The sequence below is a fragment of the uncultured Duncaniella sp. genome (assembly GCF_910577345.1).
In the GTDB taxonomy this organism is placed as follows: Bacteria; Bacteroidota; Bacteroidia; order Bacteroidales; family Muribaculaceae; genus Duncaniella.
On sequence record NZ_CAJTMT010000017.1, the window covers coordinates 1 to 57,671 of the forward strand.

Genomic DNA, 57,671 nt, shown 5'->3' on the forward strand with positions numbered 1-57,671 from the left:
AAACCCATGAATAAACGACAAACCCATGAATAAACGACAAACCCATGAATAAACGACAAACCCATGAATAAACGACAAACCCATGAATAAACGACAAACCCATGAATAAACGGCAAACCATGAGTGAACAAATTGGCAAAACTTTCCGTTAAATTCGTATAAAAGGTTTAAATTAACTTAAGTTAACTCCTCTAAAAATCAAGTTTGCAAAATTTAAACAAAAGCTGAGTTAACTTTGGGAACACACAAAAAGTCAAAACTATAGTAGACCCCTCAAACAAAGCTATAGTATCTAAAAATCACACAAGCTACCGGCCATCCCGTAGCTGCAAAATTCATCGCAATCATGAGCAAGCAATTGAAAGTATACTGCGCCAATCTCGGCGAATATCTCCCCATCAATGGAGGTGAGACCTTAAGTGAAATCTACGAGGGTATCAAGGACCGTATCTCATTCGTTCCGGTCTGTGCCCGCGTCAACAATAAGGCTGAGGATCTGTCGTTTCAGGTTTTCATGCCGAAACAGGTGGAATTCCTCCCCGTCGATTCCCCATCGGGCCACAGATGCTACATCCGTTCGCTCTGCATGATGCTCTACCGCACAGTGGCTTCCCTCTATCCCGGCGCGCAACTCGTCATCAGCCACTCCGTGTCACGCGGTTACTACTGCCGTCTTGACGGTGTGCATGTCGATGCTGCTGTCTGCGAACGTCTAAAGGCCGGGATGCGCTCTCTCGTCGAGCGAGACCTCCCCTTTGAGCGCAAGGAGCGATTGACCACCGACGTGATTGACATAATGGAGGCGCAGGGACTTCACGAGAAGGTGAAGCTGCTCCGCACCCTCCATGAGCTTTATACCGTCTACTATCGTCTTGACGGAATTGCCGATACCTACAACGGCAATCTCGTCCCGCGCACCGGTATGCTCGGGGTCTTTGACCTCGTCCCCTACGAGGAGGGTCTGCTCCTGCTCGGACCTGACCCGGCCGACCCCTCGAAGCCCACAATTCCCCTATCGCAGCCCAAGCTCTACAAGGCTTTCACCGACTATCTCCGCTTCAATTCGATTATCGGTATCCGTGATGCCGGTGATGTCAACGAAGTTGCCGCAGGAAAGGGTACGGCCATGATGATCAACGTCGCCGAGGCTCTGCATACGAAGTATATCGGTGAGATTGCCGACAAGATTACCGAGCGCTACAACAACGGCGGCGCGAGGGTGGTGCTGATTGCCGGACCGTCGTCGTCGGGCAAGACGACTTTCACCAAACGGCTTGCAGTGCAGCTTCTCACCAATCTGCTGAAGCCGGTGATGATCTCGCTTGACAATTACTTCGTTGACCGCCACCACACGCCGCGTGACGAGAGCGGTGACTATGACTATGAGTCGCTCTTCGCGCTTGACCTCGAACTTTTCAACGAACACCTCAACCGCCTCATCAAGGGAGAGGAGATAGAAATCCCTTACTATAATTTCGAACGCGGTGAGCGCGAATACCGTCAGGAAAGCATCAAACTCGACGACCGTTCAATCCTTCTCATCGAAGGTATCCACGGCCTGAATCCCGAACTGACGCGCGATGTGGATCCTTCGATGAAATATCGCATCTACGTCTCGGCGCTTACCACTCTCGCCCTCGATGACCACAATTGGGTGTCGACTACCGACAACCGTCTGCTCCGCCGTATCATCCGTGACTACAAGTATCGCGGTACCAATGCACTGGAGACAATACGCCGTTGGCCGAGTGTGCGCCGTGGCGAGGAGAAATGGATTTTCCCCTATCAGGAGAATGCCGACTCGATGTTCAATTCGTCCCTGCTGTTTGAGCTCGGTGTGATGCGCGACGAGGCTGACCGTGTGCTCCGCAGTGTCCCCAACGATGTGGTTGAATATGCCGAGGCCCACCGTCTCCGCAAATTCCTCAGCTACTTCTCCTCCATCCCCTCGACCCTCATCCCCCCGACCTCCCTCCTCCGCGAATTCCTCGGCGGCTCCTCATTCCACTATTGATAATTCCCCTATTTGGGAATAGATACAAAAGGACAAAAGGGCATAAGGAACAGAAGTCTTTGGTCTGATAATATATCAATCAGATTAAAAAACTTTTGTTCCTTATGCCCTTTTGTCCTTCTGTATCTATATCCCCGGTTTACAGTTTCATGCGGAGTATCAGTGACTTGCAGCCGGGGAGGCCGGTGGTGATGAGGGTGTTGCAGCGGGCGGGGGCGTCGGGGGTGCTTGCCGGGAAGGGCATTTCGTAAAGTTCCGTTACGCGGGCTTCCGGGATGAGGTTGGCCATGATTTCCTCCGGGGAGGGTGGGGTTGTCATTTCTGAATATTCCTTGTAGGTCCAGCGGGTGAAAGCCGTGTTGACCCCAACTCCCCGGCGGTCGAGCAGAAAACCGTCGTCAAGCTTCACCGGTTCGCTGTCGCGCAGATCCGACGGTGCTGGATAGGACACGAGTGCCGTCCGCGAGGCGTTGAGCATCACCGGGACGCGCTCGGCATAGTCGCCGTTGGTCTTGTAGATTTTGGCCATGGGCACGACTGCCGACGGGCGCGTGTCGCGTACGCCCGTGTTCCCATTTCCGGGCAGAAAGATGACCGATGTGCTGTCGGTTTGCTCGGTTTCAAGGCTTTTGTTCCACCCGACGGCTCCTGAATGACCGTCGGAAACCTCTTTATGAGTGGAACAACCGGCCATAACCGCACTCGCGGTTATGGCCGGAAGAATAAGATGTCTTACCATATAGAAATAAGGTAGGAGATTGTTACTTCTTGATAATCTTGACGGTCTCCATGCCGTTGGCGGTCACGACGCGGGCAATGTAGAGGCCGGGAGCGAGACTGCTGACATCCGCGCGGGCGCTTGCTCCGTCGATTTCAACGGGAACGGAGATGGCGGAGCCTGCCAATGACACGAAGTCGACGCTGCTGATTTCCGACGATGCGGTGATGACGGTGTAATCGACAGCCGGGTTGGGCGAGGCAGTGATTCCCTTGCTGCTGTCGGCAACAATGTCGTTGATGCCGCTTCGGTCACCGATGGTGATGCGGATTCCCTTGCTCATCTGCTTTCCTTGTGAGTTGAAGAGCGCGACATTGTATGTCTCACCTGCTTTGGCGTTGGGTAGCTGACCATTAATTGTGATGGTCTTGGTTTCTCCGGGAGTGATTGAAGTCACTTTGGAGTTGAACTGTCCTACATTCATTCCGTTACCATCGAACACAGCGGCGATGATGTAGTCGAAGAAATATCCGGAATTGCATTTGATGTCAGCATTTATGATGAGGTTGTCGGGGTTGACGTTTGTGCGGTCAACCACATTCCAGCTCGCGAGAGTGGTGTTAGGCGCGCCGGGGTTGGCCATGTAGCTGACCGGGATGGGCGAGGTGAGCAGTGTCACTCCAATCGGTGCGCCGGGATCGTCAATCGCCATTGAGAAGTAGTAGTTGCCTGCGGGTATGCTTGCCTTGAGCGTTTTAATCCATTTGGATTGATATGTAAATTCAACCGGTTCGCTTTCGGCCGGGAATTCCAGTTGCATGGGAGCGCCTATGGCAATGATTGAGTCGGCTACAGTACCGTTCATGAGCACACCATAGACGGTGTTTGTCGCACTGAACTCTCCGGTCCATAATGCAGAGCCGCTGGCGATGAAGGGAACACCGTCATACATCGGCGTGTCGAGAGTCAGGTCACGGACGCTGAACCGGCCCATTTCCGGCGAAGTGGCTTCAAGTTTGCCGTTAGCGTATTTGACAATCACATAGCCCGGTTCAGTGGCGATTGACGGGATGACAAATGCCTCCTCGCCAACGGGCTTGAAGATGGGATACATGCGGTAGGTGCCGTCCGCAAGACCGCTGAATCTCAGACCGCCGGAGCCATAGAACATTTGGTAAGTGGCATCATTTCCGGTGACATCGTCAATTTCACCGGTCGCATCGTTGATTATGCGTATGCCGAATGAACCTGTGACATCATTCGACGAATAGTTGTAGAATCCGCCGTCGATGGCTCTGAAAGTAATTATGCCGTTCTCAGCTTCAGCCCATACTTTGCCTTCGCAGAGAATGTTGATTTTCAGCTTGGACCCCTCGACAGGTTTTTGCAGTCCGAGGATGACGAGCTGGCCGACATTGTAGCCTGCGGTGCTGCCACCGATACCCTGCGAGTCGGGGTCGAGTGCGGTCAGACGGAAGTAACCGTCGCTGATGCCGCTCCAGCCCCAGTTGAAATGGAAATATCCATCCCGGCTGTAGCCGTCGCAGACGAAGCAGTGGCCCACCTCGGAGTTGGAACCGGCGTAGATTACGGGACCGCAGTTCGTGAGGTTGTCATAGATGGTGTTTTCCCAGTCGGAGAGGGAATAGTATTCACGGAGGGCAACGTAGGTGCCTTTGTCATAGCCGAAGTCGTTGACGAGCGCCGGGAGGGTATAGATGGTAGCTGCGCCTGAGGCACCGACCCCATAGTCCATCATGACGGAATATCCGCAGGCGCGCATGAGCATGGCCACGGCATTTCCCTGGTCTTTCGAGTAGCTGCCACGATAGGAGTCGAGCATATTGGCCCAGTCAAGTTTCACTCCGGCTTGTTTCCATGAAAGTGTGCTGCCGCCGCTTGTCCATTGATATGTGAAATCAGCATCGAAGGTCTCAGGCCATTTGTGATAGCTCATGGCCTGTGCCATTGCTGTGGCCACGCAACCGGTGACTGTGAGCTGTCCGTTGATTTTGGGGCAATAGGTGTTGTAGGGAGTGCTTTGGTCCCATGTCGCTTTTACCAAAGGTGCGATTGGGGCGCGCTCTGCGCGGCTTGAGGCTGCATACTGCATGTCGCCCTCATTTGCGGCGGCTTCGATTTCAGCCTCATATTGGCTGAGCCACCAGCGCATGTTGTCGGGGATGTTTTCAGGGTCAAAGGTGCCGGTGGTGCTGTAGCCGAGGATGGGAGCGGCCACATCGTCGGCAGAGACAACGAGATAGCCCTGCTCTCCTTGGTCAAACACATAGAGGGCGGGGGAATCCTGCGCGCCGACTGTCATCAACGGTGTCTTATGGACTGGTGCGCGGTGCGCTCCGGCGACTGCGCCTGTGTTGTTCAACGCTCTTGCAAGTGCCTCGGACGGAGAGAGCGACCTCGCCGCAACCGGCCCTGCCATCAAGCCAACTAATGAAAGTAAGAGTAAAGATTTTCGCATATTGTGATTGGAGTTTTGAGTTGTGGGTTTTCAGTTTTGAGTTGTGAGTTTTTAGTTTTTAGTTGAGAGTTTTGGGTTGAGAGTTTTGAGTTTTCAGCCTTCAGCCTATTAGGCTTATTAGCCCTATTTGGCCTATTGGACTTATTAGACTTATTAGACTTATTAATCCTGCTAAGCCCGATGGGCCAGATAAGCCAAATAAGTCCAATAGGGCAAATATACGAAAAAGTTCTAAAATATGCAGTAATATCTAAAAAAATGACAGCCAAATCGGTTTTTGGCTGTCATTTCTATAGTTAAAATCCTTCCGGTTTGAGTTAAAATCCCTCCGGCTTGAATTAAAATCCTTCCGGCTTGAATTAAAATTCTTCCGGCTTGCAATTGAAATTGCTCCGGAGAGTGCTTTTTTATCTCAAAGGGGTTTGATTGAGATCGCGTAGCCGCCGCCTGCGAGGGCGTTGAGGGTCAGTTTCGACTTGGAGGTCACGGTCTTTTTGGTGATGGTGTAGCGGGTCTGGCCGTCGACGGTATTGGCGTCGGGGGCTTCGGCGTAGATGGTGGCCTCATACTTGCGGCCCGGGTCGAGGAAGGAGAGCGAGATGGTGCTCTTGCGGTCAGCAAGACCTGCGGTTGAACCTACATACCATTCGTCGGAATTCTTGTCCTTGCGGGCTATGGTCACATATTCCATCGGCTCTGCTTCGAGATAGACTGAGCGTTCCCACTCCACGGGGACATCCTTGATGAACTGGAAGGCATCGAGATGCTTTTCGTAGTGCTCGGGGAGGTCGGCTGCCATCTGGAGGGGGCTGTACATCGTCACATAGAGGGCCAACTGTCCGGGGATGGTTGAGGCAATTTTCGAGTTGTTGCCGGGAGTGAAGGTCGAGAGGTCAAACTCGAAGATGCCGGGAGTGTAGTCCATCGGGCCACCTTGCAGACGGGTGAAGGGGAGGATGGAAGTGTGGCTCTTGTCGTTGCCGCCCATAGCCTGATACTCGGTTCCGCGTGCGCTCTCGTTGCCGATGAGGTTGGGATAGGTACGGGCAAGACCGGTCGGACGGCTTGCCTCATGGGCGTTGACCATGATTTTGTGTTTGGCAGCTTCCTTTACGGCATGGAGATAATGGTTGTTCATCCACTGCGAGTAGTGATATTCGCCACGGGGGATGATGTTGCCGACATAGCCGCTCTTCACTGAGTTGTAGCCATAGTCGTTCATGAGCTGATAAGCCTTTTCAAGATGGCGTTCGTAGTTGCGGACGGAAGCCGAGGTTTCATGGTGCATCATGAGCTTCACACCCTTGGAGTGGGCGTAGTCGTTGAGTCCCTTGAGGTCGAAGTCGGGATACGGTGTCACGAAGTCAAACACATAGTCCTTCGACTGGCCGAACCAGTCTTCCCATCCTTCATTCCATCCCTCGACGAGCACCTGGTCGAAGCCGTGTTCGGCAGCGAAGTCGATGTAGCGTTTCACCTTCTCGGTGTTGGCGCTGTGGCGGCCGTTGGGCTTGGTCTTGGTGTAGTCGGTCTCGCCGAGCTGGACTGAATAGACATCGTCGGTGTAGTTCCATGTTCCCGCACCGGAAATCATCTCCCACCACACGCCGATATATTTCACGGGTTTGATCCATGAGGTGTCCTCGAACGAGGTCGGGTCGTTGAGGTTGTAGATGAGGCGCGATGCGAGGATGTCGCGGGCATCGTCGGTGATGATTACCGAGCGCCACGGACTCTTGGTCGGGGTCTGCATGTAGCCCTTGCGTCCCTGGTTGTCGGGGGTGAGCCATGAGCGGAAGGTCATGGTTGTGTCGTTGAGGTTGAGGTGCATTGTCGGATAGTCGATGGTGCCAGCCTCGTGGATGTTGAGATATACGCCGTCGTCGGTCTTCAGTTGCAGCGATGTCTGCACGCCTGTGGGCGAGAAGGGTGTGGTCGATGCGTTGTCGGGGTTGATTTTCGAGGGGAAGAGGTCGCGTATCTCGCTGAGGCGCGACTTGGTATAGTTGTATTCCTGCGTGTCGTAGTCGCCGGGAATCCAGTAGGCCGTATGGTCACCGGTCATTGCGAATTCGGTGTCCTCCTCGGCGATGACGAAGTAGTTGAGGTTGGGCTGTCCGGGGAATTCGTAGCGGAAGCCGATGCCGTCGTCGTAGGCGCGGAAGCGGACCACCATCGTGCGGTCGAACTCGGGCTGACGCAGCGTGACGGCCATTTCATTGTAGTTGTTGCGGATTTCAGTCTCCTCGCCCCATACGGGTTGCCAGGTGGTGTCGACGCTGTCGCGGGTAGTGTCGACAATCTCAAAACCGTCTTTGAGCGAGAGCGCGTTTGCGCCGGTCTTCTTTCCCTGATGAGTGAAACTGTTGCGCCCCGACTCGCTGAAAAGGTCGAAACCGAGACCGGAGGGGGCGATGATTTCCTTACCCTTGAAATCTACGAAGTAGGTGGGACGTCCGTCGCGTAGCTCGAAAGTCAGAGAGATGTCACCATCCGGCGAGGTTAATTTTTCCGCACCCATCATTCCCTGTACGCCAAGTGTTGCACAGGCGAAAGCAAAAAATATACGATGATTCATGTCGTGTGATTGGTGAATTTTTGAAATTGGAAGTCAGTAAGTATGATAATCACGCAAATTTACGAAAAATCCGCATAAAAATCAAGGGATTAAGCATATTTATTAAAATACTTTTTCCCAGTCATTCTGACGCGTAATTCCAATCATTGAAGCAAGAGAGGGAAAGAACACAAGCTGCGAAATCCTTTAGGTTAGTTTTACATGTTAAAAATGTTAATTTATACGGATAAATTGACGGATATTTAATATATTTGTAATCAAACAGTTTGATTATGATACCTTCAGTCCCCAATCCTCCTATGACTAAAGACGAGATTCTCCACTTCCGTAATGAATTGGAACGTCGCGTCCGCGGAGAGTTCACGCAGAGTGAAATTAATGACATACGTCATGAAAATGAGATGAGAGAGCGGATTTATAATCAGATAACGGCAAATTGTGGAGGCAAAAATCCAATATTCGGGTCGTGATTTGATATTTTCGCGGGTAAATGATAGTGAATATACTTCATTGTCAGAATTTTCGTGTGGAGTAAAAGAGATTGATGACTTTATCCATAATGAGATGCGTCTGTGTGCGAAATACAGATATATAACACCTTATTGTGTAAAGCATTGTGTTTCGGGTGAAATATTGGGCGTGTTCACTCTATCGAATGATTCAATAATGCTTGAAGAGGATGATACTGAGGATTTTCCGAATCTTTCAACCGAATACCGCTCCATTTTTCCATTACAGCCTTCTTTTCCGGCAGTAAATATAGGGCATTTGGGCGTAAGAAGTGATTTGCAGTCAGCGGGAATCGGGTCGATAATCATTCGTTATGTCGCCCATACGTTTACAAAATTTAATGTCGCGGGATGTCAGTTTATTACTGTCGATTCGTTGAATAATCCTCGGACAAATAGATTTTATTCACGTTTGGGTTTTGAGTATCAGTCTTTGCATGACCACTATCATACTACCCGCCGAATGTATCTTGACATCTTTACAATAAGAAATGTCATTTCTTGACAGTAGTGGTAGTTAGAATCTCACACTCAGGCCGATGGCGGGGTGGGTGGTCTGACTGCCTGAGAGGGAGGTGTTGACGGTGGTCATGCCGAGGGCGAAGCTGACCGGGGCCGACATTTTTGCCCTGCGGGCATATTTGGCCGAGAGGATGAGCTGAGGGACCGATGCGGCCACGAATGCCAGTCCGCCGATTGCGAGAGCGTTGATGCCGATGCGGTCGTTATGGCCGTATGTATCGGTCAACATGCAGCCATAGAGCCATCCCGCGCTCCCGAGAAGCATCCCTGCTCCAAGGCCGAATGTGGTCCATCCGGTAGCCTTCAGCACGCGCGACTTGCCCCAGTCGGCTGTCTGCTTGTATGCATCCGAGTAGGCAAGCGGCTTCGCGGAAATCTCCATGCTTGCGTTGGAATATGCAATTGGTCTCGTGGCTGTCTCCGGGTCTGCGTTGGAATATGCAATTGGTTTCGCGTTTGTCTCCTGGTCGGTTGCAAAATTCTCAGTCCCTGAGAAGCCTGAAGATTGAATCCCGGCCATGTCTGAATAAACATCCACCATGCCTACAGACGATTCCATTCCGCCAACATCCGTAGAGACATCCGATGCCGATACAGCTAAAGAGGCCAACGAAAATGAAAATATGAGAATAAATTTTAGTATGTTCATAGTGATAATGATTAGATAAAATTCGGAGTAACGATAAAGTATTGCAAAGTTACGAAATCAATGCGAAATGATTGCATTTCAGTGTGTTAAGAAACTAAAAAACTTATTTTGTTTTAATTGTTCGTTTGCCGTTGGTTTTTGATACGATGGCGTGAAGTTTACTTTAGCGTAATGGTTTACATGGTGCAGCGGGGATGGCGGACCTCTTCGAGGCCCTTGATTTTGGTCACGGTTTACCCCATGCCTTCGCTCGACGGTTTCGGGGCTTCGCCCTCACCGTTTCGCTCGTGATGGGGCTATGATTGCAACGCCCTTTCAGGGCTTGTAGATGGTTGGACGTGCCTTTCAGGGCTTGGAGGGCGGTTGGACGTGCCTTGCAGGAATATGGAATTAATATCTGTCGAGAGGTTAGATGTGCCTTGCAAGGATGTTGAATTAAGATCTGTCGGAATGTTGAATTGGCCGTTTTGGGATGTGGAATTAATATTTGTTGGGAGGGTGGATTTGCCGTAGGCGTGTAGTGGGATTAATGCCTGTCGGGGTGGACTTTGTGCAAGGGTTATAATTTTTTGTCTCTTCTGAGCGTCTGTCTTTTCGTGCCTTTTTCATGGATTTGCGATTTTCATGCAACGTAATTACGCCCTGAGCCGAAAAATGCGTAACTTTGCGGTTGCAAATGGGACGATTACTCGCTATAGATTACGGACGTAAGCGCTGCGGGCTGGCTGTGACGGATGTGTTGCAGATTGTGGCCACCGCGCTTGACACTGTGCCGTCGGCACAGTTGATTCAATACGTCAAGACTTACGTCGGCCGTGAACCGGTCGACGAGATTATTGTCGGACTGCCTAAGACGCTCGATGGCAACCCGTCGGAGTCGATGCGCTATATCACTCCGGCCATCAACCGGTTGCGCAAGGAGCTGCCGGGGATGGAGATAAAGTTTTTCGACGAGCGCTTCACCTCGACTCTCGCCCACCGGGCCATGCTTGACTCGGGCGTGAAGAAGAGCGACCGTCGCGACAAGGGGGCGATCGACCGCATGGCCGCAGTCATCATCCTCAACGGTTATCTCGAGAGCAGACAGTTCTTGAATAATTCATAATGCATGATTCATAATGCATGATTGGCCGTTGGATACAGAAGAACATAAGGGGTCATAAGCGACAAAAGGATTTAGACTATGATGAAACCGGAGGCCGCTTTTTCAATATGGCCGATGAGTTTCCTCACTGTCAATAGACGCCCTGATGACCGATGGTCTTCCTCTTTCCCGTCGGATTCCCTGATGACCGATGGTCTTCCTCTTCGCCGCCGGATTTCCGGATGGCCGATTGTCTTCTTTGATGGATTCTGATATGAATTATTATCCTTATGTCACTTTTGGGACTTATGTCCTTTTGTATCCCCTCCCAACTTTGCAATAATTGAAAATCAATAAAAAACTTCTTAATAAGATGCGTTTACCAGTATATTTGTACGGACATCCCGTGCTCCGCAAGATTGCCACTCCCATCACCAAGGACTACGAGGGCCTCAAGGAGCTTATCGAGAATATGTATGCAACCATGTATGACAGCGAAGGTGTCGGTCTTGCCGCGCCCCAGATCGGCCGCTCGGAGCGGATTGTTGTCATTGATGCCGACCCTGTCAAGGACAGTTTCCCCGAATGTGCGGGCCGCAAGCTCACACTCATCAATCCCGAAATCGAGATTCTCGACGGTGACATCGTGGGTCGCGACGAGGGCTGTCTGAGCCTCCCCGGCCTTTCAGAGAAGGTTGGCCGCGTGGAGCATATCCGCCTCCGCTGGGTCGACGAGAATTTCGAGCCTCACGAAGAGGAGATTTCCGGTTTCCTCGCCCGTATCGTGCAGCATGAGTGTGACCACCTTGAAGGGAAGCTCTACATTGACCATATCTCGATGATACGCAAGCAGCTCATCAAGGGCAAGCTCAACAATATCATCGCCGGTAAGACCCGCTGCGACTATCCCGTCAAATACGCCCCCAAAGCAAGGAAATAGTAGGGCCCTGCTGCGTGTGATGCTTCGTATGCTGGAAGGGTACACCTGGAAGGGTACATAAGGACATAAGGGCAGAAGGGACAGAAGTTTTGAGTTGGGAGTTTTTAGTTTTTAGTTGTGAGTTTTGAGTTAACAGCTTGAAGTTTGCAGTTTTGGAGTTTATCACTGTATGCTTGCGACTATAAACTGCCCGCTCACGATTTACAACTCACAACTAAAACCTTAAAACTCACAACTGAAAACTAAAAACTAACAACTCAAAACCTCTGTCCCTTCTGCCCTTATGTCCTTATGTACCCTTCCAGGTGTACCCTTCCAGCAAAAAAGGTTTTTCCTCAGGTATTTAAGCTCCCTGCATACGGTATTTCCGGCCGAGGATGAAGAGGGCTGTGGCACCGATGACCGCGAAGGGCACTCCGACGAGTGCTGGCGAGGCAAGCCCCAGTCCGTGGTGGATGGCCATTCCGCCGAGAGCGGCGCTGACAGCGTTGGAGACATTGAAGGCAATCTGAATGCCCGCACCTCCGAGCATCTCCCCACCCTTGGCAAAGCGCACAATCAGATATTGCAGCGGACCGCCGATGCCAAACAAAGCGCCGGTGGCGACAAACATCAGCACAATCGACGGGACCTTCAGCGGTGCGCAGAAATAGAGCGCAGGCATGACCACCACCATCGCTGCTGCCAGCGAACCGCAGACGCGCGCCACTCCGTAGCGGTCGGCAAGTTTGCCCGCAATAGCGTTGCCGGTCACCATGCCGGTTCCGGCAAGCATCATAATCCAGGTCATGTTGCCTGAGGTGAAATGGGTCACTTTGGTCATGATAGGCTCGATGTAGCTCAGCCAGCAGTATACGCTTGCCTGTCCGAAGAACACTCCGGCATAGATGAGCCACGGAGCCGCGCTGCGGAGGAATTTGAACTGACCCTTCATGCCGGTGTCGGGCACGGGCGCAAGCCACGGGATCCATCCACGTATCCCCACAAGCGTCAGCACTCCGATGACGGCCACGAGCCCGAAGGCGATGCGCCAACTGAAAGTGTTGCTTATCCATGTGGCGATCGGGACCCCCGCCATGTTGGCCACAGTCATTCCGCCGACCATCACCGCCACGGCCTGCGCGCCCTGTCCGGGTTTGGCGAGACGCGAGCAGACGATTGCACCCACGCCGAAGAAAGCCCCGTGGGGCAGTCCGGCAATGAAGCGGGAGCAGAGCAGCATCGGGAAATTGGGCGACAGCGCTGCCATTGCGTTGCCCGCCACAATCATGGTGGCAAGCAGCAGAAGCAGGCGGCGCAGCGGCATCCTGTGGAGAAAGATAAGAATCGGCGAACCGATGGCCACACCGAGTGAATAGCCTGAGATGAGATAGCCGCCGGTGACGATGTTGACATCAACACCACGGGCGACATCGCCGAGTATGCCCATCATGCCGAATTCGGCTATGCCAAGGGCGAAAGTACCTATTGCGAGGGCTACAAGTCCACGTTGCATATTGACATTTCAGATTTTAGAATTAAAACTACCTATTGGTGAAAACAACGGCTCCGTCCGGAAATCGATGAAAAAGAGATACAGACGAACAAAAGAAAACAGAAGCAACAGAAGCGTATTTCCCCTGAGAGATTAATCTTTTGTCTCTTCTGCCATTTTGTCCTTTTGTATCTTCTCCACGGCGGAAGCCAAAACAACCTATTGAATTTCGGGGTGCAAAATTACAAAACTCTTCCCGAATAACAACCAACCTCAGGACAATTTCTTGACCCGGGTTTGCGTTAACTCTATAGCATATAAGTGAATAATATTCAATAATCATATAAAAGCATACAATATGGCTGACGATAAGAAAGTGATATTTTCGATGGTAGGTGTCTCGAAGACCTATCCTCCGCAGAAGCAGGTGTTGAAAAACATCTACCTCTCGTTTTTCTACGGTGCCAAGATCGGCATCATCGGTCTCAACGGCTCCGGTAAGTCTTCGCTTCTGAAGATAATCGCCGGACTCGACAAGAGCTATCAGGGCGAAGTCGTGTTCTCGCCCGGCTATTCCGTGGGCTATCTTGAGCAGGACCCGCAGCTCGACCCCTCGAAGACCGTCATTGAGGTTGTCCGCGAGGGTGTGCAGCCCATCATGGACCTCCTCGCCGAGTTCGACAAGGTCAACGAATCGTTCTGTGACCCCGACGTGCTTGAGGACCCCGACAAGATGGATGCGCTCCTCGCCCGCCAGGCCGAGCTTCAGGACAAGCTCGATGCAGCCGACGCATGGAACATCGATTCGAAACTCGAACGCGCAATGGACGCCCTCCAGTGTCCCCCCGACGACCAGAGCGTGACCACACTCTCCGGAGGTGAGCGCCGCCGTGTGGCTCTCTGCCGTCTGCTCCTCCAGCAGCCCGACATCCTCCTGCTCGACGAGCCTACCAACCACCTCGACGCCGAGTCGGTCGACTGGCTCGAACAGCACCTCCAGCAGTATCCCGGAACCGTCATCGCCATCACCCACGACCGCTACTTCCTCGACCATGTGGCCGGATGGATTCTCGAACTCGACCGTGGCGAGGGTATACCCTGGAAGGGCAACTACTCCTCATGGCTCGACCAGAAGACCAAGCGTATGGCTCAGGAGGAGAAGCAGGCTTCGAAGCGCCGCAAGACCCTCGAACGTGAGCTTGAATGGGTACGCATGGCTCCCAAGGCACGTCAGGCCAAGGGTAAGGCCCGTCTGTCGAGCTACGACCGCCTCCTCAACGAGGACCAGAAGGAGAAGGAGGAGCGCCTCGAAATCTTCATCCCCAACGGTCCGCGTCTGGGTGCGAAAGTCATCGACGTGCAGGGCTTCTCGAAGGCATTCGGCAAGAAACAGCTTTTCAAGGACCTCAGCTTCTCGCTCCCGCAGGGCGGTATCGTCGGTGTCATCGGCCCCAACGGTGCGGGCAAGACCACTCTTTTCCGCCTCATTATGGGTCAGGAGACTCCCGATGCCGGCACTTTCGATGTTGGTGAGACCGTGAAGATTGCCTACGTCGACCAGACTCACCACGACCTCCTCCCCGAGAAGAGCGTCTATGAGGTCATCTCGCAGGGTGTCGAGAGCTTCCGCATGGGTGGTCGCGACGTGAACGCCCGCGCCTATCTCTCGCGCTTCAATTTCACCGGTGCCGACCAGGAGAAGAAGATTGCCGTCCTCTCGGGTGGAGAACGCAACCGCCTCCACCTCGCGATGGCATTGAAGGAGGAGGGCAACGTGTTGCTGCTCGACGAACCTACCAACGATATTGACGTGAACACTCTCCGCGCTCTCGAAGAGGGTCTCGACGATTTCGCCGGATGTGCTGTCGTTGTCAGCCACGACCGTTGGTTCCTCGACCGCATCTGCACTCACATCCTTTCGTTTGAGGGTGATGGCAATGTGGTGTTCTTCGAAGGCTCCTACTCTGACTACGAGGACTACAAGCGTGCCCACAACGACGGCAAGGAACCCACCCGCCGCCGCTACCGCAAGCTGATGGAATAAACCCTGCTGGGGGTGTAGGGACGCGCTGTAGCGCGTATGCCCGATGAACTGCACCCACTCCCGCAAAATAATAAAAATGACAGATTTAATACCCGGCCTGTTTATGGCCGAGGATTAAATCTGTCATTTTTGTTTATGCAATATCACGGCAATTCATTTCATGTTCCGGCAATTTTATTCGGGATTTTCATTTGGCATTTTCATCTGGCATTTCCACTTGGCATTTTCATCCGGCATACGCGCTACAGCGCGTCCCTACAGCCCATTACATGTCATCGTGTAAACAGCCAATGAGCGGTCATCTCCATACGGAAACGGGGAGGTATCCGTTTTTCGGATACCTCCCCGCCGGGATAGCATGTGTAAGCGTGATAAAGGCTTAATCGCTACTCTGTATATATGCTTATAGCTGCTATCGGTTGGTTGTATTGAATTGGTCGTTTCAGTTTATATCGCTGTCATGTTATCATTTCAGATGATTACCTTGACCGGATTTCAGATGATTACCTTGACTGACTTACCGGCAATACGGACAATGTAGATGCCGCGTTCGAGTCTGCTGCTGCGTCCACGACCCTCGCAGACCTTAACGCCTGAGATATTGTAGACCTCGAACCATTCCTCACTGTCAGCAGCGACCACCTCACCGTCAACGACGGAGAGCGTGTCATTTCTGTCAGTCATAATGTCTTCGATTCCTGATGTGGCATTCACGAACTTGCTCCAGCAATATTCAGAGTTTCTGTAGTCATCGAAAGAAATGGAGGGTACTTCAAGGACTGCATTTGCGTAAACCTCAGCCGGGAACGCGTTTTCCGGGGCACGGGGCGGAACAGGAAGGTCACACTTTACAGATCCGAGCTTAGAACAGCTTGCGAATGCATTTTCTCCAATTACGATTGGCTCAGTCTCCTCGTTGTCATCCCTTGCAGGTAATCTAAATGAACGGCTTGTATTCGGGTTGCCGATGGTAAGTTCTTTGAGATTGCTGCATCCATTGAATGCATCGTAACCGATATATTTGACGGTTTCAGGAATCACAATGCTTGTAATAGTAGTATTATCCTTGAATGCTTCGGGTGTGATGGAAGTGACAGTGTATGTTTTTCCCTCTACTTCAACATTTTCGGGGATGACAATATCGCCTGTTGCATCAGTAGACGGTGTGATTATCGCCTCATTGCCGTTAGTCTCGTCCACGCTGAATTTGACAGGATTCTCAGAGAAGTATCCGCCGGGAAGTTCCTCGCGTGTCATGAATTTGCTCCAGAAGGGATGGAGGTAATAGATGAATGACGATTCTTTCGGGATATAGAGGGGGATATTTGTAAATGCGGCATCGTCAAATGATTTTTCATTCATTGTAGGAGGTATGTGGTTTGCGACAGTCACTTTTTTCAGTTTTTTGCAGTCCACGAATGCATTTTCTCCAATTTTTTTCACGGATGCCGGGATGGAAATTGCAGAGAGGGAAGCGCAATTATGGAATGTGTATCTTTCGATACTTTCAATAGAATAGGGAAGTTCTATGGACGAAAGACCGGAGTTGGCAAATACGCCTCCTTTGATGACATTTACTGAATTTGGAATAGATATGTGCTTAAGATTTGAACAGGTATTGAATGCCTCCTCATTTATAGTCTTGACAGATGATGGAATGCTGGCCTCTTTCAGCCATTTGTATCCTGCAAAAGAGTACGGCTTGACATTATCAAGAGTTGATGGGAATTCCAGAGTCTCCATAAGTTCCCCGTTCAAATACATTTTGGCGCCTGACCAGAGGGGGTTGGATCCATGTGTACTCATACCTATTCTACACCAGGCTTCAAGATCAGATATATCAATCCGTTCCAATGCGGGAATATTGCTCGTAGTTCCAGATCCGAACAAATGCAGAGGTATTGAAGCAACGTTTGGTGAAACAGTCAGAGTTTTTAGATTTCCCCCGATACGCGGATATGATGTCGAGATTGTTCTTCCAAGATATAAATTTTCAATGCTCAGATAGTTGTCGTAACCACCAGAAAGGATTTCATCGCCATCTTCAAGAATTAGTTCTTTTAGTGAGTTCATGCCGTTAAATACACGAGTCCCTATTGCACTTACAGCAGATGGTAGTGTCAGGCTTTCGACAAAAATAAGATTTTCGCAAGCATAATCCCCAAGCCGCTTTATTGTCTTGGGCAGTTTCAGCTCCTTTACGAATCCTAAACCGTAAGCCCAATAACGGTTGAGTACGTCATCCTCAGTCACCATGCTGCTCTTGTCATCCTCATAATATGGCATACCGCCGCTTCGGATATTGGTGTCTGACAGATCAAGGGAATACATATTTACCATCTTGTTAATTAGAAGAATATCAGTGCCGTTTATGTCGCCAGATACCTTTAGCTTGCCGATTCGTTCAATATCGCTCATTGAAATTTTATTCATCAGTGAGCCGGAGGTGGAAAGTGTCACCTCTTTTTCAACCCAGTTTGTGCCGGTCTCGACAATGCGGGTAAAGTTTTTCCATACTTCAGCTTTGGCGTATGTATTCTTTGCTCCTATAGGAACTATTAATTGGGCTGTTTTAAATGTGGATTGACTGAATGAGCTTGCATCTACAATTGGAGGTGTGGATGTTTCGATCTTGATTGTATGTAAGTAGTTGCATCTATCAAAAGCCTGTGCTTCAATTTCTGAAACATTTCTTAGGTTTAATTCGCGGAGGTTTCCACAACCATAGAATCCCTTTGTGCCAACCTTTCGAACCTTGTTTAAATCAATTTTCTGCAATTGGCTGCAGTTTTGGAACAGAGTCGCGTAGATTTCGTCCAACTCATCTCCAAACGCAACGGTCTTTACCACAGGATTAATCTGTTCTGTAATATTCATTTTGCGTCCAATATAAATTGAATCAGCCTCCATGTTTATGAATGTCGAGCCTACAGATATTGGTTCAGGTGAATCGTCAATTATGAAACTATTGAGTTTAGTTCCACCAAAAGCACTGAAATCCGGTATTTGAGAAACATGTTTCGGGATACGGATATTTTTCAGTGATGTGCAGTTATAAAAAGCATACCCCATGATTGAAGTGATATCTTCTGGTATGACAAGATCTGTAACCTTTTTTCCATTGCAATATAAGTCCGCCTTATTTGCACCCATTGGATTATTTCCACTAAATTCAGAATTTAACCAGTCAGACAGACTTGAAATATTGATACGTTTGATGTTGCCTGTTCTATCGAATGCATAGGCTCTATTAGTGGATATTTTGCATTGGAATGTTATTTCCTCCAATGAAAAGTCATGACGGAAGACACTTTCACCAATATAACTTGTGTTTTTACCGAGTGTCACTTTCTTCAATGAGTCGCAATACTCAAATGCACCCAATTGCAGATTGGTGACTGAATCCGGTAGGCGCACCTCCTTTAGTGATTTGCAAACTTGAAACGCGCGTACTCCAATACCTTCCAATCCTTCGGGCAGATTGAGGTTGACAAGAGAGTTGCAGTTTATGAAGGAAGCTTCATAGATATTTCTCAGTGATGTGGTTGGTAATTCCAATACTTCCAGTTTCTCGCAATCCTGGAAAGCAAAGTTGCCTATACCTTTGACCCCGTTCTTGATACGTACGGTCTTAAGCTCCGGACACTTGCTGAATGCATACGCACTGATTAATTCAATGGAGCCCGGAATTTCAACTGATGTTAAAGTGGAGGTCTCTGCAAAGGCTCTTGCTGCGATTTCCGTTACATGATATTCGACACCGTCAGCGGCAATTTTGGACGGTATCACCACATCTTTAAGCCCGGTATAGTCACCGGCCACCACACAAGCCACATGTATGCCACCATCAAGAGAATACCATAAGTCACCTACTTTGGTGGCACAAACGGCTTTTTGCGAGCCGTATAGCATGACCATAATCAGCAATAGAAAACGTAACATTTTTTTCATTGCAATAAATAATTGGTTAGGTTATGTCATTCCTTTCCCTGAAATGACGGAAGATTGATTGAAAACGTGGGAAATATCGCTGAATGCTGTGATGCATCAACTAAAATGCAAATATCATGAATGATCTGCCTCAGTCGGTATGGCCATATAGCAACAATATTAACAGAGAAGATATATTCTGTTAATTTACAGATTGTGGAAGCACGCATACATCAGCAAACGTTTTCCTTGTACAACATTTTTACAATTATAAGGCTTTTAGCTAACTATTAATCTATTCGAGTATGTAATACAATGGCAAAGGTATAAAATTTATTTTTAAATTTGACAACAAATCTTTAGATTTTCTAATATTTTTCTCCGAATGGTCGTCGAATAGTTGCTGAATAGCCATCAAATAGTTGGCAAATCGTCGTCAGAATGGTCGTCAGAATAGTTGTCAGATGCCATCAGCAATAGTAATTCAGTCCCTGCATTTTCATCCGGCATACGCGCTACAGCGCGTCCCTACAATCAACTATCCGGTGGGGCCGGATGGGGAGGAAGTCGGGTTGAGCATCATCATCTCGGATGGCAACCGTAAAGCCGGGCAGCCGCGATATGACATCCCCACTCCGGATGGCAACCAGAAAGCTGCGCAGCAGCGATGTGATGGTAGCCCCACATCGAGGGCAACGCAATGAAGCCCGCAGGGCGGAATTGCGTGCCCGAAGGTGTGGGGTTATCGGTTGGCAAACCGTCACGGGCATCGAAGATGTCCGATAATATCATCCCGGCATAGGCAAATTATCATCCACGGTATTGATCCGTATCAAATAACGAAACACATTTTCAATCCCTACAATCCACACCAACAATTATTCAAAATGCGTTATTATCGGACATCTTCGATGCCCGTGGTGTGGATGTTATTCCTTTTCCCCACACCTTCGCGAAATGCAATTCCGCCCTGCGAGCTTCATTGCATTTTCGCTCGATGAGGGGCTACCAGCGCATCGCTGCTCCGCAGCTTTTAGGTTTCCATCCGGCAAGGTGGTGACACATCGCGGCTTATCGGTTTCCATCCGGCAAGGGGTGCCAAATCGTTGCTTATCGGTTTCCATCCGGCAAGGGGTGCCAAATCGCGGCTTACCGGTTGCCGTCCGGCAAGGGGTGCCAAATCGCTGCTTTCCGGTTGCCATCCGGCAAGGTGGTGACACATCGCGGCTTATCGGTTTCCATCCGGAGTGGTGACACATCGCTGCTTATCGGTTGCCATCCGGAGTGGTGACACATCGCGGCTTACCGGTTGCCATCCGGCAAGGTGGTGCCAAATCGTTGCTTTCCGGTTGCCGTCCGGTGATGTGATGATATAAAGTCGCTTTTCATTCGCTCCTCAGCCCTCCCTTTCCTTGGTTCCTCAGCCCTCCCATCCGTTCGCTCCTCAGCGCTTCCATCCGTCCGTTTCTCAACTCTATCATCCCTGCGATTCCCCGGGTGGTTCATTTTTCGGCGCGAGGCAGCGCGACGGCGTGCGGATGCGGAGCGGGCCATAGCACGATCGATTTCAGGACGCAGGATGGTGAAAATGAGTGCAAGTTCGGTCGGACAGTCTGTCAGGTCAATTGTCCCCTTGTGCAGATAGCTGTTTATCATCATGATGGCTTCCATGCGGAGGTTACCGGCATCCGGAAGCAGACCGCAGGCCTCGACGATACGATCAACCAAGTCGTTGTAAAACTTTCGGGAAACGTAGTTGTAGGGATGCGCTGCCACTGACGCTGTTGCTGAGCATTGGCTGACGGATGCCGTCTGACGGGAGGAGCGAGACTTTTTCATAATGAAACCGGGTATTAAATTTGATGTGACATCAAAATTAATACCCGAAATCATTTAAAAGCTGCGATAATGCAAAACCGCACGGTTGTTTTAGAGTCTGACATTGCCCCAAGGCACTTCTTTCTTAGGCATTGACTTGAAGACAATTGTCTGTCCGGCGTCTACGGCAGCCTTGATTTCCTTGTGGCCTTTCTTGATTTTGGCTGATGAGATGTCGTCGCCCTCGACTGATGCCACCTCGCATTCCCCGATGGGTTTAGCCGATTTCCTGCCGGCGATTTCGCGCATGATGCACACCTCGAACCGGTCCTTTTCGGCCACACCGTGGATTGAGCCAAGATCCATGTAGACAGAGTTTACCTTGTCGCCCTTGACATCGTCACATTCGAGCAGAGTGCCGTAGAGCGGAAATGCTTCCTGAATAAAGGGAACCACACCCTTGACGGCGTTGCGACACACTTTGGTGACCGCCTCGTCGGAAGTGCTTGAAGTTTCCAGATTGAGCAGTTCGCCTCCATGCTTCATCGTCTTTGTCAGGATGAGCTTACCGTCGGCCGGGTTGATGACTTTGAGAGTGTAGGAAATCTGTCCGGTGTAGTATTTGTCACCGTTGTCGTTGGTCTTCTCCTCGATGTTTAGCGACGAGATGCGACCCTGAATCAGAAATGCGGAGCCGAGGTCCGACATTGCTTTCAGGCGTTCGGCCTCGCTTGCAATCGGTGAGTTGCTCTTACGCTTTTCGGCATTGATCGCGAGGGATTCCTGCGAATCGACATCGACAAGTTCGATGCGTTTGGTGTTGGCTATACCTTCCATGACATAGCTGCGCAGTTGCTCGGCGCAGAGGAATGGCACATCGTCGGGACGCTCGAAATAGTCGATGAGCACATTCGGTTTGCCCTTTGCTTCATCGGCCTTGGCCATGAAGGGGCTTGTCAAAGTTACGGCTACGGCTACCATCAGTGTCTTCACTGTGAGTTTCAGATGTTTCATAAATCGTTTAGTTTAAATTAGGTTATATCAAAATGGTTGTATCCTCAGATTCATGTCCGGAGCACATTGGATCTTCCTGCTCCGGAAGTCAAGAGAGTGTCGCATAGGAATATACGGCCCTCAGAATAAGTGGTATTTCAGATTATAGATAATGCACTGATACTTTGTGCGTGACCTATATCATTGATATTATAATGTGATTATTGATATTATAATATGGCTATAGCTTTTTTCTGTGGAGGTGCAAAGCTCTCACCTCCCGATATGGCAATCGCAGTAATATTGGCTCAATTCAGTGTGAAATCAACGCAAATGTAAACATAATTTCACTAAAACCGCCCTCTGGCATGTTAAAATATTTTAACATGCCAGAGGGCGCTTGCCTTTATGCTCTGAAAGCGAAATGGTTTATTCTCTCAGCCTGAGATTGCAGAGGCCCCTTCTCCCATCCGCTTTCCTATTTTGCATCGATTGTTCCCATAATTCAATATATTTTGATATAAAGTTAAAATAAATTTCATATATTTGCACTTGCAGACCGTCTCAGCAGAAGCCCCGGTCTGGGGTAAAGCTGGGCGGGTTGTAATAGACATATATAATAAAGCGTTTATCCGCGCTGATTCTTGACCTTTCGAAATTCTCGCAAAATTTCATTCTTATGTCAAGGGTTGAGCAACGGTAGATGCCCGTGGATATGTAATATCACGCATTCGGCCGTATGCCTTGTTATTCTAAGGCATAGCCGGACGCTATTGTTGCATATACAAGCGTGGGCTTCTGCGTTGCCGTCCGACATAAGAAAGGCAATGCGAGAAGCCTCGAAAGGTAGGACGGTAACAGATACAGATTCCTACGCTTTTTTCGTACCAATCATTATAGCCGACGAGAGGAAGACCGAGGCTCGATTAACCTATGATAAAACAATTACCTACTGCTTTGTTTGGCTTGTGTGTGTCGCTGGCTCCAATGACATTTGCTGCACCGTCCTATACCTGTGGGAATATGCGTTTTGAAGTTATGGATTATAATTCCAGGACTCTTAAATTTTGTGGTGTTGAAAATAGTTATGCTGACTCAGTATTAATCATTCCCACAACAATCAATGTTGATGATTCAGGGTTTGGTCGCGAGGAGGACGACTATGATGGGAACCCTTTGGGAAAATGGTTCATTAAGGAGCTTGGGAGGGTATATACGCCTTCTAACGTCATTTCCATAACTGTACCTGAGGGAATAACTGAAATAAACGGTTTTTCGAGCCGTTTGAAAGAACTTAAATTGCCTTCTACATTAAAGTCAATTAATCATTCTGCATTAATAAATCAGTATAATCTACGGAAATTGGAATTGCCACAAAATTTAGAGTATATCGGTGGTTTTGCTTTCAGCGATTGCTCGTCTCTCGAAGAAATCAACATTCCTTCAAAAGTAAAAGAAATTCCGATAGGAGCGTTTCACCAGTGTCGTTCTCTTAAGCATGTCTCTTTTCCGGACGGCTTGACCAATATCGGTGAGCAGGCGTTCTATTATTGCAGTAACTTGAGCGAAATCGAATTGCCTGATTCTCTGAAATCAATTCAAAGTGCAGCCTTTTTAAGGGCTGGTTTACAGTCGATTAAAGTGTCGGATGGAGTTTCTGAAATTCCAAGCCATGCTTTTAGTGAATGTTACAAACTGACAAGTATTGAATTGCCAGTACGCTTAAAAAGAATTGGAGATGAAGCCTTCTTTGACACTTCAATTGAGTCAATTGAATTGCCGGAGACATTGGAGTCTATAGGTACCGGAGTATTTAATTGTTGTAGAAAATTACAGTCAGTAGCTATACCGGAGTCTGTTTCGACTCTCGGTGCATATATGTTTTATGGTTGTGATAATCTATCCGAAGTTAAGTTACCGTCAAATATAACGGAAATAGGGGATTATATGTTTTTTTCCTGTGGCCTTTCTGAAATAGAAATCCCGAATAAGGTAGAGGTAATCGGTCGTCGGGCATTCAGCGATAATGGTAGGATAATAGGACCTTTTACAAAGATAATTCTGCCGGACTCGTTAAAATATATTGGGGAGGGTGCATTCGAGGAGTGTATATTTCTGACTGAAATGGTAATTCCGGATAAGGTGACGACAATTGGCTTTGGTGCGTTTATAGGTTGCTCTGTATTGGAAAAAATCAAACTTGGAAGAGAATTGCAGAGAATTGATGATAAGGCATTCTTGAATTGCAACTATATACGATATGTGGAATGTAATGGAGAAACTCCTCCGGATATGGGATACAAGGTTTTTAGTGAGCATATATATGATGATGCAACGCTTGTAGTTCCTGATAATGCAAAGGATGATTATGCAGATTTTAATTGTTGGAAAGACTTTTTCGATGTTAAGACGAAGTCGGAAGTTGATGACGAATTTGGCCCTGTTCCAAATATCAATATCGATTCCGATGGAATCTCGATATTCGGCGAAGGTGGTAGAATAAGGGTCAATGGTGCCGACGGTCAGTTCATGCATGTTTATAACCTGTCGGGCACATGCGTTTATTCCGGAGACTGTGAGACCACATCATATATTGGCAAAGGAATATATGTGGTTAAAATCGGCAACAATCACTATAAAGTTTACATAAGATAAATCAATACGTTTTTCAGCTAAAATTAATAAATATGAAACATGATAATTCTTTCTTCGTAGTAACCATGATGTCAATCTTATTGATGGCATCATGTTCGATAGAAGATATTGACAAAGATATTTTTAACCGTTTTGAAAAGTCTAATTCCTCTACGCGGGGGTGCCCGACTGATTCCGTTGATGTCGACTATACGTTTATCCAACAGTTCCCTGAAGAACCACTGACTGTCATAATAGAGCATGAAGGTCATGAATATCATATAGGAAAAATCCGCACTGAGGGTTCTAATTTGATGATTGATGACCTGGATGATATTGTCAATTTTACTGAAGAAAATTCAGGGGATAAAAATGTAAAGCTTATAAGCTACAAAAATATTAAAATAAGGTTTGAGGCAACAGACGATGTTAATGAATGCAGTAATCTTAAGGTTGTGGATGTCGAGCACACGGTCAATGGCCTTGATAAAACGTATATGTATTTTGAATTGTCTGTGAAATTTGTTCAGGATGTCACGGTGAAACACTATGAAACATCAGAGGATGTCTCTTTGAAGATTGAGTATAATGTCAAGTTTGGTGGGCAACAGGAAGTGACCTTGGATAAAGTTGCTTATTCTCCTCATATAAGAGTAGCTGCAGGCAATTTTAATTTAGTTACGGGCTCATACTGGTCGGTAACTCGTGATAGATACTATTCTAATGGTGAGGTGCTTACTGACTATTTTACGGATTATGGCAAAGGTGCTCCAGTTGCGTCCTCTATTCTTCCTGCTGCTGGATTAGGAACTTTTGGTCCAAAGCATTTTAGAAGTAAAAGCGAGGACGGGGAGGACTGGTATAGATGTAAGATGATTGATGAAACAAAGCCCGGTGCATATAATGATTTGGAAGATGTTGAAATTAGAGAAGTTCATTATTTCGAAGGCAATGGAGCTATGGGTACGACAGGAAAAGATGAACTAATACCGGATACTACACCTTATGAGAATTTTAGTATAAGTAAAACATACGAAGTTCCGGATCATTTAGATGCCTCGGAGGCAATTGACATTTCAGATAAACCATACCCTAAGACATCAATGAAATTAAAGACTGGATTTTATATGCATCAGACTGAATTGAAATATAATGGTGCGGAAATAAACATGTGTGTTGGGGAATTTGGGGAAGATGATTCGGGGTATGTATTATGTAACCATAGCGTAATGATCGGATATTATGATTCTTTTATGATTATAGATGGACGATTCATTCATTTTGATACTTCTTTAAAAAATTTTACGGCATCCCACAAAACAGAGGATTATATTTCACCTGAGGGATATCGAGGAGTGAGATCGACGGTTGATATTCGATTTGTAAATATAGGTAGAAATTATCATGTAGTAAATGAAATTAATGCTTATGAAGTTCCTGAGTGAGATGTTCTGACCTTATAGTATAAGCGCATGAAAGGAATGAGACAGAGGTTTATTGTCCTCTATCTCATTCCTTTTTGTAGATGTTTCAAATGAGATGGAGTGGATAAGATAAGAAGTTCATTATCACTTCCTGATTTCGTGGATGTAGGCGTTGACGGCGCCGACGAGGAGGGCGCCGCCGGCTATGTTGCCGAGGGTGGCGGGGATGAGGTTGGCGGTGATGGCTTCCAAGATGCCTACATCGGCTCCTTCCATCATGCCAAGGGGGATGAAAAACATGTTGGCTATGGAGTGTTCGTAGCCCAAGGCCACGAAGGCCATGACGGGAATCCAGCAGCCGAGCGCCTTTTCAAAGAAGGTCTTTCCGGAGAGGGCGAGCCATACGGCCAGACAGACACACCAGTTGGCGCCTATGCCTTTGAAAAACACTGTCAGCCATGGCATCGATACCTTTGCTTCGGCTATGCCGATGATTGATGAGTGCCAGGGATCGGCGGCGGTCAGTCCGCAGGCATAGACAAGGATATAGGTGAAGGCTATGGCACCGATGAAGTTGCCGAGGTAGACGAGCGTCCAGTTGCGGACGATGGTGCCGAACGAATGGCTCCCTTTCATCCAGGAGGGGATGAGCAGGGCGTTGTTGCCCGTGAAAAGCTCCGCACCGAGGATGACCACCAGTATCAGACCGATGGGAAACATGCAGCCGCTCAGCAGTTTCTGTACCGATGGATTGGCTGCGGTGAGTTCGGGAAATCCGTAACCGACAATGAGTGAGAGTATGCCGCCGAGGGCTATGTAGGCTCCTGCGAGGCAGGACGCGACGAGTAGGCGGGAAAGACTGTTGACTGTGAGTTTGGCTTTTGCAGCGCCGACTGAGGCTGCTGTCTCTGTGATTTCGCGGGGTACTCTTATCTGCATGTCGTGTTGCTTGTTTGGGATGATGTGGTTAGCTGTTTTCTCGCAACCGTTCCCTTTTCTTAAGGAAGAGGTGGAGGATTGCGATTATGACGAGTGTCACACCGATGACACCGAAATAGTAGAGATAGTGTCCTTGCTGAAACTCGGGATAGCCGATGTAGCTCATCACGCCGAGATAAATCAGCAGGAGTGAGGGGATGAAGGTAGAACGACGTAGTTTCATGGTTTTTAGGTTAAGTAAGTTTTGGGTTGTGAGTTTTTAGTTTTGAGTTGTGGGGTAGTTTTGAGTTGTCAGTTTAGAGTTGTGAGTTGTTGGCTATTGGTGGTTTGGAGTTGGAAGTTTTGGGATGATGGTTGTAAGTTGATGGTTCCGAGTTGATGGCAAAGTTGCTGCATTAGAGTCTATAAACTCAAAACTCACAACTCACAACTATAAACTAACAACTAACAACTCTCTTCCTCCTCCTTGATATATTCCGACTCGGCGGGGTCGAAGCAGCCGTCCATCAGGTGCTTGTAGATGCGGAGGCAGGCCCAGGCGTCGATTGACGCATAGATGAGCTGTCCGGGGCTGAGTTGCGCAGCCTCCCAGTTGCTGAGACGCTGGCTTTTGGAGATGCGGCCGTTGAAGATTATTCCGTAGATTTTCTGAAGGCTCGAATCGGCTATATGGAAGGTCTTGACCACATTCTGGAGGTCGACGAAGTTCGCCGGTTCAAAAGGCGCGAGACGGTGGAGCACATGGAAGTCGTCGCGCAGCGACAGACCGACTTTCACCACATCCTCACATTCCATGAACTCCCTCAGCTCGTCGAAGAAGCCGAGTTTGTTGAGGCGGAACAGGAAGGAATGGTCGAGGGTTGAAATCTGTATGAGCGAGACAGTGTTGGTCTGCCCCTTGCGGAAATTAGGCTTGGTCTCGGTGTCAAAACCCACCGCCTGACATGTCCGTAGGTATCGGAGGGCTTCCTGGGCATCGGGAATGTTCTCAAGCACCGTTATGGCACCGGGAAACTCGACCGTCGGGAGGCCCGACAGTTGTTCCTTCGATATTGAGATGCTGTATTGGTTGATGTCCATGGGAAAAAGAGCTTTTGAACGTGCAAAGTTAACTATTATTGTTGAAATCCCCTATAATTGTGTCGAAAAACAATAAGCCACGGGATGTTAATGATTGCAATAGAGGGTGTCGGAGCGCTGTTTTAGCGCTTTTTGTCCATTGGATAGGAAGGGTGGGGTGAAATTCGGTCACCGACAATTGTGAGGCCCCTGCTTTTTTCGTAAATTTGTAGCGCATGATAAATCGACACCCACGGTGTCAGACATTAGTTTAATACCATAAAAATCGTAGACCGGTCTATGAAACTTCTTCCATCGCTCGCGGCCTTTGCGGTCGTCTTTAACCTTAATGCCGTTGAAAAGAAACTCTATGACTTCGTCGTGCCCCGCGACGGTACATTCCGCGAGGCCCTCAACGCAGCCAACAACCGTGCCGACACCGCCTCGCGTTTCCGCATATTCATCATGGAGGGTGACTATCGTATCCCCACCGCTGGCACCACTGTCGGTGGTGACGGGAAGGAGTATGGCGATCCGCGCTCATATCTCAAAGCCCCCAATGTCTCCATCACCGGCGAGGGGATGGACCGCACCGTCCTGACCAACACTACTCCTCCCGCCACATGGGACAACGGCTTCGGCCCCTCCTGTCCGCTGGAAGGTATCGGCAAGGGTGATGTGCTCATCATTGAGTCACCGGCCACAGGGACATACCTCCAGGGACTTACGCTGAAAAGCGGAATGACCGACAGGACCGGGCGCAACATCGTGCTCCACGACCGTTCGGACAAGACCATCGCCAAGGATCTCGGTCTCTGGGGCTATCAGGACACTTACGTTTCCAACAATAAGGATGGCCGTTTCTATTTCGAGGACGGTGTCATCCGCGGGCGCACGGATTATATCTGTGGCAAAGGCGATGTCTATTACTCCGGCGTGACTTTCCAGCAGTGCGGTCAGGGTGGCTATCTTGCCGTCCCTTCCGTCCCTCGCAACTACGGATATGTAATGGACAATTGCTATATCAAAAGCGAGACTCCGGATGTGACCTACTATCTCGGCCGTCCCTGGGGCAAGGGAACTCCAACTGCAATCTGGATCAATACAAAGGTGGACGTGTCGCCCATCACCCGCGACAAGCGCGGCTATAACGGATGGGCCGACATGAGCGGCGGGTGGCCCGCGCGCTTCGCCGAATACAATACCGTCCTCCCCGATGGCACCGCGCTCGACCTCTCGGGCCGACGTGCGCTGTATGTCGACCGTGAGGGCAACGAGCATGTCAACCGTCCGGTGCTGAGCGAGGCCGAGGCTGCGGACTATACCATCACAAATGTCCTCGACGGTTGGGATCCGACCGCCGTCACCGCAGCCGCCCCTCTTCCCGCTAATGTCCGCGTCGAGGATGGCCGTCTGCGTTGGGACGGAAGCGACGATGCGCTGCTCTATGCCGTGTGCCGTCACGGGAAAATCGTTGGTTTCACCACTGAGGATTCCTATAAGATTGGTCGCGGAGGCGATGCCGACTGCTGGTCGGTCCGTGCGGCCAATGCAATGGGTGGTCTCGGCAAGGAGGTGGGCGCAGCCAAGCGTGAGGCGCGCAGTGGTAACCGCTATTCCAAGCATCTCCTGCGCACCACAGACCCCTCTTTCTTCACCACCGACGAGGCCCGCAGGATAGGGGCGCAGGTGCTTGCATGGCAGCGTGTGACAGGGGGTTGGCCGAAGAACATCGACATGGTCTCGCCCATGTCCGAGAGCCGCATGGCCGAAGTGCTTGCCCAGAAAGACCGTCGCTACGACTCGACTACCGACAATGATGCCACTACCACACAGATGACCTTCCTGGCACGGCTTTATGCCGCGACTGGCGATGTCGCCTACCGCGACGCATTCCGCCGTGGCGTGGACTATCTGCTCTCAGGTCAGTACAAGAATGGCGGTTGGCCTCAGTTCTGGCCCGAACAGCGCGACTATCAGCCCCATATCACCTACAATGACGATGCGATGGTCAACACCATGCTCCTCCTGGGCGACATCTCCTCAGATGTCGCCCCCTACGGCGGTGATCTCTGCGACGCTGCGCAGAAGAAGAGGATGAAACGCGCGTTTGACAAGGGTGTCGACTGCATTCTCGCCACTCAGATTGTGACCGACGGCGTTCCCACCGTGTGGTGTCAGCAGCATGACCATGTCACCCTTGCTCCTGCCCATGCCCGTGCCTACGAACTCCCGTCGTATTGCAGCATGGAGAGTGCGTCGATAGTGAAGCTCCTCATGGAGATTGAGAAACCCGACAAACGTGTGAAGAAGGCCATCCATTCAGCAATGGCGTGGTTCGATAAATATAAGCTCACCGGATTGTCCTACCGCCGTGTGCAGGTCAACGGCAGTTGGGAAACCCTCCTTACTCCCGACCCCCAAAGCCGGAAGCCGCTTTGGGCGCGTTTCTATGACCTCGACAACTGTATGCCCTACGTCTGTGACCGCGACGGTATTCCCCGCCGCCGTCTGGAGGACATCGGTTCGGAGCGACGCAACGGTTATGCATGGTATGGCACCCGTCCCGAGGAGCTTTATGCGCTCTACGATGAGTGGGCCGACCGTCATGACCCCGCCGGGAAGGTGAAGCTCGATCACGATGGGAAAGGATGCAACGAGAACGGCACTCTCACCCTCGGCGTTGTCCCCAAGGTGGATGCATCGCTCTTCGATGCGGTGGTTGAGCGCGGTGGCAGCATTCAGGCTGCTATCGAGAAAGCTCCGGAAAATGGAACCGAGCCGTTCAAGATTCTTGTGAAGAAGGGTCTTTACAACGAGAAGGTGATTATTGACCGTCCGAACATCGTGCTTGTCGGTGAGCATCGCGACAGTTGCATAATAGTCGGCGCGGAGGCCAACGGTAAGATGATGGTTGAGGAATATCGCGGCAAGAAGGCTCCGAGAGGTATCCTCTGTCTGACCGAGGATGGCAATGACTGTCTGATTTCCGGCTTGACAGTAATCAACAACTACGGCACAACCGTCACCAACACCACTACCCACCAGTTTGCCGTCTACGGCAAGGCAACCCGCACAATAATCGTCAACAGCAATATCATTTCAGATGGCAACGATGCTCTCTCGCTTTGGGGAAAGGGTGAGGACGGCAAGGGCGGCCTCTATTACCATGCCGACCTCTATGTGCGCTGCCCGGGTGTGGATTTCATCTGTCCGCGAGGCACTTGCTACGCCACACGTTGCCGTTTCCTCGGCGACAGCCGTGCGATCCTCTGGCACGACGGTCGCGGCGACATCAACAATAAGTTCGTTGTCACCAATTCTGACTTCGATGCCCTCAAGCCCACTCCGCTCGGACGCTATCACCACGACTCGCAGTTCATGATTGTCAACTGCCGTATGTCCAAGAACATAATCGACTCCGATATCGACCATGCCTATCGTGCGCAGCCTGCTCTGTCGGCCGGTAAGAATGTAGACCCCTGTCCGTGGGGACACCGTGTCTACTACTCCGGTTGTGTGCGTGAGGGTGGCCACAGCGGTTGGCTCGCCGACAATCTCGCAAGTGCGGAAGGTTCCCCGACCTACTATTCAACCACTGCCCGCTGGACCTTCGACGACAAATGGGACCCCGAATCCCGCATCCGCACCCTCTGGAACCTCATTGCCTATTGATTGGAACTTGTAGGGACGCGCTGTAGCGCGTATGCCAAATGAAATACAAAATACTGTACCATAAAAATAAAATATAGGTACATAAATTCATAAATGACAAAAATGACAGATTTTGTATAATCAGTTTTAATCAGGCTGACTACTTCAAATCTGTCATTTTTGTCATTTATGAATTTATGTACCCCTGTTTAGGATCTATTCCATTTGTATTTAATATCTATTCCATTTGGCATACGCGCTACAGCTCGTCCCTACAAGGCATCCCTACAGCTCGTCCCTACAAGGCGTCCAAGGCATTTTATGTGTCCTGTGTTCCTTACAGCGAGGGGATGGTGGCGAAGGGGGTGGAGGGGAAGTGGCGGCTGACGTAGCGACGGAGGAAGGCCTGGGTGTCGGCGCCGATGATTCGGTCGGTGTCGAAGTGTTCGTTGTAGATGACGGCTGCGAGGGTGATTCCGCGCGCCTTGATAGCTTCGAGCGAGAGGACGGCATGGTTGATGGACCCGAGGACACCGTTTGTCACAAGTATCAGGGGGAGCTGGCGTGTGGTCACATAGTCGATGGTGAAGAAATCGTCGGTGATGGGCACCATCAGTCCACCCGCACCCTCGACAAGCACGATGTCGTAGCGTTTGCTTAATTTAGCAGTGGCGTTGTCGATGACCGAGAGGTCGATTTCGCGTCCGTCCATGCGGGCGGCGAGTTGTGCGGAAGCGGGATAGGAGAAGATGACAGGCGCGGTGGTGTGGTCGATGTCCTCCGGGAGCGGTGGGATGCCCATGAGTCTGCGGTGGAGGTCAATATCCTCCGAAAAGCCTACGTTGCCTGTCTGTATGAACTTCTGGGTGACTACGCTCTTGCCTTCTTTCATAAGTTTGGCGGCGAGATAGCCGGTGACGTAGCTCTTGCCTGCGTCGGTGTCGATTCCTGAAACGAAATATACCTGGCTCATGGTTATAAGTTTGTTTGACGAGGTTGATTGTTGGGCAACCTTCGGGATTCTACAATATTATTATTGCTCTGTTGACGGATGTCAGGCCTATAGTTGACGAGACAGCCGTCAGGATTTTATGAATACTAAGTATATCGGTTGATATGTCACCGGGGCCTCTCCTTGTTGCGTGAGCGGATAGGCTGCGATGACGCTCCGTGCCGTTGCGCCGGAATGGTGACTGCTGAGTGCGTTGACTCCGGTGAGTTTTGCGTGGCGCAGAGCTTCGGCCGGGGTGGGGAAGAGGAGGGCTTCCGTTTGGGTGGAGAGGTGGATAGCCGTGGCCCCGGGAGGAAGCATTGAGGCAATGGCCTCAATGTCGGGGTAGTGGCGACGGTAGGGGAGGGAGGCGTTGATTTCATGCATGGTCGACGGCCCGAATGTCGAGATGACGGCATGGCCTCCCGGACGGAGTGCGCGCAGACATTCGCGGAGAAATTTGGCGGGAGAGTTGAACCACTGCATGGTCGAGGCGGAAAATATCAGGTCGAGACTCTCCGACGGCACCTTCCTGATTTCTGTCTCCGCGTCACATTCGCGCGTGGTCAGTTCTTGGTGGTCTATCCCCTCGCGTATGGACGCCGGAATGTGGAGATCCCACACTTCGAGTGACTTGATTCCATCCTTCTGCGCAAGCAGGCGGGTGGTCAGTCCCGTCCCGCAGCCGATTTCAAGTGTGGATGTAAGATGTGCGTTCGCGGGAATCAGCTCCACAAGATGTCGGGCGATGTCGCGCTGGACAAGTGCATTGTCGTCATACGTCCGCTCAGCGCGGGCGAACTTCTCTGCCACAAGTCCTTTCTCAGTCAGGAGCATGGACAGGAGCATATTGAAATCCGGCAGATGAGGTCCGGCGACAGTGATGGTCTCGAAAGCCTCGCTGCTCCATGCCTCTGTCTGGTTGTCAGGGGGGATGATGCGGTCCGAGAGACTGACGACCGCACGGTCCCAAAGCCCTTCCGGAGCGTCGAAGTGAGCATCGCCGATGGTCTGAAGCTCCTCGCGCAGTTCATCGACCGGACGTTGGGGGAGGGTGGCGGAGAAATCGCGGAACGCCGATGACGAACCACACATCCGCAGATGGAACTTCGACAGCGACTTTTCGGTCAGTCCGTCGAGTGTGCCCCGGAAAATTTCTTCCGGGATGCCAAGACGATCATCCACGGGGTGCATGGTTCCGTTGACGGCTATGGTAGCCGTGACCGGGAGATTTTTATTGGAAAGAATGAAGCGGGTGGCGGCGGGAACGCCGAACGACCAAGCCAGAACCACGATTTCCTCCGCAGTTTCAAGCTCTGTCGTGAGCGCGTCGGGGAAGGTGAAATCGCGGTAATCCCAGACCACAATCAGCCGGTAGCCCTGCACGTTGATGCGGGCAAACGGTTTTTCATCCATACCCCATCCTGCGAAGAGGAGAATGGTGCGGGAGGCGGAAGCGGAATCCTGTGGAGGGAAAATGTGGAATTTCATTCTGATAGCAGTTTTGCGAGTGTGTGGCCGAGGCGGTCAATCTCTTCAATCGGGATTGCCGCGCTGAGGCTGATGCGGAGACGTTCGGTGCCGGGAGGAACGGTCGGTGTGCGTATGGGCAGCACCTTGAAACCCTCTTCGAGCAGACGGCGGGAGAGTTCAACAGCCCTGTCGGCCGAGCCGACGACGAGGGGCTGGATATGGCTTGGAGTGATGACCGTCTTCGGCGAAAGCGGTTGCAGATGGTCGTGGAGGCGCTGACCAAGCAGGCGGAGTTGACTCCGCTCGGCATCCATTGTCAGGAAGGTCTCAATCATGAAGTGCGTCCACGCTACGGTCATCGGTGGAAGGGAGGTCGAGAAGATGAAGCTGCGCGCACGGTTGACAAGATAGTCGCGCAGGGTGGGGGAGACGGCGCAGAATGCACCGGCCGAGGCGCAGGCTTTTCCGAAGGTGCCGACAACGATGTCGACGTCGCCGAATTCGGCGCTTTCCTTGCACAGACCGAGCCCCTGCGGACCCTCCACGCCGAAAGCGTGGGCCTCGTCGACATAGAGCATGGCATTTGGATAGCGGCGTTTGATGGTTATGATGCTGTCGATGTCGGCGCGGTCTCCGTCCATGCTGTAGACACTCTCGACCACGATGAGCACTCTTTCATGGTTCGCGGCCTCCTTCTCCATGATTTTTTCAAGATGGCCGAGGTCGTTGTGGCGGAAACGGGTGAAGGGAGCTTTCGAGAGGGTTATGCCGTCGATTATGCTTGCGTGGACGAGTTTGTCGGCCACGATGAGTGTCTTCGAATCGGCAAGTGCCTGTATCATGCCGGTGTTGGCATGGTAGCCGCTGTTGAAAAGCAGACAAGGACGGCCATAGAGCTGTCCGAGGAAATTTTCGAGCTCCTCATATTCGCGTTGCCGTCCGCTCAACAGGCGTGATGCCGATGAGGTCATCGGTATGGCACGGTTGGATGCCGATGCGAAAAAGCTTTGCTGAAGACCCGTGTCGGCACCGAGTCCGAGATAGTCGTTGGACGATAGGTCGGTCACCTCCGCACCTGCGGGGAGTTCGTGCGGAATGGAGCGGAAGTTGCCTTCCGAGTGCAGACGGTCGAGTATGTCGCTGTAACGGTTCACTTTATGCACTCAATCATTTTTTCGATGAGATATTTGAGGTCGCCGTCCGAGATGATGTAGGGCGGCATGATGTAGACGTTGCGTCCGAAGGGGCGCACCCAGATTCCGCGCTCCACGCAGCGTTTCTGGAATTCGCCGACATCGACCGGTTCCTCCATCTCTATTACACCGATGGCGCCGAGGACCCTCACGTCGCGCACACCCTTGACGAGCGCTGCTGCCGCGATGTGACGGCGGATGACAGCCTCGATGTGGGCTATGCGGCGACTCATGTCGCGCTCGCGCAGGAGTGTCAGCGATGCGACGGCTACCGCGCAGGCAAGCGGATTGCCCATGAATGTCGGGCCGTGCATCATCACTCCGGCCTCGCCGCGCGAAATGGTGTCGGCAACGTCGCGGGTTGTGAGGACTGCGCTCATGGTCATGTAGCCACCGGTCAGTCCCTTGCCGATACACATAATGTCAGGCTCGACACCGGCATGTTCGCAGGCGAAGCATTTGCCTGTGCGCCAGAAGCCTGTGGCGATTTCGTCGAAGATGAGGTAGATTCCTGCCTCGTCGCAGAGACGGCGCGCCTCGCGCAGATATTGCGGATGATAGAACCGCATTCCCCCCGCGCCCTGGACGACCGGTTCGAGGATGAGGGCTGCGAGTTCATCCTTGTGCTCACGGATGATTTCGGCGAGAGGTTCGATGTCGGCGGGATTCCACCGTCCGTCGAACGACACTTCCGGTGCCGGAGCGAAGTAGCGGATGGGAAGGGCCGGACCGAAGGCGCCGTGCATACCGGTGACGGGATCGCAGACGCTCATGGCGTTCCATGTGTCGCCGTGATAACCGCTCCGGATGGTTACAAAGTTGGTCTTGTTGTGGTTGCCGGAGCGTGAAATCGAGGCCTGGACAGCCATCTTCATCGCTACTTCTACAGCCACTGAGCCGGAGTCGGCATAGAATATATTGTGCATCGAGGATGGAGCCATCTCCAGAAGGAGCTTGCCAAGCCCGATAGCGGGGTCATGGGTGAGTCCGCCGAACATCACATGGCTCATCTTGCCTATCTGACGGGTGATGGCGGCGTTGATTTCGGGATGGTTGTAGCCGTGGATGGCACACCACCATGAGGCCATGCCGTCAATCAGTTCGCGTCCGTCTGCGAGGCGGATGCGGACTCCCTCGGCGGAGTCCACCTTATAGGTAGGCAGAGGGTTGATGGTGGAGGTATAGGGATGCCACAGATGCTCGCGGTCGAAGGGGTCGTGGAGCTGTGTGGCAGGGGTGTCACATTGTGTCTTGGTATCAGTATGCATGGTTGCGTTTGTGTTCTGTGGTAAAAAAGTCGCTGCAAAGTTACAGTTTTTTTGTGATAATGCTAATGCGAAGCTCTGACGGGGAGAATATTTGCGCCCGGGCGATGTGGCGGATAAACTTTTTTAATCGTGTTCAACTTTTTTAGTGAAAGAAATGTTTAATAGTTGAAAAAGATGAAAACAATGGATTGGTAATGACTGCATGGTCGGATCGGTGCTGTTGCTTTTCATGGTTCAACTATCAATGAAATTTATTAATCATCAATATTCTAACACTTTTAAAATCCCACTGTTATGAAGAAGTTTTTACTTATGGCAGTCATGGCTATTATGACTTTAGGTGCATCGGCTCAGACTCAGAAATGGTATGCCGGCGGTCAGCTCACTTTTGGAAGAACCACCACAGAACTCAGCGGCGTAAGCCTCAAGAGCACTCAGATTGCAGTGCTGCCTGAAATCGGCTATAATGTTACTGACAATTTCGCCCTCGGCGCAATCTTCGGTGTCGACTATCGTAAGACAGGTGACAGCAAGCTCACTACATTCAACATCAACCCCTACGCCCGTGCGACATATTTCCGTTCAGGTATGGTTGACCTCTTCGTCGACGGTGGTGTCGGATTCGGTATCGGTCGTGCCAACGGCCACACAGCCGTGACCTACGAGATCGGTTTCCGTCCCGGTGTTGCACTCAACCTCAGTGAGAAGTTCAGCCTTGTTGCCCATGTCGGCTTCCTCGGCTATGAAAGTGCCAACCGTCCTGCCAAGCGCAACGGTGCTCCTGAAAACTGGGGTCTCAACCTCGACAGCACTGACCTCATGTTTGGTTTCTACTATCATTTCTAAAAAATATAATTCTTATAGACCATACCCTCCGGGGAGCCGCAGCGCAGAGGCGCGACCGGCTCCCCGGAGTTGTTTTATGATAACACTATCTGATGTTGTCGGGAAGGGATTTTTGGAGATTGAAAATAATTTTTGGTGGTGTTGCAGAACCTCGATTTTGCCAATATTCACGAAAAGATAGCGCTTGCGAATCAATGTATTACAAAAGTAAATTTCTCGAATTTGTGAGTTCTGCAACACCCTCAAAAAATTCTTGGATGTAGAAAATCATTCTTGGGTGTTGAAAATCATTCTTAGGTGTTGAAAAGAAATCCCTACAACGCGTTCCGCATTAGCGTAGAGCAATATAGCAAATTTGTTATATGATAGGTATATAAATCCGGATGCTCTTGTCGTGATTGGGATGTCCGGATGGCGATGAGTAAGCTGCGGAGCAGCGCTGCCGTAATAGCCCCGCATCGAGCGGTGATGCAATGAAGCCCGCAGGGCGGAATTGCGTCACCGCGAAGGTGTGTGGGTACATGGATGTCATCCCTACCACGGGCATCGAAGATGTCCGATAATAATAATGCGCGCCTACGGATAATTCGAATAATTGGTGATATGAAATGAAGAGAAGCCCGGCTATCCCATGTTTTGTTATTTGAAAAGGGCCAATATAGCGGATGATGGTTGGGCTATTCGGGATGATATTATCGGACATCTTCGATGCCCGTCGCTATGGGTCTACCGATAACCCACACACCTTCGCGGCACGCAATTCCGCCCTTCGGGCTTCATTGCGTTGCCGCTCGATGCGGGGCTATTACGGCAGCGCTGCTCCGCAGCTTACTATCTGCCATCCGGGAGGTAATGTCGCATCGCTGCGCAGCTTACTGGTTGCCATCCGGGAAAGGAATGTCGCATCGCTGCTGCGCGGCTTGCCGGTTGTCATCCGGGAAGGAATGTCGCATCGCTGCGCAGCTTGCCGGTTGCCATCCGGATTTTTTAATCTGAATGCATGATTTTTGGCCGGTTGCTAAAGAATTTTTAAATCTTGTCTGCATTTTGTCGATTAAAAATGGAGTGTTGTGCGAAAAAAACGCTACATTTGCCCCGTTGCATGTCTGAATATAAATCCCGTTGCATGTCTGAATATAAATATTGTTCACCATAGCTCATTCCGATATTGTTCACTATAATGCATTTCAATATTGTTCACGATAGCGCATTTCAATGTTGATTGTTCACGATAACGCATTTCAATATTATTCATCATAACACATTTTCAACTATTTGACTATGAAAAAAATTTTGCTTGCGGCAGTGGCTGCTGTTATGTCTGTCGGTGCTTCGGCACAGGCTGTCGGATGGGACAATGGTGCACCTGAGAAGACCGTCACTTTAGGAGTGCGTGCAGGTATGAACATCGCCACGATGGGCGGCGAGGATACCTCGGATACGAAGACCAAATTCGGTTTCCGTGGCGGTGTGTCGGCTGATTTCAATATCGTCCGCAGTTTTTCAATCAATTCCGGACTTTTCTTTACCCAAAAGGGCTGCAAGGGTGACATTGTGGAAGATGTAAATGGTGGACTTGTATCTGCTGATTGCAGAATGACCATGAATTTCATCGAACTCCCAGTCTATCTGTCATATCACCTCAATTTCGATGCGCTGAACTCAACACAGATCTTCTTCGGTCCCTATTTCGACTTCGGTGTTTATGGCAAGATGACAGCGTCTACGAAATATAGTGGACAAAAGACGAGCGCATCGGTCGATGTGTTTGACGACCCATACGAATTCAAGCGTTTCCATGCCGGTCTCGGACTCGGAGCATCGCATACTTACGGCAATTTCGTGTTCGGCCTGTCGTATCAGTGGGGTCTGACGGACGTGGTCAGCGGAGTCGGCAACCACTGGAACAATTTCAACGTCTCCGTAGGCTATAACTTCTAAAAATACTGATGTCCCGAAGGCTGGAATGGCACATCGTCCGGAAGGCTGGAAGGGCACATAGTCCGGAAGGCTGGAAGGTACATAGTCCCGAAGGCTGGAAGGGCACATAGTCCTGAAGACTGGAAGGGCACATAGTCCGGAAGGCTGGAAGGGCACATAAAGACAGAAGGTCAGAAGAGACATAAGTTTTTTCAGTTATAAGGGACATAAGTTTTTTCGGTTAATCTGATAGCCGAAAATCCTTATGTCCCTTCTGATCTTCTGTCTTTATGTACCCTTCCCACATTTCCCGGCCTTATGTTGCCGGCCTTGTGTGCCGTTCCAGCCCTTCTCGGCTTGGAGGGGATTTTGGGAAATGTTGGAGAATTAGGATTTTTTATTTGCAACACAGTCAGAATTTTTTGGGCGATTTCGGAAAAATTTCAGTATATTTGCACTGCGTTTTATGCCCCCTTTGGCCACAAGGCCGTCGAGAGGCGTCTAACTCCATGATACACAGCTTCTTCGAAACAAAATCAGTATTTATCACTATATGATAGCATTGGCAATTCAAAATGCGACTTTAGCCGTGGTGGCCCTCCTGACAGGTGTGGCTCTCGTGGCTGTAGCTCTTTGGCTTGCGGGACTTATTTCTCCCCGCTCATTCAATCCGCAGAAAGGCGAGGCCTACGAGTGTGGTATCCCCACCCGTGGCGAATCAATGGCACAGTTCAAGGTAGGTTACTATCTCTTCGCCATCCTCTTTCTGATGTTTGACGTCGAGACCGTGTTTCTCTATCCCTGGGCCGTGCGTGTGCATGAGCTGGGAACATCCGGCCTCACAGCCATAGCAGTCTTTTTTGGAATCATAGTGCTGGGCCTCGTATATGCCTGGCGGAAAGGAGCTCTTGAATGGAAGTAACCACCAAAGGTATGCCGTATGAGGCATGGAAGGACAACGAATACATTGAAAAGCTCGTGAAGGAGCTTCAGGAGAGCGGCACCAACGTGGTTGTCGGTTCTCTTGACAAACTTATCAACTGGGGGCGTTCCAACTCCATCTGGCCGCTCACCTTCGCCACCAGTTGCTGCGGCATCGAATTTGTGTCGCTCGGAGCGGCGCGCTACGACATGGCGCGTTTCGGATGGGAAGTTGCCCGTGCCTCGCCCCGTCAGGCCGACTTCATGATGGTGGCCGGAACCATCGTACACCGCATGGTGCCTGTGTTCCGCCGTCTCTATGATCAGCTCGCCGAACCCAAATATGTCATCGCTTGCGGAAGCTGCGCCATCTCCGGCGGTCCCTTCAAGAAGAGCTACCATGTGGCTATGGGTATCGAGGACATCGTTCCGGTCGACGTATTCATCCCCGGCTGTCCTCCCCGTCCCGAGGCAATGATCTACGGCATCATGCAGCTCTCGCGCAAAATCAAGGTGGAGAAATTCTTCGGCGGCGTGAACCGTCAGGAGAAGCAGGAAGAATTCCTCAAGGCTCACCCGGTCCCCGGAGTGAACGACTGAGACATCCCACCCACCATCCCCGCAAAGAATAAGAATCAAGAATAACGTTCATACACCTTATTATATATTATGTCCAACATCCGGGAAAAGATTTCAACCGTGTTGCCCGAGGCCGTCATCGAAGATGGCGACATCATGCAGGTGACCGTCCCCGACGCAAAGTGGCATGACTTCGCCAAGACACTCCGCGATGACAGTGACCTCGCTTTTGACTTCCTCGTGACCATCGTCGGCATGGACTGGAAGGAAAACGGCATGGGCTGTATCTACTACCTCACATCCACCAAGCACAACACCCACATCTCTGTCAAGGTGATGGCTACCGGTGACCGTGAGCAGCCCCTCATCCATTCGATCCATGACCTCTGGGCCATCGCGACCATATTCGAGCGCGAGGTCTATGACTTCTTCGGCATTATCTTCATCAATAATCCCGACATGCGCCGCCTCTTCCTCAACATCGACTGGAAGGGCTATCCCTTGCGCAAGGACTATAACGACGACCCCAACATCAACCCCGTCTCCACCGAGAACGAACGTCAGACAGACTTCACCGATGTGTGGACAGAGGATGCCGACGGCAAGGTCGTGAAGCATGAGCGCCGCATCTTCAAGCCCGAGGATTTCGTGGTCAACATCGGCCCGCAGCACCCCGCAACCCACGGTGTGCTCCGTTTCCGCACGGCTGTCGACGGTGAGATTATAAAGAAGATTGACATCTATCTCGGCTACATCCACCGTGGTGTCGAGAAAATCTGCGAGGGACTCACATATCCGCAGACCCTCCACTTCATGGACCGTCTCGACTACTTCTCGGCCCATCCCTACCACCACTGTCTCTGTATGCTCATCGAGGAGGCTGCCGGAATCCAGATTTCGCGCCGCGCACAGGTGATCCGCGTGCTCATGGACGAGCTCTCGCGCATCGCTTCACACTGCCTCTTCATCGGCACATACTGCATGGACCTCGGTGCGACCACCATGCTCTTCTACACCTTGCGTGTCCGCGAACAGATTCTCGACATCATGGAGAAGACCTGCGGCGCGCGCATGACATTCAACTATGATTGCATCGGCGGTGTGATGCAGGACCTGCATCCCGACTTCGTCAAGGACGTACATGCCCTTCTCGATGTGCTCCCCGCCAACATCAAGGAATACAACAAAATTTTCACCGGCAACGTCATCGCCAAGAACCGTATGGAGAACGTCGGTGTGCTCACCCGCCACGATGCCATCTCATGGGCTGTCACCGGTCCTAACGGACGCGGTTCGGGCTGGGCTTGCGACGTACGCAAGTGTGCCCCCTACAGCATCTACCCCGAGCTTGATTTCGAGGAAATCGTGCGCGAGGAAGGCGACTCGATGGCCCGCTTCAAGGTGCGCATGGACGAGATGGTCCAGAGCGCGCGCATCATCGAGCAGCTCATCGACAATATTCCCGAGGGTGACTACTGCGTGAAGGTTCCCAAGGTGATTAAGCTCCCTGCCGGCCACTGGTTCAAGATGGTCGAGGGTTGCCGCGGCACATTCGGCGTATATCTCGAGAGCGACGGCACCGTCAATCCCTATCGTCTGAAGCTCGCCACCCCCTGTCTCCCCGCAGCCGCAGTCGTTGACCACATCACCGAGGGCCAGAAGATCGCCGACCTTATCACTATCGGCGGCTCGCTTGACTACATTGTCCCCGACATTGACCGTTAAGCCCCGGCATTGCAATGGAATTTTCCACAAGAGTGAACTAACACAGAGAGAATAAAAAGTAATTTTCAAATAGACATTATGCAAGACCTATCAGTCGGAACCGCATGGCTTCACTCCTTCCTCACTGACTATATCCCCGAATGGGCCGCAGTCACCCTTGAGTGCCTGCTCATCGGAGTTGGCCTGATGCTGCTCTATGCAGTGCTCGCGCTGTTCTATATCCTCTTCGAGCGTAAGGTGTGTGCCTACTTCCAGTGCCGTCTCGGCCCTAACCGCGTAGGCCCCTGGGGCTTGATGCAGAGTATCGCCGATATGTTCAAGATTCTCATCAAGGAGCTTATCTCGCTGAACCATATCGACAAATTCCTCTTCGCCCTCGCTCCCTATCTCGTGATCATCGCCTCAATGCTCGCCTTTGCTGTCCTCCCGTGGGGTAACGGCTTGCAGATTATCGATTTCAATGTCGGCATCTTCTTCCTGCTTGCCGTGTCGTCCATCGGCGTTCTCGGTATCCTTCTGGCAGGATGGTCGTCAAACAACAAGTTCACCCTCATCGGTGCGCTCCGTTCGGGTGCCCAGATGGTCAGCTATGAGCTTTCCATGGGTCTCTGCGTGGTGACGATGGTCGTGATGGCCGGCACAATGTCGGTCGGTGGAATCGTCGAGGCTCAGAACCATCTCTGGTTCATCTTCTCCGGCCATATCCCCGCCATCATCGCTTTCGTGATTTTCATGATTGCCGGTACGGCCGAGACCAACCGTGGCCCGTTTGACCTTCCCGAAGCTGAAAGTGAGCTTACCGCCGGTTACCACACCGAGTACTCCGGTATCCACTTCGGTTTCTTCTATCTCGCCGAGTACCTCAACCTCTTCATCGTTTCCGGCGTGGCCGCGCTCCTCTTCTTCGGAGGCTGGATGCCGCTCCATATCCCCGGTCTCGATGCCTTCAACCAGATTATGGACTATATCCCCTCGTTCATCTGGTTCATCGGCAAGGCCATCGTGCTCTCATTCATCATCATCTGGTTCAAGTGGACTTTCCCCCGTCTGCGAATCGACCAGCTTCTCACACTGGAGTGGAAATACCTCCTCCCCATCAACCTCTTCAACCTCGTGCTTATGGTCCTTATCGTGACCTTCAAGCTTTACCTCTAAGATAATTTCCTCAAAACTCTAACCCACTACCACGCAGCCTGTCCCTCACATAAGGCCGGTCTGCCTGCCAAAAAATCTAAACGCGATGAGTGAAAAATACGGCAAAATCGCCCAAGTCATCGGCCCGGTGGTCGACGTGATTTTCGAAGGTGATGACAACATCATCCCGCCCATCTATACAGCCCTCCGTGTCACTTCCGACAACGGTGCGGAGACCATCCTCGAAGTCGAGCAGCATATCGGTGAGGACACCGTCCGCTGCGTGTCGATGGAAAGTACCGACGGTCTTCGTCGTGGTATGCGCGTCGACAACCTTGAGCGTCCGATTGCGGTCCCCACGGGAGACCAGGTGAAAGGCCGTCTGCTCAACGTCCTCGGCGATGCCATCGACCGTCTGCCCGAGCTTGACCGCGACAACCTCCGTCCCATCCATCAGCCCGCGCCGAAGTTCGACGACCTCACAATCGGCACCGAGATTCTCTTCACCGGTATCAAGGTCATCGACCTTCTCGAACCCTACAGCAAGGGTGGCAAGATTGGTCTGTTCGGTGGTGCAGGTGTGGGCAAGACAGTGCTCATCATGGAGCTCATCAACAACATCGCCAAAGGCCACAGCGGCTTCTCGGTGTTCACCGGTGTGGGCGAACGTACCCGCGAGGGTAACGACCTCCTCCGCGAGATGATCGAGAGCGGTGTCATGAAGTATGGCAAGAAGTTTGAGGAAGGCATGGAGAAGGGCGAGTGGAATCTTGCCGACGTCGACATGGACCAGGTGGCCCAGTCGCAGGCAACCCTCGTGTTCGGCCAGATGAACGAACCCCCGGGCGCACGTCTGCGTGTGGCTCTTTCAGGTCTTACGGTCGCCGAGCAGTTCCGCGATCAGGACGGTGGCGGTAAGGACATCCTTCTCTTCATCGACAACATCTTCCGTTTCACCCAGGCAGGTTCGGAGGTGTCGGCACTTCTCGGCCGTATGCCCTCCGCCGTAGGTTACCAGCCTACCCTCGCCTCTGAAATGGGTGCCCTCCAAGAGCGAATCACTTCGACCAAGAACGGTTCGATTACCTCTGTCCAGGCCATCTATGTGCCTGCCGACGACTTGACCGACCCGGCTCCCGCGACAACATTCAGCTTCCTTGACGCGACAACAGTGCTCTCGCGTAAGATTTCCGAGCTCGGTATCTACCCCGCCGTCGACCCCCTCGAATCGACCTCGCGAATCCTCGACCCCAACATCATCGGCGAGGACCACTACAACACCGCACAGGCCGTCAAGCAGCTTCTCCAGAAATACAACGAGCTTCAGGACATCATCGCCATCCTCGGTGTCGATGAACTTTCCGATGACGACAAGCTCGTCGTTTCCCGCGCCCGCCGCGCGCAGCGCTTCCTCTCGCAGCCCTTCCACGTTGCCGAGCAGTTCACCGGTCTTCCCGGTGTCATGGTGCCTCTGAGCGAAACCATCCGTGGCTTCAAGATGATTCTTTCAGGCGAAATGGATGAGTATCCCGAACAGGCGTTCCTCAACGTCGGCACAATCGACGAAGCCATCGAAAAGGGCAAGAAACTCCTTGCCGAAGTTGCGAAGTAAGAAAACGCAGATTTAACAAAGTCTCTCAAACTCATCAGCAGACACAGCAATGATACTCAAAGTCATATCGGCCGAAGACATCGTCTTTCAGGGTGAAGTCAAAGTGGTGCACCTTCCGGGTGCCATGGGCGCTTTCACCGTACTTCCCGGCCACGCGGCCCTTATCTCAACCCTCACACCCGGCGACATCCGCTACACGGCTGCCGACGGCGAGGAACACAAGGTCACCGTTGAGGGCGGAATCGTCGACGTTGACTCGAATATCGTGTCGGTCTGCATCTATTAAACTATGGTGACGATGAAACGAAACATATTCACATCCCTACTCCTGGCCATCGTGGCCATCCTGCTTCCCCTCGGGGCGGCGGCTTCCGAAAGCCATCCCGCCGATTCGACCGAGGAGAAGAGCGGTGCGGTCGATGCGCAGGGAATCATCTTCGAGCACCTCGGCGACCGCTACGGTTGGGAAGTGCCTTTCAATCACCATAAGTCCATCCCCCTCCCTGTCATTGTCTGGGGTTCCGACGGCCTTCATGTGTTCTCATCTGCCCGTGTCGAGCATGGTGAGACCTACCGCGACGGCAATGCCGAATTCAAGGTGGCCGGCAAGGACAGCCCCTACAAGGGCAAGGTAGTCGAGATTATCGACGGCAAGGAGGTGAAACCGACCATCGACATCTCCATCACCAAGAATGTCTGCGGTGTGTTCATCGCCGTGCTTCTCGTGATATGGGCCATCATGTCGGTTGCCCGCTGGCACCGCACCCAGGGCATGAAGGGCCCGCGCAAGATGACCGGAGCGGTCGAATTCGTGATTCTCTTCATCTACGACGGTGTCATCAAGCCCACACTCAAGGACAAGGCCAACAAGTTTGCGCCCTATCTCCTGACGGTGTTCTTCTTCATCCTCGTGATGAACCTTCTGGGCCTCATCGTGATTTTCCCCGGTGGCGCGAACCTCACAGGCAACATTGCAGTGACCCTCGTCCTCGCCATCATCACCTTCCTTATCACCAACATCTTCGCAACGAAGCACTATTGGAAGGAAATCTTCAATCCCGATGTGCCCTGGTGGCTGAAATGGCCCCTCCCCATCATGCCGGTTATCGAAATCTTCGGTATCTTCACCAAGCCCGCGGCCCTCACGGTCCGTCTGTTCGCCAACATGATGGGTGGCCACATGATTGTCATCGTGCTCACGCTCCTCATCTTCATTTTCGCGGCGATGGGTCCGGCGGTGACAGGCGCGACGGCAGTTGTCAGCATCATCTTCTCGGTGTTCATGCTCCTGATTGACGTTCTTGTCAGCTTCATCCAGGCCTACGTATTCACCATGCTCTCGACCCTCTTCATCGCCCTCGGGCAGGAGGACGGCCACGGCGAGCACAAGAAGGATGAAGCCCACGACGCAGCCGCAACTCCCGCCGAGGCCCCGAAAGCCCCGGCAACCAACCCTGCATAACTTAAAAAAATATACTTACAAACAAACCCTTTAATCTCCCGCAATTATGTTAGCAATGATTTTAGCAGCTATCGAAGGAACCCTCGGCATCGGCGTATGTATCGGTGCAGCAATCGCAGCAATTGGTGCCGGTATCGGCATCGGTAAAATCGGTGGCTCGGCCATGGAAGCTATCGCCCGTCAGCCCGAATCAACCGGCGACATCCGCAGTAACATGATCGTAATCGCCGCCCTTATCGAAGGTGTGGCCCTCTTTGCTGTCATCGTTTGTATCCTCGCAATGTTTGTGGGCTAATCCAAACTTCAATCATTTGAAAGATGGAACTTTTCACGCCTGATTTCGGTCTGGTATTCTGGATGTTCGTGTCATTCGCCATCCTCTTCTTCATTCTGTGGAAGTGGGGCTGGCCGGTGATCATGAAAGGAGTGTCTGACCGAGCCGACCTCATCGACAAAGGTGTGGAGTATGCTCAAAATGCCAAACAACAGCTTGACCATGCCCGCGAAGAGGCGGATAAATACATAGCCGACGCACGTCGCCAGCAGGCCGACATGCTGCGCGAGGCCGACAGGATGAAATCACAGATCATCGACGAAGCCCGCAGCGCCGCACAGTCAGAGGCCAAGAAGGTGATGGACGCCGCCAAAGTGTCTATCGAACAGGAACGCAAACAAGCCGAGCAGCAGTTCCGCAACGAAGTCTCATCCTTCGCTCTCGACATCGCCCAGAAGGTGGTGCGCAACCAGATGAAGGACGAGAAAGCTCAGGAACAGCTCGTCAGCTCCCTGCTCGACGAGATGGAGAAACAGAATTGATCCTTCCCCCTGCGTCTCCGGCACCCCGGTCCGGAGACGCGGCGGAAATCATTCCCGGTCTGACTCTTCGACTCGACATTAAATTAACCCTCATTTAAGATTACTCATCCTCTAAGGCTCTCATCTCCACGCAATGAACCAAGGTCTCATCCCCAGCCGCTACGCCAAGGCTCTTTTCGAGTATGCCTCCGAAAAGGGCGCCGATGCGCGCATCTACGAGCTAATGCATACGCTCGACAACTCCTTTGTCGCCGAGCCGTCGCTCCAGCAGGCCGTGGCCAATCCCTTCATCCCCGCACCCGACAAGGTGAAACTTCTCACCTCCGCCGCCGGTGCGACAGCCAAGGATGAAGTCTATGCGCGCTTCCTGCAGCTCCTGACCGAGAACAACCGTCTCGACGCTGCCCGCGACATAGCACTCGCCTATATGAAAATCTACCGTAGCGAGCACCGCATCTACCTTGTGACCGTCACATCGGCCGCTCCCATGGGTGCAGCTGAGGAGGATCGTCTGAAAGCGCTCATCGAGCGCCACCTCAACGGCGGAACGATGGAATATCACCATCGCGTCGACCCTGATCTCATCGGTGGCTTCACTGTCACAATCAACAACGAGAAGCTCGACGCTTCCGTGGCCGATGAGCTCAAGCAATTGCGTATAAAACTTTTAAGCAACTAACCATTTTCACACCCCATATATTACAATGATTAACCCAAGCGAGATTTCTCAGGTATTAAAACAGCAACTGGAGAATATCAACTCCAAGGTATCCTTCGAGGAGACCGGAGTTGTCCTTGAAGTCGGCGACGGTGTGGCCCGTGTCTACGGCCTCGACAATGTCTGCGCGAACGAGCTTGTAGAATTCGAAAACGGAGTGAAAGGTGTGGCCCTCAACCTGGAGGAGAGCAACGTAGGTGTCATCCTGCTCAATAATGTTAATGCCGTTACGGAAAACATGACCGTGAAGCGCACCGGCGAGATTGCCTCCATCCACGTTGGCGACGGTGTCTTCGGCCGTGTCATCAACGTTCTCGGCGAGCCCATCGACGGTCGCGGTCCCATCCAGGGCGACCTTCTCCCCATGCCCCTTGAGCGCAAGGCTCCGGGCGTAATCTTCCGTCAGCCCGTGAAGCAGCCGCTTCAGACCGGTCTCAAGGCCATCGACTCCATGGTGCCCATAGGTCGCGGTCAGCGCGAGCTCATCATCGGTGACCGCCAGATTGGCAAAACTGCCATTGCAATCGACACCATCATCAACCAGCGTGCCAACTTCGAGGCCGGAAAGCCTGTCTACTGTATATATGTGGCCATTGGCCAGAAAGCATCATCGGTTGCCTCCACCGTCGAGACCCTCCGCCAGCATGGCGCCCTCGACTACACCGTGGTCGTAGCCGCAACCGCCGCAGACTCCGCTTCGATGCGTTACTACGCTCCCTTTGCCGGAGTTGCAATCGGCGAATTCATCCGCGACACAGGCCGCGACGCCCTCATCGTCTACGATGACCTCTCGAAGCAGGCCGTGGCCTACCGCGAGATCTCACTCGTGCTCAAGCGTCCTTCGGGCCGCGAGGCATATCCGGGCGACATCTTCTATCTCCACAGCCGTCTGCTTGAACGTGCTGCTAAAATCATCGACAACCAGCAGGTGGCCGAGAATATGAACGACCTCCCCGAGTCGCTCAAAGGCAAGGTGAAGGGTGGAGGTTCGCTCACCGCCCTTCCTATCATCGAGACTCAGGCAGGCGACGTGTCGGCCTACATCCCGACCAACGTTATCTCTATCACCGACGGTCAGATCTTCCTTGAGACCGCCCTCTTCAACCGTGGTATCCGTCCCGCCATCAACGTGGGTATCTCCGTATCGCGTGTGGGTGGTAACGCTCAGATCAAGTCAATGAAGAAGGTGGCAGGTACGCTGAAGATTGACCAGGCACAGTTCCGCGAGCTCGAATCGTTCACCAAGTTCGGTGGCGACATCGACCCCGTGACCGCCCGCGTCATCGACAAGGGCCGCAAGAACGAACGCCTCCTCATCCAGCCCCAGTACTCCCCGATGAAGGTCGAGGACGAGGTCGCAGTCATCTTCTGCGGCACAAAGGGATTGCTTGAGAATGTGCCTCTCGACAAGGTGTCCGAGTTTGAGAAAAACTTCCTCCAGCTCGTCAGCACCAAGTATCCCGAGGTCATGGAGGCCATCCGCGCCGGAAAGCTCGACGACGACGTCACTTCAAAGCTCACCGCCGCAGCCGCCGAAATCTCCGGCTCCTACAAATAAAGAATCAACTCCTCAATCAACGCATATAACCCCACTGACAGTCAGATACCACTATGGCTACACTTCGCGAACTTAAAGGACGCATCGGCTCCGTGGCTTCGAGTGAGAAAATCACCGGTGCCATGAAGATGATTTCCTCGGCCAAAATGCACCGCGCCGAGTCTGATCTGCGCCGTCTGCTGCCTTTCCGACAGCAGATAGAGAATATCATCGGCAATCTCCTTTCGGCAGATGCTGAGTTCTCGTCACCCCTCACGGACGAACGCGAGGTCAATTCAATCGCCGTCATGGTGCTCGGTTCTGACGACGGTCTCTGCGGTGCCTACAACATCAACATCTTTAAGGAACTGCTCGCCACCGTCAAGGCCTATCGCGAGAAGTTCGGCGCTTCGGTCAGGATTACTGTCCTCCCCGTCGGCGCAAAGATGGTGAAGGCGACCAGCCGCATGGCCCTCCCCGGAGTCAAGGTAGAGGTTCCGGCCGGTATCGATTCCAAATCCAACGGCGAGGCCGTCAAGGCTCTCACACGCCGTCTGGAGGAGCGCTTCATCGCCGGTGATTTTGACCGTGTGGAGCTTCTCTACATGAATTTCCAGTCAGTGAGCCGTCAGCGCGTCAAGTGCGATCCGCTCCTTCCCGTCAGCTCCACGATGTTTGCGGGCGAGGGTGTCAAGGCCTCCTGCCGTCCCTACATCTTCGAGCCGGATGCCGCCACGATTTTCGTCTCGGTCCTCCCGATGTTCCTCCTCGCTGTGATGCAGGAGGTCTTCACCGAGAACCGTGCCTCCGAGCAGGCTGCGCGAATCATGGCCATGCAGAGCGCCAACGACAATGCGAAGAAACTCCTCGAGCAACTGCGTCTCGAATACAACAAGCTGCGTCAGCAGAGCATCACGACCGAACTCCTCGACATTGTCGGCGGTCAGGTCAAGAACGATTGATCCCGACCACCGTCACAGTCACCATCCATACAGAATTATAATAGCATATACAGATAATAAACCGACATGGGAAGTGTAAAAGAGTATTTCTCAAATCTTGGCTCCGGCATTGCAAGCCTTATTAAAGGTATGCAGGTGACCGGTAAGGAATTTGTCACCCCCAAAATTACCGAAGAGTATCCCGACAACCGCGACAATCTCCCCGTTGCCGACCGCTTCAGGGCTGTCCTGACCCTCAAATATGACGATCAGGGCGACCATAAGTGTATCGCCTGCGGAACTTGCGAGCGCGTTTGTCCCAACAACACCATCTCTCTCGGTATCAACACCGTCGAGACATGGGACGGTAAGAAGAAAAAGAAGCTTGACAAGTACATGTATGACCTCGGAAGCTGCACATTCTGTCAGCTCTGTGTCACAAACTGTCCGACCGACGCTCTTGAGTTCAGCAATGACTTCGAGCAGGCCGTATTCACGCGTGGTAAACTCCTGAGGAAGCTCAACTATCTTCCTGAAAAAGAAGAGCCGCAGCCCACACCCGAGGAAATCGCCCGGATGAAGGCTGAGAAGGAGGCGAAGATCGCCGCCGCCAAGGCTGCCGCAGAGGCTAAGAAGGCTGCCGCCGCAGCTGCTGCCGGTGCCGCTCCCAAGGCTGCCGATGCCGCAGCTCCCGCCCCCAAGGCCGCTCCTGCTCCTGAGGCAAACGATGCCGCCGCCAAAGCTCTCGCAGCTGCAGCCGGTGACCCCGTGAAGGAAGCCAAAATCCGTGCGGCGCTCGAAAAAGCTGCCGCCCTCAAAGCACAGCGCGAGGCCGGAAAGGCCCCGGAAGCCAAATAACAGCAAAATTAATTACTATCACAGTATATGGAATCAGTAGGAAGTACAATTTGTTACTGGATAATCGCTCTCGCGATTATCATCTTCTCGGTACTGACTGTCACCACGCGCAAGATCCTGCGCGCGGCCACATATCTGCTTTTCGTGCTTTTTGCCACCGCCGCCCTCTACTTCAAACTCGACTATGAGTTCCTCGGCGCTGTGCAGATTGCTGTCTATGCCGGTGGTATTGTGGTCCTCTTCGTGTTTGCAATCCTGCTTACCACGCATCCCGGTGACAACAGTGAACAGTTAGCTTCAAGAAAAAAACTCCTCGGTCTGGTGGGTGCGCTCTGCGCTGCCGGTGCTTGCGGCTGGGCTCTCTGCTCGCGCTGCGACGACATCTTCACGTCGCTCCCCTCCATGTCCAACCCGACCATGCACCGCATCGGTGAGGCCATGCTCGGTACAGGCTATGAGCAGTATCTGCTCCCCTTCGAGGCAGTCAGTGTGTTGTTACTCGCATGTATAATCGGTGGCGTTGTCATCGCCCGTAAACGCTAATCACAATTCCCGCCATGGATATTACTTTGATTTGGTATCTCGTCCCGTCACTCGTGATGTTTTGCTGCGGCGTCTACGGCTTCCTCACCCGTCGCAACATGATCGCCATGCTCGTATCGCTTGAACTTATGCTCAACGCGGTCGACATCAACTTTGTGGTCTTCAACCGCTATCTTTTCCCAACCTCGATGGAGGGATGGATGTTCACGCTCTTCGGTATCGCCATTGCCGCAGCCGAGACAGCGCTTGCAATCGCCATCATCATCAACCTCTTCAGGGTCAGCAAAAACATTGACGTCCGCGACGCAACTAAAATGAAAAATTAATCACGCCCTATGGATATTACAATACCTATTCTTATATTGGCAATACCCCTGTTCATGTTCCTTCTGCTGGGACTCGGGGGAGTCAAGATGAGTCACAAACTCGCCGGCACCCTTGGTTCGCTCGGCATGGGAACCGTGTTGGTCTTGTCCTATTACACGGCGTTCACCTATTACTTCTCAGGAAACCCCGAATTCATTGACGGCACAACCCGTCTGCAGTATGTGGTCTTCAACCAGACCTGGTTGCAGTTCACTCCCAACCTCGCCATCAAGCTCGGTTTCCTTCTCGACCCGATTTCTGCCCTGATGCTCATCGTCATCCCGACGATTTCATTCATGGTCCACATCTACTCGCTCGGCTACATGGAGGGTGAGAAAGGTTTCCAGCGCTACTACGCTTTCCTTTCGCTCTTCAGCTTCTCGATGCTCGGTCTCGTTGTCGCAACCAACATTTTCCAGATGTACATCTTCTGGGAGCTCGTGGGTGCATCATCGTTCCTCCTCATCGGTTTCTTCTACACCCTTCCTTCGGCCATCTCAGCTTGTAAGAAAGCATTCATCGTCACCCGTTTCGCCGACCTCGGCTTCCTCATCGGTATCCTTGTCCTGTCGTTCTACACTCAGCAGCTCGACTTCCTCCCGATGACCCAGAATCCTCAGGGCGTTCTCGCAAGCTTCGGCGGCGCAACTTTCATGGGTGCTTCGGTTCTCACTTGGGCCCTCGTGCTCATCTTCACCGGCGGTATGGGTAAATCAGCCATGCTTCCCCTCCACATCTGGCTCCCCGACGCGATGGAAGGCCCGACCCCCGTTTCGGCCCTCATCCACGCCGCTACCATGGTTGTGGCAGGTGTCTATCTCGTGGCCCGTCTCTTCCCGCTCTACATGCTTGAGGATGCAGCCCTGATGTTCATCACAGTTGTCGGTGCCGCCACAGCCTTCTATGCCGCTATGGTTGCCTGCGCACAGATTGACATCAAGCGTATCCTTGCTTTCTCGACAATCTCGCAGATTGCCTTCATGATGGTGTCGCTCGGCGTTGCCTCTCGCAACAATGTAGCCATCCACGAAGGTCTCGGTTACATGGCCTCCATGTTCCACCTCTTCACCCACGCGATGTTCAAGGCCCTCCTCTTCCTCGGTGCAGGTGCGCTCATCCACGCCGTACACTCCAACAACTACACCGCAATGGGTGGCCTCCGCAAGTACATGCCCATCACCCACATCACCTTCCTCATCGGCTGCCTCGCAATCGCCGGTATTCCTCCCTTCGCAGGTTTCTTCTCGAAGGACGAAATTCTTGCCGCTTGCTTCCACAACAACTGGTTCTGGGGCGCATGGATGATGATGGTGGCTGCAATGACCGCTTTCTATATGTTCCGTATGTACTTCCTCGTATTCTGGTGGAACAATCCTGACTACGCAAAGGAACATCACGGACATCTGCCCCACGATCCGGGCATCGCGATGTCATTCCCTCTGATTTTCCTCGCAATCGTCTCGACTGTCTGCGGTTTCATACCCTTCGGCAAGTTTGTGACATTCGACGGTCATGAGTATATCATCCACCTCGATTGGGCAGTTGCCGGATCAAGCATCGGTATCGCTCTCATCTCGATTCTCTTCGCGATGTGGCTCTACGCAAAGGAGAACGACAAGCCCCGCCGCATGGCCGACTCCTGCCGCTGGCTCTGGACTGCCGCTCACCGCCGCTTCTACTGGGATGAAATCTATCTCTTCATCACCCGCCGCATCATCTTCGACGGTATCTGCAAGCCTATCGCATGGTTTGACCGTCATGTCATCGACGGCACTATGGATGGCTTCGCCTACGTCACCAACAAGGCATCCGTCGCCATCAAGGGATTCCAGAGCGGCAAGGTACAGATGTATATCTGGTGGTACCTCATCGGTGCTGTTGTCCTTGGTCTAATCGTCGCAGTGTGTGTCCTCTGAAACTGTCAATCAAGTAGCTGAAATTTATAGTAACGATATGTTTTCCAATATATTAATTTACTTTGTGGTGATACCCCTGGTCATGATGCTGGGGCTCGCCCTCTGCCGGAACATCAAGCAGATTCGCGCAGTGGCCGTCACGGGCTCGGTCGCTCTGACCGCCCTCTCGGTCTGGCTCCTCGTTGACTACCTCGCACTCCGCGCCGCCGGAGCCACCGAACCCATGCTCTGGGTTGATTCGTGGCAGTGGTTCGCACCCCTCAACATCAATCTTGCCGTGGGTGTCGACGGTATCTCCATCGCCATGCTCATCCTCACAGGCATCATCCTTATAACAGGTAGCTTCGCATCGTGGGAGATTCCCCAGCCCAAGGAGTTCTTCCTCTGGCTCATCCTTCTCTCGACCGGTGTCTACGGCTTCTTCATCTCAATCGACCTCTTCACGATGTTCATGTTCTATGAGGTCGCCCTCATCCCGATGTATCTTCTCATCGGTGTCTGGGGTAGCGGCAACAAGAACTACTCGGCTATGAAGCTTACCCTTATGCTCATGGGTGGTTCAGCCTTCCTCATGCTCGGTCTCATCGGTATCTACTACCACTCCGCAGTTGACGGCAACCTCACATGGAACATCCTTGAAATCGCTCAGAACGACGCCATCAGCCACGGCTGGCAAAAGTTCCTCTTCCCGATGACCTTCGTCGGCTTCGGTGTCCTCGGTGCCATGTTCCCCTTCCACACATGGTCGCCCGACGGTCACGCTTCAGCCCCGACTGCCGTGTCTATGCTCCACGCTGGTGTGCTCATGAAACTCGGTGGCTACGGTTGCTTCCGTGTCGCCATCTTCCTCATGCCCCACGCTGCAAATGAACTCGCCTGGATTTTCCTTATCCTCACAGGTATCTCGGTTGTCTACGGTGCGTTCAGCGCTTGCGTCCAGAATGACCTCAAGTACATCAATGCCTATTCGTCCGTGTCGCACTGCGGTCTGGTGCTCTTCGCCATCCTCATGCTCAACACCACAGCGATGACTGGTGCAATCATGCAGATGCTCTCCCACGGTCTCATGACAGCCCTCTTCTTCGCCCTCATCGGTATGATTTACGGACGTACCCATACCCGCGACATCCGCGAGATGGGCGGTATGATGCAGATTCTGCCTTACCTCTCTGTCTGCTATGTGATTGCAGGTATGGCATCGCTCGGTCTTCCCGGTCTCTCGGGCTTCGTTGCCGAAATGACAATCTTCGTCGGTTCGTTCGAACATACTGACCTCTTCCACCGCATCTTCGTCATCGTGGCCTGCAGCTCTATCGTCACCACCGCGGTCTATATTCTCCGCGTTGTCGGCAAGCTGCTCTACGGTCCCGTCTATGACGAGCACCACCTGACCCTCACCGACGCCAAGTGGTGGGAGCGTGTCGCAACCGCCGGACTCATCGTCTGCGTTGCCGGCATCGGTCTCTTCCCCAACTTCTTCGCTGATCTCATCAAGTTCACTTTCAGCCCCGAAATCTTCACCGTTATCGGCCTGAACTAATCACAGATTAATAGCAATGGATTACTCACAGTTTTTAGCACTCAAGCAGGAAATAGGATTGTTAATCGTATTCCTATTAGTCTTCCTTTACGACACCTTCTGCTCACCCAAGGCTGCAAAGAGCGTTCCCGTGATTGCATGTGTGCTCATGGCGGCTGTCACCGCCTTCGGCTTCTGGCAGTCATGTCAGCCCGCAACCTCGGCCTTCGCAGGAATGTATTTCTCGTCGCCCGTCATCGTGGCTATCAAGAACATTCTCAATGTAGGTGCCCTCATTGTTCTCATCCAGTCACTCAAATGGGCCAACTCGGAATTTACCTCGATCCGCCGCGGTGAATTCTATGAGTTGATTCTCCTGACCCTCTTCGGCATGTATCTGATGATTTCGAGCCGCCACTTCCTGATGTTCATCATCGGTCTCGAAACCGCCTCGCTCCCCCTCTGCGCGCTCGTCGCTTTCGACAAGCACCGCTATGAGAGCCATGAGGCAGCCATCAAGTATGTCCTCACCGCCGTCTTCTCGTCGGCTGTGCTCCTGATGGGTCTTTCGTTTGTCTACGGCATCGCCGGCACTCTCTACTATCAGGGCATCGCATCCGCCATCCACGGCAATATGGGTGTCATGCTTGCAGTGGCTCTCGCATTCGTCATCTCCGGTTTCGGTTTCAAGATTTCACTTGTTCCCTTCCACCTCTGGACCGCTGACGTCTATCAGGGTGCCCCCACATCCGTCACTTCATATCTCTCGGTGATTTCCAAGGGCTCGGCTGCTTTCGCCTTCCTCGTGGTGCTCACCACAGTGTTCGGTTCTGTCTACGAGGCAGCATGGGAATGGATGCTCTACGGACTCATCATCCTCACCATCACCATCGGTAACCTCTTCGCCATGCGCCAGAAGAACATGAAGCGCTTCCTTGCCTTCTCGTCAATCTCGCAGGCCGGTTACATCATGCTTGCCATCGTCGGCAACAACGGTATGGGTGTGTCAGCCCTCATGTTCTACACTCTTGTCTACATCTTCTCCAACCTCGCTGCCTTCGGTGTCATCGGGGCCATCGAGAATGCTACAGGCAAGATTGAGATGACTGACTACAACGGTCTCTACAAGACCAATCCCCGCCTCTCGGTGACAATGATGCTTGCCATGTTCTCGCTTGCAGGTATTCCCCCCTTCGCAGGCTTCTTCAGCAAGTTCTTCGTGTTCACCTCGACACTCAACGGGACTAACTCGACAGCTCTCTATGTCCTCGTGCTCATCGCCCTCATCAACACCATCATCTCCCTCTACTACTACCTCCTTGTTGTGAAGGCAATGTTCATCAATGACAGCGAGAATCCCATCGCCACCTTCCGTTCGGCTTGCTCCGAGCGCCTCGGCATGTGGATCTGCGTTGCAGGCATCATCGGTCTCGGTATCGTAAGCTACTTCTACGATTACCTCCTCACCGTTGTCGCCTGACCGACGGACTGACATCCCCACCAACAGGAATTGAAAAACATTTCCATATCCTAAACTATCTCCGGCTGTAGGGCGTTTTCCTTGCAGTCGGAGATTGCTGCAAAAATCCACCACTGCAATCTCTTCATCATCAATTTAATCACAGCTCGACTATGTTTCCATCATCACCCGGCCCTATCGGCGTTTTTGACTCAGGCTACGGTGGCCTGACCATACTCAAAGAAATTCGTGAGGCTCTTCCCGAATATGACTATGTGTATCTCGGCGACAATGCCCGTACCCCTTACGGCACGCGCTCGTTCGATGTGGTCTATGAGTTTACCCGCGAGGCCGTCGAGGCCCTGTTTGCGCGCGGTTGCCATCTCGTCATCCTCGCCTGCAACACCGCCTC

General features: G+C 51.9%; 46 protein-coding genes and 2 pseudogenes (1 of these 48 running past the window's edge). 31 read left to right on the forward strand and 17 right to left on the reverse strand.

The genetic code is table 11. The features are described from left to right. Positions 1 to 346 precede the first annotated feature (346 nt). Positions 347 to 2,014: a nucleoside kinase gene (locus QZ310_RS08600; protein ID WP_297072095.1), complete on the forward strand. Its 1,668-nt coding sequence runs from the start codon at positions 347 to 349 to the stop codon at positions 2,012 to 2,014. A gap of 139 nt (positions 2,015 to 2,153) precedes the next feature. Here the strand turns inward: QZ310_RS08600 and QZ310_RS08605 are convergent, their stop codons facing one another. The 3 genes from QZ310_RS08605 to QZ310_RS08615 form a co-directional block, all read right to left on the reverse strand. Then, on the reverse strand, positions 2,154 to 2,753 hold the full coding sequence (locus tag QZ310_RS08605) for a hypothetical protein (RefSeq protein ID WP_297072096.1): 600 nt from the start codon (positions 2,751 to 2,753) through the stop codon (positions 2,154 to 2,156). Between the two features lie 22 nt (positions 2,754 to 2,775). Beyond that, the gene (locus tag QZ310_RS08610; RefSeq protein WP_297072097.1) at positions 2,776 to 5,211 is read right to left on the reverse strand and encodes a thiol protease/hemagglutinin PrtT; all 2,436 of its coding nucleotides are present in this window, start codon (positions 5,209 to 5,211) and stop codon (positions 2,776 to 2,778) included. A 412-nt stretch (positions 5,212 to 5,623) separates the two neighbouring features. Next, positions 5,624 to 7,789: a glycoside hydrolase family 97 protein gene (locus QZ310_RS08615; protein WP_297072098.1), complete on the reverse strand. Its 2,166-nt coding sequence runs from the start codon at positions 7,787 to 7,789 to the stop codon at positions 5,624 to 5,626. Positions 7,790 to 8,227: 438 nt separating this feature from the next. Here QZ310_RS08615 and QZ310_RS08620 point away from each other — a divergent pair, with 438 nt between their 5' ends. Further along, a complete protein-coding gene (locus QZ310_RS08620) occupies positions 8,228 to 8,803 on the forward strand; it encodes a GNAT family N-acetyltransferase (protein WP_297072099.1) in 576 nt (191 codons plus the stop codon). Between the two features lie 12 nt (positions 8,804 to 8,815). Here the strand turns inward: QZ310_RS08620 and QZ310_RS08625 are convergent, their stop codons facing one another. Continuing rightward, on the reverse strand, positions 8,816 to 9,469 hold the full coding sequence (locus QZ310_RS08625; RefSeq protein WP_297072100.1) for a hypothetical protein: 654 nt from the start codon (positions 9,467 to 9,469) through the stop codon (positions 8,816 to 8,818). A 676-nt stretch (positions 9,470 to 10,145) separates the two neighbouring features. Here QZ310_RS08625 and ruvX point away from each other — a divergent pair. Both ruvX and def read left to right on the forward strand, forming a co-directional pair. Further along, complete coding sequence (ruvX, locus tag QZ310_RS08630) at positions 10,146 to 10,574, forward strand: Holliday junction resolvase RuvX (RefSeq protein WP_297072101.1); 429 nt, start codon at positions 10,146 to 10,148, stop codon at positions 10,572 to 10,574. 352 nt (positions 10,575 to 10,926) lie between these two features. Next, positions 10,927 to 11,493, forward strand: coding sequence for a peptide deformylase (gene def, locus QZ310_RS08635; RefSeq protein WP_297072102.1), 567 nt, complete (start codon positions 10,927 to 10,929; stop codon positions 11,491 to 11,493). 343 nt (positions 11,494 to 11,836) lie between these two features. Here def and QZ310_RS08640 read toward each other — a convergent pair whose 3' ends face one another. Then, positions 11,837 to 12,988, reverse strand: coding sequence for an MFS transporter (locus QZ310_RS08640; protein WP_297072103.1), 1,152 nt, complete (start codon positions 12,986 to 12,988; stop codon positions 11,837 to 11,839). 337 nt (positions 12,989 to 13,325) lie between these two features. Between QZ310_RS08640 and ettA the strand changes: the two genes are divergently transcribed. After that, positions 13,326 to 15,011 carry an energy-dependent translational throttle protein EttA gene (ettA, locus tag QZ310_RS08645; protein ID WP_297072104.1) on the forward strand — a complete coding sequence of 562 codons (1,686 nt, stop codon included), beginning with the start codon at positions 13,326 to 13,328 and terminating at the stop codon, positions 15,009 to 15,011. Positions 15,012 to 15,506: 495 nt separating this feature from the next. On the opposite strand, the gene QZ310_RS08650 is transcribed toward ettA, so the two are convergent. Next, positions 15,507 to 18,962: a leucine-rich repeat domain-containing protein gene (locus QZ310_RS08650; RefSeq protein WP_297072105.1), complete on the reverse strand. Its 3,456-nt coding sequence runs from the start codon at positions 18,960 to 18,962 to the stop codon at positions 15,507 to 15,509. Positions 18,963 to 19,405: 443 nt separating this feature from the next. Here QZ310_RS08650 and QZ310_RS08655 point away from each other — a divergent pair, with 443 nt between their 5' ends. Beyond that, complete coding sequence (locus QZ310_RS08655; protein ID WP_297072106.1) at positions 19,406 to 19,645, forward strand: hypothetical protein; 240 nt, start codon at positions 19,406 to 19,408, stop codon at positions 19,643 to 19,645. 329 nt (positions 19,646 to 19,974) lie between these two features. On the opposite strand, the gene QZ310_RS08660 is transcribed toward QZ310_RS08655, so the two are convergent. From QZ310_RS08660 to QZ310_RS08670, 3 genes are all read right to left on the reverse strand, one after another. Beyond that, entirely contained in the window at positions 19,975 to 20,163 is a 189-nt protein-coding gene (locus tag QZ310_RS08660) for a hypothetical protein (protein WP_297072107.1), read from the reverse strand. An 80-nt stretch (positions 20,164 to 20,243) separates the two neighbouring features. After that, on the reverse strand, positions 20,244 to 20,780 hold the full coding sequence (locus QZ310_RS08665; protein ID WP_297072108.1) for a hypothetical protein: 537 nt from the start codon (positions 20,778 to 20,780) through the stop codon (positions 20,244 to 20,246). Positions 20,781 to 20,870: 90 nt separating this feature from the next. Further along, on the reverse strand, positions 20,871 to 21,773 hold the full coding sequence (locus QZ310_RS08670; protein ID WP_297072109.1) for a hypothetical protein: 903 nt from the start codon (positions 21,771 to 21,773) through the stop codon (positions 20,871 to 20,873). Positions 21,774 to 22,685: 912 nt separating this feature from the next. On the opposite strand from QZ310_RS08670, the gene QZ310_RS08675 reads away from it, so the two are divergent. Both QZ310_RS08675 and QZ310_RS08680 read left to right on the forward strand, forming a co-directional pair. Further along, the gene (locus QZ310_RS08675) at positions 22,686 to 24,407 is read left to right on the forward strand and encodes a leucine-rich repeat domain-containing protein (RefSeq protein WP_297072110.1); all 1,722 of its coding nucleotides are present in this window, start codon (positions 22,686 to 22,688) and stop codon (positions 24,405 to 24,407) included. Positions 24,408 to 24,439: 32 nt separating this feature from the next. Beyond that, positions 24,440 to 25,831: a hypothetical protein gene (locus QZ310_RS08680; RefSeq protein WP_297072111.1), complete on the forward strand. Its 1,392-nt coding sequence runs from the start codon at positions 24,440 to 24,442 to the stop codon at positions 25,829 to 25,831. Between the two features lie 123 nt (positions 25,832 to 25,954). Here the strand turns inward: QZ310_RS08680 and QZ310_RS08685 are convergent, their stop codons facing one another. The 3 genes from QZ310_RS08685 to QZ310_RS08695 form a co-directional block, all read right to left on the reverse strand. Then, the gene (locus tag QZ310_RS08685) at positions 25,955 to 26,749 is read right to left on the reverse strand and encodes a formate/nitrite transporter family protein (protein WP_297072112.1); all 795 of its coding nucleotides are present in this window, start codon (positions 26,747 to 26,749) and stop codon (positions 25,955 to 25,957) included. Between the two features lie 28 nt (positions 26,750 to 26,777). Further along, positions 26,778 to 26,972 carry a hypothetical protein gene (locus QZ310_RS08690; protein ID WP_297072113.1) on the reverse strand — a complete coding sequence of 65 codons (195 nt, stop codon included), beginning with the start codon at positions 26,970 to 26,972 and terminating at the stop codon, positions 26,778 to 26,780. A 221-nt stretch (positions 26,973 to 27,193) separates the two neighbouring features. Continuing rightward, positions 27,194 to 27,829, reverse strand: a complete 636-nt coding sequence (locus QZ310_RS08695) for a 3'-5' exonuclease (protein WP_297072114.1) — start codon at positions 27,827 to 27,829, stop codon at positions 27,194 to 27,196. Between the two features lie 561 nt (positions 27,830 to 28,390). Between QZ310_RS08695 and QZ310_RS08700 the strand changes: the two are divergent. After that, positions 28,391 to 29,002: pseudogene (locus QZ310_RS08700) on the forward strand (pectinesterase family protein); the annotation flags it as partial. Between the two features lie 360 nt (positions 29,003 to 29,362). Next, positions 29,363 to 31,483, forward strand: a complete 2,121-nt coding sequence (pelA, locus tag QZ310_RS08705; protein WP_297072145.1) for a pectate lyase — start codon at positions 29,363 to 29,365, stop codon at positions 31,481 to 31,483. A 316-nt stretch (positions 31,484 to 31,799) separates the two neighbouring features. Here the strand turns inward: pelA and bioD are convergent, their stop codons facing one another. The 4 genes and pseudogenes from bioD to bioA form a co-directional block, all read right to left on the reverse strand. Next, entirely contained in the window at positions 31,800 to 32,435 is a 636-nt protein-coding gene (gene bioD / locus QZ310_RS08710) for a dethiobiotin synthase (protein WP_297072115.1), read from the reverse strand. A gap of 108 nt (positions 32,436 to 32,543) precedes the next feature. Beyond that, positions 32,544 to 33,944: a pimeloyl-ACP methyl esterase BioG family protein gene (locus QZ310_RS08715; protein ID WP_297072116.1), complete on the reverse strand. Its 1,401-nt coding sequence runs from the start codon at positions 33,942 to 33,944 to the stop codon at positions 32,544 to 32,546. Continuing rightward, positions 33,941 to 35,080 carry an 8-amino-7-oxononanoate synthase gene (locus QZ310_RS08720; RefSeq protein WP_297072117.1) on the reverse strand — a complete coding sequence of 380 codons (1,140 nt, stop codon included), beginning with the start codon at positions 35,078 to 35,080 and terminating at the stop codon, positions 33,941 to 33,943. The genes QZ310_RS08715 and QZ310_RS08720 overlap by 4 nt, the downstream gene beginning before the upstream one ends. Further along, a pseudogene (gene bioA, locus QZ310_RS08725) lies at positions 35,077 to 36,330 on the reverse strand (adenosylmethionine--8-amino-7-oxononanoate transaminase); the annotation flags it as partial. The gene QZ310_RS08720 and the pseudogene bioA, both read right to left, overlap by 4 nt. Before the next feature lie 351 nt (positions 36,331 to 36,681). On the opposite strand from bioA, the gene QZ310_RS08730 reads away from it, so the two are divergent. Further along, the gene (locus QZ310_RS08730; RefSeq protein ID WP_297072119.1) at positions 36,682 to 37,233 is read left to right on the forward strand and encodes an outer membrane beta-barrel protein; all 552 of its coding nucleotides are present in this window, start codon (positions 36,682 to 36,684) and stop codon (positions 37,231 to 37,233) included. An 872-nt stretch (positions 37,234 to 38,105) separates the two neighbouring features. Here QZ310_RS08730 and QZ310_RS08735 read toward each other — a convergent pair. Continuing rightward, positions 38,106 to 38,387 carry a hypothetical protein gene (locus QZ310_RS08735; RefSeq protein WP_297072120.1) on the reverse strand — a complete coding sequence of 94 codons (282 nt, stop codon included), beginning with the start codon at positions 38,385 to 38,387 and terminating at the stop codon, positions 38,106 to 38,108. Positions 38,388 to 38,514: 127 nt separating this feature from the next. Between QZ310_RS08735 and QZ310_RS08740 the strand changes: the two genes are divergently transcribed. The 20 genes from QZ310_RS08740 to murI form a co-directional block, all read left to right on the forward strand. After that, complete coding sequence (locus QZ310_RS08740) at positions 38,515 to 39,174, forward strand: porin family protein (protein WP_297072121.1); 660 nt, start codon at positions 38,515 to 38,517, stop codon at positions 39,172 to 39,174. 547 nt (positions 39,175 to 39,721) lie between these two features. Continuing rightward, positions 39,722 to 40,075, forward strand: coding sequence for an NADH-quinone oxidoreductase subunit A (locus QZ310_RS08745; protein ID WP_297072146.1), 354 nt, complete (start codon positions 39,722 to 39,724; stop codon positions 40,073 to 40,075). After that, the gene (locus QZ310_RS08750) at positions 40,066 to 40,674 is read left to right on the forward strand and encodes an NADH-quinone oxidoreductase subunit B (protein WP_297072122.1); all 609 of its coding nucleotides are present in this window, start codon (positions 40,066 to 40,068) and stop codon (positions 40,672 to 40,674) included. Before QZ310_RS08745 ends, QZ310_RS08750 begins: the two co-directional genes overlap by 10 nt. 69 nt (positions 40,675 to 40,743) lie before the next feature. After that, a complete protein-coding gene (locus QZ310_RS08755; protein WP_297072123.1) occupies positions 40,744 to 42,378 on the forward strand; it encodes an NADH-quinone oxidoreductase subunit C in 1,635 nt (544 codons plus the stop codon). A 78-nt stretch (positions 42,379 to 42,456) separates the two neighbouring features. Then, positions 42,457 to 43,533: an NADH-quinone oxidoreductase subunit NuoH gene (nuoH, locus tag QZ310_RS08760; protein WP_297072124.1), complete on the forward strand. Its 1,077-nt coding sequence runs from the start codon at positions 42,457 to 42,459 to the stop codon at positions 43,531 to 43,533. 85 nt (positions 43,534 to 43,618) lie between these two features. Continuing rightward, complete coding sequence (gene atpD, locus QZ310_RS08765) at positions 43,619 to 45,124, forward strand: F0F1 ATP synthase subunit beta (RefSeq protein WP_297072125.1); 1,506 nt, start codon at positions 43,619 to 43,621, stop codon at positions 45,122 to 45,124. A gap of 49 nt (positions 45,125 to 45,173) precedes the next feature. After that, positions 45,174 to 45,410 (forward strand): ATP synthase F1 subunit epsilon, encoded by a 237-nt coding sequence (atpC, locus tag QZ310_RS08770; RefSeq protein WP_297072126.1) that lies wholly within the window; start codon positions 45,174 to 45,176, stop codon positions 45,408 to 45,410. A 12-nt stretch (positions 45,411 to 45,422) separates the two neighbouring features. Then, complete coding sequence (gene atpB / locus QZ310_RS08775; RefSeq protein ID WP_297072127.1) at positions 45,423 to 46,586, forward strand: F0F1 ATP synthase subunit A; 1,164 nt, start codon at positions 45,423 to 45,425, stop codon at positions 46,584 to 46,586. A 46-nt stretch (positions 46,587 to 46,632) separates the two neighbouring features. Then, entirely contained in the window at positions 46,633 to 46,881 is a 249-nt protein-coding gene (gene atpE, locus QZ310_RS08780; RefSeq protein WP_107033115.1) for an ATP synthase F0 subunit C, read from the forward strand. Between the two features lie 23 nt (positions 46,882 to 46,904). Next, complete coding sequence (gene atpF / locus QZ310_RS08785) at positions 46,905 to 47,402, forward strand: F0F1 ATP synthase subunit B (RefSeq protein ID WP_297072128.1); 498 nt, start codon at positions 46,905 to 46,907, stop codon at positions 47,400 to 47,402. A gap of 133 nt (positions 47,403 to 47,535) precedes the next feature. Beyond that, positions 47,536 to 48,081 (forward strand): F0F1 ATP synthase subunit delta, encoded by a 546-nt coding sequence (locus QZ310_RS08790; RefSeq protein ID WP_297072129.1) that lies wholly within the window; start codon positions 47,536 to 47,538, stop codon positions 48,079 to 48,081. 25 nt (positions 48,082 to 48,106) lie between these two features. Continuing rightward, positions 48,107 to 49,678: a F0F1 ATP synthase subunit alpha gene (gene atpA, locus QZ310_RS08795; protein ID WP_297072130.1), complete on the forward strand. Its 1,572-nt coding sequence runs from the start codon at positions 48,107 to 48,109 to the stop codon at positions 49,676 to 49,678. Between the two features lie 53 nt (positions 49,679 to 49,731). Continuing rightward, positions 49,732 to 50,619 carry an ATP synthase F1 subunit gamma gene (atpG, locus tag QZ310_RS08800; protein WP_297072131.1) on the forward strand — a complete coding sequence of 296 codons (888 nt, stop codon included), beginning with the start codon at positions 49,732 to 49,734 and terminating at the stop codon, positions 50,617 to 50,619. Between the two features lie 66 nt (positions 50,620 to 50,685). After that, positions 50,686 to 51,456, forward strand: coding sequence for a 4Fe-4S binding protein (locus QZ310_RS08805; protein WP_297072132.1), 771 nt, complete (start codon positions 50,686 to 50,688; stop codon positions 51,454 to 51,456). Between the two features lie 27 nt (positions 51,457 to 51,483). Next, a complete protein-coding gene (locus QZ310_RS08810; RefSeq protein ID WP_297072133.1) occupies positions 51,484 to 51,999 on the forward strand; it encodes an NADH-quinone oxidoreductase subunit J in 516 nt (171 codons plus the stop codon). A gap of 14 nt (positions 52,000 to 52,013) precedes the next feature. Continuing rightward, a complete protein-coding gene (gene nuoK, locus QZ310_RS08815) occupies positions 52,014 to 52,325 on the forward strand; it encodes an NADH-quinone oxidoreductase subunit NuoK (RefSeq protein WP_297072134.1) in 312 nt (103 codons plus the stop codon). Positions 52,326 to 52,334: 9 nt separating this feature from the next. Then, positions 52,335 to 54,281 carry an NADH-quinone oxidoreductase subunit L gene (gene nuoL, locus QZ310_RS08820; RefSeq protein WP_297072135.1) on the forward strand — a complete coding sequence of 649 codons (1,947 nt, stop codon included), beginning with the start codon at positions 52,335 to 52,337 and terminating at the stop codon, positions 54,279 to 54,281. A gap of 37 nt (positions 54,282 to 54,318) precedes the next feature. Continuing rightward, complete coding sequence (locus tag QZ310_RS08825; protein WP_297072136.1) at positions 54,319 to 55,821, forward strand: NuoM family protein; 1,503 nt, start codon at positions 54,319 to 54,321, stop codon at positions 55,819 to 55,821. Positions 55,822 to 55,837: 16 nt separating this feature from the next. Beyond that, complete coding sequence (locus QZ310_RS08830; protein ID WP_297072137.1) at positions 55,838 to 57,280, forward strand: NADH-quinone oxidoreductase subunit N; 1,443 nt, start codon at positions 55,838 to 55,840, stop codon at positions 57,278 to 57,280. A gap of 152 nt (positions 57,281 to 57,432) precedes the next feature. Continuing rightward, a protein-coding gene (gene murI / locus QZ310_RS08835; protein WP_297072138.1) for a glutamate racemase crosses the window boundary here: on the forward strand, positions 57,433 to 57,671 show its start. The gene runs 592 nt beyond the window's last position; the window shows 239 of its 831 coding nt (coding positions 1-239); the start codon lies at positions 57,433 to 57,435; the stop codon falls past the right edge of the window.

Bases quoted from the DNA above. Each gene is read 5' to 3' on its own strand.
- QZ310_RS08600 (WP_297072095.1), top strand. From the start codon at position 347: ATGAGCAAGCAATTGAAAGTATACTGCGCCAATCTCGGCGAATATCTC.
- QZ310_RS08605 (WP_297072096.1), bottom strand. From the start codon at position 2,753: ATGGTAAGACATCTTATTCTTCCGGCCATAACCGCGAGTGCGGTTATG.
- QZ310_RS08610 (WP_297072097.1), bottom strand. From the start codon at position 5,211: ATGCGAAAATCTTTACTCTTACTTTCATTAGTTGGCTTGATGGCAGGG.
- QZ310_RS08615 (WP_297072098.1), bottom strand. From the start codon at position 7,789: ATGAATCATCGTATATTTTTTGCTTTCGCCTGTGCAACACTTGGCGTA.
- QZ310_RS08625 (WP_297072100.1), bottom strand. From the start codon at position 9,469: ATGAACATACTAAAATTTATTCTCATATTTTCATTTTCGTTGGCCTCT.
- ruvX (WP_297072101.1), top strand. From the start codon at position 10,146: ATGGGACGATTACTCGCTATAGATTACGGACGTAAGCGCTGCGGGCTG.
- def (WP_297072102.1), top strand. From the start codon at position 10,927: ATGCGTTTACCAGTATATTTGTACGGACATCCCGTGCTCCGCAAGATT.
- QZ310_RS08640 (WP_297072103.1), bottom strand. From the start codon at position 12,988: ATGCAACGTGGACTTGTAGCCCTCGCAATAGGTACTTTCGCCCTTGGC.
- ettA (WP_297072104.1), top strand. From the start codon at position 13,326: ATGGCTGACGATAAGAAAGTGATATTTTCGATGGTAGGTGTCTCGAAG.
- QZ310_RS08650 (WP_297072105.1), bottom strand. From the start codon at position 18,962: ATGAAAAAAATGTTACGTTTTCTATTGCTGATTATGGTCATGCTATAC.
- QZ310_RS08655 (WP_297072106.1), top strand. From the start codon at position 19,406: ATGCCATCAGCAATAGTAATTCAGTCCCTGCATTTTCATCCGGCATAC.
- QZ310_RS08660 (WP_297072107.1), bottom strand. From the start codon at position 20,163: ATGTGTCACCACCTTGCCGGATGGCAACCGGAAAGCAGCGATTTGGCA.
- QZ310_RS08665 (WP_297072108.1), bottom strand. From the start codon at position 20,780: ATGAAAAAGTCTCGCTCCTCCCGTCAGACGGCATCCGTCAGCCAATGC.
- QZ310_RS08670 (WP_297072109.1), bottom strand. From the start codon at position 21,773: ATGAAACATCTGAAACTCACAGTGAAGACACTGATGGTAGCCGTAGCC.
- QZ310_RS08675 (WP_297072110.1), top strand. From the start codon at position 22,686: ATGATAAAACAATTACCTACTGCTTTGTTTGGCTTGTGTGTGTCGCTG.
- QZ310_RS08680 (WP_297072111.1), top strand. From the start codon at position 24,440: ATGAAACATGATAATTCTTTCTTCGTAGTAACCATGATGTCAATCTTA.
- QZ310_RS08685 (WP_297072112.1), bottom strand. From the start codon at position 26,749: ATGCAGATAAGAGTACCCCGCGAAATCACAGAGACAGCAGCCTCAGTC.
- QZ310_RS08690 (WP_297072113.1), bottom strand. From the start codon at position 26,972: ATGAAACTACGTCGTTCTACCTTCATCCCCTCACTCCTGCTGATTTAT.
- QZ310_RS08695 (WP_297072114.1), bottom strand. From the start codon at position 27,829: ATGGACATCAACCAATACAGCATCTCAATATCGAAGGAACAACTGTCG.
- pelA (WP_297072145.1), top strand. From the start codon at position 29,363: ATGGGTGGTCTCGGCAAGGAGGTGGGCGCAGCCAAGCGTGAGGCGCGC.
- bioD (WP_297072115.1), bottom strand. From the start codon at position 32,435: ATGAGCCAGGTATATTTCGTTTCAGGAATCGACACCGACGCAGGCAAG.
- QZ310_RS08715 (WP_297072116.1), bottom strand. From the start codon at position 33,944: ATGAAATTCCACATTTTCCCTCCACAGGATTCCGCTTCCGCCTCCCGC.
- QZ310_RS08730 (WP_297072119.1), top strand. From the start codon at position 36,682: ATGAAGAAGTTTTTACTTATGGCAGTCATGGCTATTATGACTTTAGGT.
- QZ310_RS08735 (WP_297072120.1), bottom strand. From the start codon at position 38,387: ATGGTGAACAATATTTATATTCAGACATGCAACGGGATTTATATTCAG.
- QZ310_RS08740 (WP_297072121.1), top strand. From the start codon at position 38,515: ATGAAAAAAATTTTGCTTGCGGCAGTGGCTGCTGTTATGTCTGTCGGT.
- QZ310_RS08750 (WP_297072122.1), top strand. From the start codon at position 40,066: ATGGAAGTAACCACCAAAGGTATGCCGTATGAGGCATGGAAGGACAAC.
- QZ310_RS08755 (WP_297072123.1), top strand. From the start codon at position 40,744: ATGTCCAACATCCGGGAAAAGATTTCAACCGTGTTGCCCGAGGCCGTC.
- nuoH (WP_297072124.1), top strand. From the start codon at position 42,457: ATGCAAGACCTATCAGTCGGAACCGCATGGCTTCACTCCTTCCTCACT.
- atpD (WP_297072125.1), top strand. From the start codon at position 43,619: ATGAGTGAAAAATACGGCAAAATCGCCCAAGTCATCGGCCCGGTGGTC.
- atpC (WP_297072126.1), top strand. From the start codon at position 45,174: ATGATACTCAAAGTCATATCGGCCGAAGACATCGTCTTTCAGGGTGAA.
- atpB (WP_297072127.1), top strand. From the start codon at position 45,423: ATGAAACGAAACATATTCACATCCCTACTCCTGGCCATCGTGGCCATC.
- atpE (WP_107033115.1), top strand. From the start codon at position 46,633: ATGTTAGCAATGATTTTAGCAGCTATCGAAGGAACCCTCGGCATCGGC.
- atpF (WP_297072128.1), top strand. From the start codon at position 46,905: ATGGAACTTTTCACGCCTGATTTCGGTCTGGTATTCTGGATGTTCGTG.
- QZ310_RS08790 (WP_297072129.1), top strand. From the start codon at position 47,536: ATGAACCAAGGTCTCATCCCCAGCCGCTACGCCAAGGCTCTTTTCGAG.
- atpA (WP_297072130.1), top strand. From the start codon at position 48,107: ATGATTAACCCAAGCGAGATTTCTCAGGTATTAAAACAGCAACTGGAG.
- atpG (WP_297072131.1), top strand. From the start codon at position 49,732: ATGGCTACACTTCGCGAACTTAAAGGACGCATCGGCTCCGTGGCTTCG.
- QZ310_RS08805 (WP_297072132.1), top strand. From the start codon at position 50,686: ATGGGAAGTGTAAAAGAGTATTTCTCAAATCTTGGCTCCGGCATTGCA.
- QZ310_RS08810 (WP_297072133.1), top strand. From the start codon at position 51,484: ATGGAATCAGTAGGAAGTACAATTTGTTACTGGATAATCGCTCTCGCG.
- nuoK (WP_297072134.1), top strand. From the start codon at position 52,014: ATGGATATTACTTTGATTTGGTATCTCGTCCCGTCACTCGTGATGTTT.
- nuoL (WP_297072135.1), top strand. From the start codon at position 52,335: ATGGATATTACAATACCTATTCTTATATTGGCAATACCCCTGTTCATG.
- QZ310_RS08825 (WP_297072136.1), top strand. From the start codon at position 54,319: ATGTTTTCCAATATATTAATTTACTTTGTGGTGATACCCCTGGTCATG.
- QZ310_RS08830 (WP_297072137.1), top strand. From the start codon at position 55,838: ATGGATTACTCACAGTTTTTAGCACTCAAGCAGGAAATAGGATTGTTA.